The sequence below is a fragment of the Pseudoalteromonas sp. Cn5-37 genome (genome assembly GCF_021532495.1).
GTDB classification, from domain to species: domain Bacteria; phylum Pseudomonadota; class Gammaproteobacteria; order Enterobacterales; family Alteromonadaceae; genus Pseudoalteromonas; species Pseudoalteromonas simplex.
Window position 1 is genome coordinate 1 of sequence record NZ_JAKGBA010000018.1, and the last position, 57,671, is coordinate 57,671.

At 41.0% G+C, this 57,671-nt stretch carries 53 protein-coding genes (1 of these 53 running past the window's edge); 38 read left to right on the forward strand and 15 right to left on the reverse strand.

Translation table 11 applies throughout. The features are described 5' to 3' along the window. Positions 1-147 precede the first annotated feature (147 nt). The 4 genes from L1266_RS16365 to L1266_RS16380 all read left to right on the forward strand — a co-directional run bounded on the left by L1266_RS16365 (position 148) and on the right by L1266_RS16380 (position 2,437). A complete protein-coding gene (locus tag L1266_RS16365; protein WP_235377932.1) occupies positions 148-1,041 on the forward strand; it encodes an AbiTii domain-containing protein in 894 nt (297 codons plus the stop codon). Between the two features lie 91 nt (positions 1,042-1,132). Then, a complete protein-coding gene (locus L1266_RS16370) occupies positions 1,133-1,498 on the forward strand; it encodes a hypothetical protein (protein ID WP_235377933.1) in 366 nt (121 codons plus the stop codon). A 108-nt stretch (positions 1,499-1,606) separates the two neighbouring features. Then, positions 1,607-1,909, forward strand: a complete 303-nt coding sequence (locus L1266_RS16375; protein WP_235377934.1) for a hypothetical protein — start codon at positions 1,607-1,609, stop codon at positions 1,907-1,909. A gap of 129 nt (positions 1,910-2,038) precedes the next feature. Beyond that, positions 2,039-2,437: a hypothetical protein gene (locus L1266_RS16380; RefSeq protein WP_235377935.1), complete on the forward strand. Its 399-nt coding sequence runs from the start codon at positions 2,039-2,041 to the stop codon at positions 2,435-2,437. 423 nt (positions 2,438-2,860) lie between these two features. On the opposite strand, the gene L1266_RS16385 is transcribed toward L1266_RS16380, so the two are convergent. Then, complete coding sequence (locus L1266_RS16385; RefSeq protein ID WP_442960612.1) at positions 2,861-5,269, reverse strand: TonB-dependent receptor; 2,409 nt, start codon at positions 5,267-5,269, stop codon at positions 2,861-2,863. A 197-nt stretch (positions 5,270-5,466) separates the two neighbouring features. After that, positions 5,467-6,735, reverse strand: a complete 1,269-nt coding sequence (locus L1266_RS16390) for a Xaa-Pro dipeptidase (protein WP_235377936.1) — start codon at positions 6,733-6,735, stop codon at positions 5,467-5,469. Between the two features lie 147 nt (positions 6,736-6,882). On the opposite strand from L1266_RS16390, the gene L1266_RS16395 reads away from it, so the two are divergent. The 3 genes from L1266_RS16395 (at position 6,883) to L1266_RS16405 (ending at position 9,807) form a co-directional block, all read left to right on the forward strand. After that, positions 6,883-8,706 (forward strand): DUF885 domain-containing protein, encoded by a 1,824-nt coding sequence (locus L1266_RS16395; protein WP_235377937.1) that lies wholly within the window; start codon positions 6,883-6,885, stop codon positions 8,704-8,706. 79 nt (positions 8,707-8,785) lie between these two features. Then, complete coding sequence (locus L1266_RS16400; RefSeq protein WP_054552059.1) at positions 8,786-9,283, forward strand: YcgN family cysteine cluster protein; 498 nt, start codon at positions 8,786-8,788, stop codon at positions 9,281-9,283. After that, positions 9,283-9,807, forward strand: coding sequence for an RNA methyltransferase (locus tag L1266_RS16405; RefSeq protein ID WP_235377938.1), 525 nt, complete (start codon positions 9,283-9,285; stop codon positions 9,805-9,807). The genes L1266_RS16400 and L1266_RS16405 overlap by 1 nt, the downstream gene beginning before the upstream one ends. Before the next feature lie 26 nt (positions 9,808-9,833). Here L1266_RS16405 and L1266_RS16410 read toward each other — a convergent pair whose 3' ends face one another. Continuing rightward, positions 9,834-11,570 carry a hypothetical protein gene (locus L1266_RS16410; RefSeq protein ID WP_235377939.1) on the reverse strand — a complete coding sequence of 579 codons (1,737 nt, stop codon included), beginning with the start codon at positions 11,568-11,570 and terminating at the stop codon, positions 9,834-9,836. 179 nt (positions 11,571-11,749) lie between these two features. Here L1266_RS16410 and L1266_RS16415 point away from each other — a divergent pair, with 179 nt between their 5' ends. After that, entirely contained in the window at positions 11,750-13,435 is a 1,686-nt protein-coding gene (locus L1266_RS16415) for a M1 family metallopeptidase (protein WP_235377940.1), read from the forward strand. 59 nt (positions 13,436-13,494) lie between these two features. Here the strand turns inward: L1266_RS16415 and L1266_RS16420 are convergent, their stop codons facing one another. Both L1266_RS16420 and L1266_RS16425 read right to left on the reverse strand, forming a co-directional pair. Then, positions 13,495-14,448 carry a carbohydrate kinase family protein gene (locus tag L1266_RS16420; RefSeq protein ID WP_235377941.1) on the reverse strand — a complete coding sequence of 318 codons (954 nt, stop codon included), beginning with the start codon at positions 14,446-14,448 and terminating at the stop codon, positions 13,495-13,497. Then, positions 14,448-15,665, reverse strand: coding sequence for an AGE family epimerase/isomerase (locus L1266_RS16425; RefSeq protein WP_199528968.1), 1,218 nt, complete (start codon positions 15,663-15,665; stop codon positions 14,448-14,450). The genes L1266_RS16420 and L1266_RS16425 overlap by 1 nt, the downstream gene beginning before the upstream one ends. A 137-nt stretch (positions 15,666-15,802) precedes the next feature. Here L1266_RS16425 and L1266_RS16430 point away from each other — a divergent pair, with 137 nt between their 5' ends. From L1266_RS16430 to asd, 14 genes are all read left to right on the forward strand, one after another. Next, entirely contained in the window at positions 15,803-17,074 is a 1,272-nt protein-coding gene (locus L1266_RS16430) for a sugar MFS transporter (protein WP_235377942.1), read from the forward strand. A 347-nt stretch (positions 17,075-17,421) separates the two neighbouring features. Further along, positions 17,422-19,320 (forward strand): methyl-accepting chemotaxis protein, encoded by a 1,899-nt coding sequence (locus L1266_RS16435; RefSeq protein WP_235377943.1) that lies wholly within the window; start codon positions 17,422-17,424, stop codon positions 19,318-19,320. 19 nt (positions 19,321-19,339) lie between these two features. Further along, on the forward strand, positions 19,340-20,419 hold the full coding sequence (locus tag L1266_RS16440; protein ID WP_228482467.1) for a diguanylate cyclase: 1,080 nt from the start codon (positions 19,340-19,342) through the stop codon (positions 20,417-20,419). Further along, positions 20,420-21,025, forward strand: coding sequence for a DsbA family protein (locus tag L1266_RS16445; RefSeq protein WP_235373358.1), 606 nt, complete (start codon positions 20,420-20,422; stop codon positions 21,023-21,025). A 176-nt stretch (positions 21,026-21,201) separates the two neighbouring features. Further along, positions 21,202-21,954: a DUF3450 domain-containing protein gene (locus L1266_RS16450; protein ID WP_235373357.1), complete on the forward strand. Its 753-nt coding sequence runs from the start codon at positions 21,202-21,204 to the stop codon at positions 21,952-21,954. A 10-nt stretch (positions 21,955-21,964) separates the two neighbouring features. Beyond that, positions 21,965-23,332, forward strand: a complete 1,368-nt coding sequence (locus tag L1266_RS16455) for a MotA/TolQ/ExbB proton channel family protein (protein ID WP_235377944.1) — start codon at positions 21,965-21,967, stop codon at positions 23,330-23,332. A 3-nt stretch (positions 23,333-23,335) separates the two neighbouring features. Beyond that, positions 23,336-23,863, forward strand: a complete 528-nt coding sequence (locus tag L1266_RS16460) for a MotA/TolQ/ExbB proton channel family protein (RefSeq protein WP_054552070.1) — start codon at positions 23,336-23,338, stop codon at positions 23,861-23,863. A 45-nt stretch (positions 23,864-23,908) separates the two neighbouring features. Beyond that, complete coding sequence (locus tag L1266_RS16465; protein WP_036971869.1) at positions 23,909-24,322, forward strand: ExbD/TolR family protein; 414 nt, start codon at positions 23,909-23,911, stop codon at positions 24,320-24,322. A gap of 12 nt (positions 24,323-24,334) precedes the next feature. Then, positions 24,335-24,940, forward strand: coding sequence for an energy transducer TonB (locus L1266_RS16470; RefSeq protein WP_054552071.1), 606 nt, complete (start codon positions 24,335-24,337; stop codon positions 24,938-24,940). A gap of 17 nt (positions 24,941-24,957) precedes the next feature. Next, entirely contained in the window at positions 24,958-26,265 is a 1,308-nt protein-coding gene (locus L1266_RS16475) for a tetratricopeptide repeat protein (protein ID WP_138600832.1), read from the forward strand. 291 nt (positions 26,266-26,556) lie between these two features. After that, positions 26,557-29,310, forward strand: coding sequence for a hypothetical protein (locus L1266_RS16480; protein WP_138600834.1), 2,754 nt, complete (start codon positions 26,557-26,559; stop codon positions 29,308-29,310). 78 nt (positions 29,311-29,388) lie between these two features. Then, complete coding sequence (locus tag L1266_RS16485) at positions 29,389-32,022, forward strand: TonB-dependent receptor domain-containing protein (RefSeq protein WP_187490928.1); 2,634 nt, start codon at positions 29,389-29,391, stop codon at positions 32,020-32,022. Between the two features lie 388 nt (positions 32,023-32,410). Further along, a complete protein-coding gene (yegS, locus tag L1266_RS16490) occupies positions 32,411-33,307 on the forward strand; it encodes a lipid kinase YegS (protein WP_194441057.1) in 897 nt (298 codons plus the stop codon). 119 nt (positions 33,308-33,426) lie between these two features. After that, on the forward strand, positions 33,427-34,563 hold the full coding sequence (asd, locus tag L1266_RS16495; RefSeq protein WP_235377945.1) for an aspartate-semialdehyde dehydrogenase: 1,137 nt from the start codon (positions 33,427-33,429) through the stop codon (positions 34,561-34,563). 134 nt (positions 34,564-34,697) lie between these two features. On the opposite strand, the gene L1266_RS16500 is transcribed toward asd, so the two are convergent. Next, a complete protein-coding gene (locus L1266_RS16500) occupies positions 34,698-36,845 on the reverse strand; it encodes a TonB-dependent siderophore receptor (protein WP_235377946.1) in 2,148 nt (715 codons plus the stop codon). 509 nt (positions 36,846-37,354) lie between these two features. Between L1266_RS16500 and L1266_RS16505 the strand changes: the two genes are divergently transcribed. The 5 genes from L1266_RS16505 to L1266_RS16525 all read left to right on the forward strand — a co-directional run bounded on the left by L1266_RS16505 (position 37,355) and on the right by L1266_RS16525 (position 41,617). After that, positions 37,355-37,966: an FMN-binding negative transcriptional regulator gene (locus tag L1266_RS16505; RefSeq protein ID WP_199529403.1), complete on the forward strand. Its 612-nt coding sequence runs from the start codon at positions 37,355-37,357 to the stop codon at positions 37,964-37,966. 285 nt (positions 37,967-38,251) lie between these two features. Continuing rightward, the gene (locus L1266_RS16510) at positions 38,252-40,210 is read left to right on the forward strand and encodes a methyl-accepting chemotaxis protein (RefSeq protein WP_194441058.1); all 1,959 of its coding nucleotides are present in this window, start codon (positions 38,252-38,254) and stop codon (positions 40,208-40,210) included. A 122-nt stretch (positions 40,211-40,332) separates the two neighbouring features. Beyond that, positions 40,333-40,767, forward strand: a complete 435-nt coding sequence (locus L1266_RS16515) for a GNAT family N-acetyltransferase (protein ID WP_054552080.1) — start codon at positions 40,333-40,335, stop codon at positions 40,765-40,767. Positions 40,768-40,942: 175 nt separating this feature from the next. Then, positions 40,943-41,323 carry a VOC family protein gene (locus L1266_RS16520; protein ID WP_235377947.1) on the forward strand — a complete coding sequence of 127 codons (381 nt, stop codon included), beginning with the start codon at positions 40,943-40,945 and terminating at the stop codon, positions 41,321-41,323. A gap of 6 nt (positions 41,324-41,329) precedes the next feature. Beyond that, positions 41,330-41,617: a hypothetical protein gene (locus L1266_RS16525; RefSeq protein ID WP_187491129.1), complete on the forward strand. Its 288-nt coding sequence runs from the start codon at positions 41,330-41,332 to the stop codon at positions 41,615-41,617. Between the two features lie 275 nt (positions 41,618-41,892). On the opposite strand, the gene L1266_RS16530 is transcribed toward L1266_RS16525, so the two are convergent. Continuing rightward, a complete protein-coding gene (locus L1266_RS16530) occupies positions 41,893-42,699 on the reverse strand; it encodes an ion transporter (RefSeq protein ID WP_235377953.1) in 807 nt (268 codons plus the stop codon). 88 nt (positions 42,700-42,787) lie between these two features. On the opposite strand from L1266_RS16530, the gene L1266_RS16535 reads away from it, so the two are divergent. The 7 genes from L1266_RS16535 to L1266_RS16565 all read left to right on the forward strand — a co-directional run bounded on the left by L1266_RS16535 (position 42,788) and on the right by L1266_RS16565 (position 45,546). Continuing rightward, a complete protein-coding gene (locus L1266_RS16535) occupies positions 42,788-42,994 on the forward strand; it encodes a hypothetical protein (RefSeq protein WP_138599973.1) in 207 nt (68 codons plus the stop codon). Further along, positions 42,987-43,259: a hypothetical protein gene (locus L1266_RS16540; protein WP_194441060.1), complete on the forward strand. Its 273-nt coding sequence runs from the start codon at positions 42,987-42,989 to the stop codon at positions 43,257-43,259. The genes L1266_RS16535 and L1266_RS16540 overlap by 8 nt, the downstream gene beginning before the upstream one ends. Before the next feature lie 2 nt (positions 43,260-43,261). Beyond that, positions 43,262-43,708 (forward strand): hypothetical protein, encoded by a 447-nt coding sequence (locus L1266_RS16545; protein ID WP_235377948.1) that lies wholly within the window; start codon positions 43,262-43,264, stop codon positions 43,706-43,708. 59 nt (positions 43,709-43,767) lie between these two features. After that, entirely contained in the window at positions 43,768-43,962 is a 195-nt protein-coding gene (locus L1266_RS16550; RefSeq protein ID WP_036971837.1) for a YwbE family protein, read from the forward strand. Continuing rightward, on the forward strand, positions 43,959-44,486 hold the full coding sequence (locus L1266_RS16555; RefSeq protein WP_235377949.1) for a DUF4240 domain-containing protein: 528 nt from the start codon (positions 43,959-43,961) through the stop codon (positions 44,484-44,486). Before L1266_RS16550 ends, L1266_RS16555 begins: the two co-directional genes overlap by 4 nt. A gap of 186 nt (positions 44,487-44,672) precedes the next feature. Continuing rightward, complete coding sequence (locus L1266_RS16560; RefSeq protein ID WP_138599969.1) at positions 44,673-45,089, forward strand: DUF805 domain-containing protein; 417 nt, start codon at positions 44,673-44,675, stop codon at positions 45,087-45,089. 49 nt (positions 45,090-45,138) lie between these two features. After that, complete coding sequence (locus L1266_RS16565) at positions 45,139-45,546, forward strand: DoxX-like family protein (RefSeq protein ID WP_235377950.1); 408 nt, start codon at positions 45,139-45,141, stop codon at positions 45,544-45,546. Here the strand turns inward: L1266_RS16565 and L1266_RS16570 are convergent. Next, complete coding sequence (locus L1266_RS16570) at positions 45,524-46,420, reverse strand: LysR family transcriptional regulator (protein WP_054552089.1); 897 nt, start codon at positions 46,418-46,420, stop codon at positions 45,524-45,526. The genes L1266_RS16565 and L1266_RS16570 overlap by 23 nt on opposite strands. A 120-nt stretch (positions 46,421-46,540) precedes the next feature. On the opposite strand from L1266_RS16570, the gene hutH reads away from it, so the two are divergent. Both hutH and L1266_RS16580 read left to right on the forward strand, forming a co-directional pair. Next, positions 46,541-48,034, forward strand: coding sequence for a histidine ammonia-lyase (gene hutH, locus L1266_RS16575; protein WP_138599965.1), 1,494 nt, complete (start codon positions 46,541-46,543; stop codon positions 48,032-48,034). A gap of 11 nt (positions 48,035-48,045) precedes the next feature. Further along, positions 48,046-50,046, forward strand: coding sequence for a urocanate hydratase (locus tag L1266_RS16580; protein ID WP_054563828.1), 2,001 nt, complete (start codon positions 48,046-48,048; stop codon positions 50,044-50,046). A 289-nt stretch (positions 50,047-50,335) separates the two neighbouring features. Here L1266_RS16580 and L1266_RS16585 read toward each other — a convergent pair whose 3' ends face one another. Then, positions 50,336-50,767: a hypothetical protein gene (locus L1266_RS16585; protein ID WP_138617436.1), complete on the reverse strand. Its 432-nt coding sequence runs from the start codon at positions 50,765-50,767 to the stop codon at positions 50,336-50,338. A 181-nt stretch (positions 50,768-50,948) separates the two neighbouring features. On the opposite strand from L1266_RS16585, the gene L1266_RS16590 reads away from it, so the two are divergent. After that, on the forward strand, positions 50,949-51,404 hold the full coding sequence (locus L1266_RS16590) for a hypothetical protein (protein ID WP_138617434.1): 456 nt from the start codon (positions 50,949-50,951) through the stop codon (positions 51,402-51,404). Between the two features lie 58 nt (positions 51,405-51,462). Then, entirely contained in the window at positions 51,463-51,936 is a 474-nt protein-coding gene (locus tag L1266_RS16595) for a mechanosensitive ion channel family protein (RefSeq protein WP_054552094.1), read from the forward strand. Between the two features lie 57 nt (positions 51,937-51,993). Here L1266_RS16595 and bfr (L1266_RS16600) read toward each other — a convergent pair whose 3' ends face one another. From bfr (L1266_RS16600) to L1266_RS16625, 6 genes are all read right to left on the reverse strand, one after another. Further along, entirely contained in the window at positions 51,994-52,458 is a 465-nt protein-coding gene (bfr, locus tag L1266_RS16600; protein ID WP_054552095.1) for a bacterioferritin, read from the reverse strand. An 11-nt stretch (positions 52,459-52,469) separates the two neighbouring features. Continuing rightward, positions 52,470-52,943: a bacterioferritin gene (bfr, locus tag L1266_RS16605; protein ID WP_054552096.1), complete on the reverse strand. Its 474-nt coding sequence runs from the start codon at positions 52,941-52,943 to the stop codon at positions 52,470-52,472. A 210-nt stretch (positions 52,944-53,153) separates the two neighbouring features. Beyond that, positions 53,154-55,289 (reverse strand): TonB-dependent receptor, encoded by a 2,136-nt coding sequence (locus L1266_RS16610; RefSeq protein ID WP_138617432.1) that lies wholly within the window; start codon positions 55,287-55,289, stop codon positions 53,154-53,156. Positions 55,290-55,480: 191 nt separating this feature from the next. Continuing rightward, the gene (locus L1266_RS16615; protein ID WP_138617430.1) at positions 55,481-55,816 is read right to left on the reverse strand and encodes a DUF3703 domain-containing protein; all 336 of its coding nucleotides are present in this window, start codon (positions 55,814-55,816) and stop codon (positions 55,481-55,483) included. Positions 55,817-55,844: 28 nt separating this feature from the next. Continuing rightward, the gene (locus L1266_RS16620; protein ID WP_054552233.1) at positions 55,845-56,915 is read right to left on the reverse strand and encodes a PepSY-associated TM helix domain-containing protein; all 1,071 of its coding nucleotides are present in this window, start codon (positions 56,913-56,915) and stop codon (positions 55,845-55,847) included. A gap of 64 nt (positions 56,916-56,979) precedes the next feature. Then, positions 56,980-57,671 carry the 3' portion of a cation diffusion facilitator family transporter gene (locus L1266_RS16625; protein ID WP_138617428.1) on the reverse strand. It continues 172 nt past the right edge of the window, so 692 of the gene's 864 nt are visible here — the last part of the coding sequence; its start codon lies off the right edge, out of view; it ends in the stop codon at positions 56,980-56,982.

A 57,671-nucleotide genomic window follows, 5' to 3' on the forward strand; every position in this document is an offset into this window, starting at 1 on the left:
AGGCCAGAAAAAGCAAATTCCCATAGCATAAACAACACCAACTCTGACACACCGAGTAGGTAGCGGCTCAGTCCAACAAGCGATTATGCAACACAAACTGCGTGTCGCATAAATACTAAAATGTTATGAAATCAGGAGAAATACTGAGTGACTGGACTGGTCTTGGAACTACAAAGAGATGCTCTCGATCGCAATGTAAGGGTAAGCGACTTACTAAGAAAGGCGTTTGTCATATCTCGAAAGCTAAATATCTCGGAGATACAAGAGTGGATTAATTATGAATTAAATGGATACCCTCGTGAAGAGGATATAATTCCTGACTACAGAATGATTTACGGAACTCCAAAGATTTGGAACCCATACCATGGTTGGCAACCATTGAATTTCGGTGACCCAAAGATGGCCGACCAATTATCCAGCCGAAAGAACTCTCAAGCTATTGGTGAGTTAGATGAACTGGTAGCGAAGGATGCGTCAGGGGGGTTATATATGCCTTACCCTCAACACATAATTAACTGGCTAATGGAGCGCATGAATGTTCCTTTGCAGCCTTCACTATTAGTGCCTCATACTGAGGTCATTGGAATCTTGGATGCTGTTAGAAATAAAGTGCTCGACTGGGCATTGCAACTTGAAACGCAAGGAGTATTGGGAGAAGGGATGAACTTCACAGAAAAAGAGAAACAGTCAGCACATACCGTTACATATCATGTAACTAATAATATTGGTAGTATGCAAAACTCTCAATTGCAACAAGATTCACCGAATGCTACTCAGACCCTAACGGTAAACATGGATTTGAAGCAGTTGGCTGGTTTTATCGAAGCACTTAAAGGGCAGGTAGATGGATTACAGTTAAATTCAGCAGAAAAAGACGAGCTGTGCGCCGAAATCGCAACAATTGAACATCAGATTGCTTCACCTAAACCAAAACCAGTGATTGTAAAGGAATCTTTAAAAACGGTTAGATCTTTGTTGGAAGGTATCGCTGGCAGCATGATAGCAAGTGGCTTGCTGGCTCAGTTAGCAGCTTTTTTGTAGTACTTTCATAACAAGCGCATGTTGTCGGACTGGTTTTCCGCTGCGCTCCAAACCAGCCGCAAATGCGAGCGTTATTTTTCTTGAAAAAATTATGCAACCTGAAGTCGCAACCATTAATGACTTATTCGTAAACTATTTTACTGGCAAAGATTTCGAAAATAATTATGGGGTGCAAGTTACTTCATTAAGTAATTTAAACTCTCTGGTAACGGTGAAATTAAGCTTTTTAAAAAATCATATATACTGCTGTGGTGAGTTAACTTGCCATTTTAAAGCTGATTTCGCTCAAATAAGGAAGCGGGCAAAAAATTTAGGTGTTACCTTAGCTCAAAACTTAACTATAAAATTTGATGTAATCATTGAAGATGGTGCGTTATTTACGTTAGGTGATTCAGCTCAAGTAAGTAAAGGGTTTAAATATACTGAGAGTTTTTGTGAAAATATGCACGAAACATAACAAAGCAATCATTTATGGGACGTCTAAAGCTTGGCTTGTGCTCCTTCGTCGCTGATTTTTAGCCAAGAATTTTCAGCTCCTTACTAATGTGCTATAAGGAACAATGATTTGGAAATTATTCTTTTCTTTCTATTTTTTAGCATTGGATTTGGGCTTTGGATAAGGGCTAGTATAAGTTTAGGTCAGTTGTTTAATAAAGCTCTTGGAGAAGAGGGACTTGTTAAGCAAATCGAGAACCAATTGAAATACTTTGACCAGTTTTGGGGTTTGATTTTCGGAAAACCAGATAATTATAGCATTTATCGACCAGAACTAGACCCTTATATTAAAAAAGCGAAGTCAGATCTAAAGCAAGCTTTCGTGGTAATCCTCTTTATTGTGATTTGTCTGGTAGTTAGTAGTGCCTTATAACAAACAAATTATGGCACTCGCTACCGCTCGTTGGGACGCAAAACCTTGGCGTGCGCTCTCGTGACTAATTTTAACCAAACATAGTAGCAGACAGTTTTTCGTTATCTACTTAGAGAGAGCCTGAGTTAAATGGATGCATTGAGCAAGCTTCAAGAAAAAAATAAAATCCACTCTAAGCATCAGCGTAATGCTAACTGGAGCGCAGTTTGGGCGCTTTTACTAATGAGCCCATTGTTATTTAGCTATGGCAACGAATTTTACTTTTCTGTGATAAAAAACATTCAAATTGAGGCTCCGCAGCCATTTATAGTCTTATTTGGCTCGTTATGTTTTGGTTTACCTTTATTAGCTATCGGTGACTGCATGCTTTTCAAGCGCGTTAATAAATTACTTCTTTTAATTATCGCAGAAGCTTGGTTTATCTGTTTTTGGGTTGTTACTCCATTATCTTGGTTGGCATTTTTACCGTTGATTCCTGCATTTGTGATATTACAAATACAGCTTCCTAAAATAGGGACACATAAGTAAAAGGTATATAACAAGGTAATAAAGAGGGTAAATTCATAGTTGGCTGTTTTCACCATGTTCAACAGTGCCAGCGAACTATAAATTTATTATTAATTAGGAGAGAGCTATCCATGGAAGCACTGAAGCAAATTACTGAAAGCCTATCTAACTCCTGCAGTATTCCGCTAGTAGTGCATTAACAGAATCTGCACTATTAATTTCATCGTTATAATTTTTAGAGAACTCCGCCCATGTGAAGTATGTGTTTTCCATTGTGATTCCTTTAAATGAAACTAGCATTGCAACTAGAAAAATTGCCTTAAAATTCACAAAATCCCTCAAAATTATCTGTCATTTATAATCTATCATCTTATGTTTAATATCAAAAATCCAAACAAAAAAGCGCGGCTTAACTAAGCCGCGCTTTTTGCAATCAATTCACAACTACAGTGTGTAGCTAAAAGTTAATTTAGCATTACGCTCTTCACCTGGCATTCCGCCTAAGAACATTGCTTTTGAGTAATAGGTTTTGTTAAACAAGTTATTTAGGTTTAACTGTAGTTTCCAATCATCTGTTTGGTATTGAATGGCGGCGTCGTAAACCGTGTAGCTTGGTACGTAGCCATCAGGTATACCAAACGAGGTTGAGTTTGTGCTGCGGTCATCAACATATTGTACGCCTGCGCTAATTGTCAGTGGCTCGGCTAAATCAAACCATTTAGCGTCATAGCTTAACCAGCTGCTTGCTGTTACATAAGGCACACCTTTTTGACGAGTATCGAAAGATGATGAGTTAGGGTTTTTCTTATCGCGGGCGTCTTGATACACCGCGTTTACATTAAGTTTCCACTGCTCGTTTAAATCGGCATTTAAATCAAGCTCAACACCTTTGGTTTGCTCTTCCCCATCGTAAAAGCTTTTTGGTACTGAGGCATCAGATACACCGGCTTCGTACTCTGGGTTGGCATACTCAAGGTTGGTACGAGCACTATCAAATACCACAAGTGAGGCCAGTAGTTGATCGTCAAATGCTTTTACACGCATACCAATGTCGTTACTGACTGACTCGGCGTCATCTCGGTCCGCTTCGTTACCTGACACACTACCAAGTACACTGTAGGCTGTGCGGCCTTTAGAGTGGTTTACAAAGAACGAAATATCATCGCTAAGTTTATAAGTTGCACCTAGGTTATAGGTCATACCGCTGTCTGATGTATCTGCTTCTGGCGTTGGCTCGGCGGCACTAGCACGGTAGCGCGCATCAACACCAAAGTGTTCGTAGCTTTGTTTAATACGGTTAAACGCAACACCTACACGGGTTGTGAAAGTGTCGTGAATATAGGCAACATGTTGAATACCCACACCCCAAGCTTGAACCTTTTTGTTGTAATCGCTGGTATTTAGCGGATCGTAGTCGTAAAAGCTGCCTTCGCCCCAGTTCGGGTTACGAATATCAAAAATGTAAGGTAATTGACCTTGGTAAATTACCTCTCCATCTTTGTTTTTAATGACCTTGTCGGCATCGTAAATTGAGTATTGTTTAAAACGAATATCGCGGTCTTCGTAGTTGGCGTTTACAAGTAGTTCGTTATCGATTCCGGCAAAGCTAAAGTCATAACGTAAGTCAGCAAAGTATTGCCATGATTTTTCGTCAGCCTCTACTTGGCGGTATTCTTGGCGACGCGCTGCAAATGGGTAAAGTACGTCATCAACCACTAAAGGAGCGCGCGGGTCGGCATTGATTACGCCATTACGGTTCCAATAAACATAGTTATAAGCACCCGTTTGGCGGGCAAAGCTCGATTCGTAATTACGGTATTGAAGTTGCTGATTTAAAAATAAATTATCAGTAATAAAGTAGTTATGGGTTAACTTAAAGCGCAGCTCTTCGCCTTCGTTGTCATTCGCCATTGGCGAGATGATACCGTTATGACCAAAAGTGTAAGGTGTTAGGCCATCATTTGCTGCCAGTGAGTCAGCTAATTGTTGGCGTTGCTGTTCGGTTAGTTGCAGGCCTTGTGCAGTTGCGTCGTTAATTAAATCGGCGGCGGTTACTTCACCTGCGGTTTTGCCATTCACTGAGTCGCTGTTAAAAATACGAATAGGGTGGCCAATTGAGTCAACGGCAATGGCATCTTTAATATAAGCGGCAGAAATCATGATGTCTTGTTTGTCGCTTAATACGTATTTTAACGCGCCATAAATTTCATCACGGTCGTCTTTTAAGTCGCGGTAGCCATCGCTGCGAGCGGTTTTTGCGTTAACGCGATAAGCAAGGTTGTCGGTTAATGCTGCTGTGCTATCAAAGCCTAATGAGTAGCTATCCCATTGACCAAGTTCTGCATTTACCGTGTGTTTTTCAGTAAATTGTGGTTTCTTTTCAATAAGGTTGATAACACCACCTGCGCTACCCATACCATATAAACCTGTTGCAGGGCCTTTAAGTACTTCTACAGATTCAACATTGGTCATTGAGCGTGTAGGGTTAAAGGTGTTACCTAGGCCTGCACCGCCATACATGCCATCGTAAGTATAGTTAGCGCCTAAACCGCGGATCACTAAGTTATCGCCAATACCATAGTTGTTACCGGCTTGGGTTACACCACTGATGTTACGCACTAAGTCTTGTAAGTTAGTTGCGCCTTGCGAGTTGATAAGCTCTTGATCAACAACTACAACAGGTGCAGGTGTTTCCATTAGGGTCATATTTGACTTTGTGGCAAGGCCAGATTCAAGTACCACACGGTTTTGTTTGTCGTAAACGGTAATACGTTCAACTGAGTCTAAATCGTTGGCGTTTGCATTGAATGCGCTTAAGCAGGCTAGGGCTAAAATTGAATATTTATATGTCATGATTATAGGTAATTGTCGAAATTTTTCGGCAATGATAATGCGAGACATTTTCATTTCAAGTTTTATTTAACCATTATGAGTATTTTTTTAACCTAGATACATTTTTTTAACGGGTGTGTTTTTTGTTGGTAAATTTGTTTTCAAAATGGTTACATGAGGTGTGGTTGGCTTTGCAAGTGCAAAGCCAACATTGTCGCTTATTTAAAAACTTTACCGTCTTTCATTACAAATTGTACATCTTCAAGTACTGCAATGTTTTCAAGCGGGTTGCCTTTAACGGCAATAATATCGGCTAAAAAACCGCTTTTGATTTGCCCAAGTTGATTATCAGCTTTAATTAGTTTGGCACTATTGATGGTGGCAGACTGCAATGCTTGCAGCGGTGTCATACCAAATTCAACCATACGCGAAAACTGCTTTGCGTTATCGCCATGAGGGTAAATCGCTGCATCGGTACCAAATACCATGTTTACACCTGCTTTTACTGCGCGGCTAAAGCTATCACGTTGCTTTTTAGATACTTGGCGTTCTTTATTGAGGTTTTCTTCTGCAACCCCATTTTGTTCACCAAAGGCAAGGGTGTACTCAGTGTTGTAAATATCCATTGAGAACCAAGTGCCGTGTTTTTTCGCAAGTTTAATGGCTTCGTCATCGACAAAGCTAACGTGCTCAACACTGTCTACGCCGGCAACAATGGCCGCTTTAATACCACTGGTACCGTGCGCATGGGCTGCAACGGTTAGGCCACGTAAATGAGCTTCGTCAACAATGGCGTTCATTTCATCTTGGCTATATTGTTGAATACCGACTTTTGTGCCTTTTGAAAATACCCCGCCTGTAGCGCAAAACTTAATAGCATTAGCACCGTACTTAATGTTTTCCCGTACTTTAGCGCGCACTGCCCATGGGCCATCAGCAACACCTTCGGCGGTGTATTTCATTTCTGGTGGTAAACGGTTGTTATCACAGTGACCGCCAGTAACACCTAAAGACGGGCCAGCCGCCCAAATACGCGGGCCAATAATATCGCCTGCATTAATGCCATCGCGTACTGCAATCACGCTGTAGCCTTCTGCGCCTAAGTTACGCAGCGTTGTAAAACCTGCATACAGTGTTTTTTCGGCAAAGTGTGCCGCTTTAATTGCTTTACGCGGAATCGATTGACCAATTCGCTCAGTGCGCGGCACGGTAGGATCGCTCGTTAAATGCACATGCATATCCATTAAACCCGGCAGCAAAGTCAGTTCTGGTAATTGAATGTGCTTATCGCCGTCTTTTAAGTTTGGCTGTTTATTGCTTTGCACAGCTGTAATTTGACCATTATCTATACTAATAAGTGGTGATTTAATCAGTTTACCTGAATTTACATCTACCATGGCTTTTGCCGATAAGTAGGTTGTTGCGTAGGTATTTAAAGAGGTTAGGCAAGCTAGGCCTAGGCTAATAGCAAGAGCTGTCTTTTTCATTTTTATTCAAAATTGGTAAGTCGAGCCGCCACTCTAGCAATCAGCTTACAAAGTGTAAATAAACTGCGATAAGTTGCAGCGATACTTGCTAAATAGGGAACTAAACCCTCATAATTTACGCGTACTTAATATAAGGGCAGGGAAAGAATGAAAAACGTAAAACTAGCACTACTTAGTTCGGCAGTGATGTTTGCATTACTTGGTTGTAATGAATCAACGCCAAGCAACGAAAAAACAACGCAGGCAGTAAGCAAACAAGCACCAAGCGCAACGTCAGCCACAGAGCAACTTGATACATTACTAGCAGATTACTTTGAAGCAGGCTTAAAGTTTAGCCCTGTTAGCGGCACTTACATTGGCCGTAGTGAATTTAACGATCAATTTATTGCACCCATTAGTAAAGCCAACCGCGACGAGCGGCTTAATTTTGTTAAAGAATACCAAAATAAATTAGCAATTATCGACAAAGCGCAATTAAAGGGTCAGTCATTATTGAGCTACGAAATTCTAGCACGCGATTTAGACCTTGCGATTGAAGGTGCTCAATTTCCAAGTTACTTAATGCCAATTAACCAAATGGGCGGGGCACATAATACCTTTGCTGCGTTAGGCTCTGGGCAAAGTGCACAACCTTTTAACACGGTGGAAGATTATCAAGCATTTGAAAAACGTGCTGATGGTTTCATCGCGTGGTTAGGCAGTGTTGAGCAATCAATGCGCCAAGGCATGAAAGACAAAGTGGTTCTTCCTAAGCCGCTTGCTGAAAAACTATTACCGCAATTTCAAACTCATATTGTAGAAAAACCAGAAGAGTCATTATTCTGGGGGCCAATTGCTCAGTTACCTGAGTCTTTCAGCGACGAGCAAAAAGCACAGCTAACAAGCGCGTACACGGCGATGATCAGCGAGCGTTTAGTTCCTGCGTATCAAAAAATGGCTGACTTTTTAGCGAATGAATATATTCCAAATGCCCGTGAAAGCATTGGTTACAGCGACCTACCAAATGGTAAAGCATGGTATGAGTATCAAATTAAACAGCATACAACGCTTAGCCTAAACGCCGATGAAATTCATGACATTGGCTTAAGCGAAGTATCGCGTATTTTATCTGAGATGAAAAAAGTCAAAGAGACTGTTGGTTTTGAAGGCGATTTAAAAGCGTTTTTTGAACACCTAAGAACCTCAGATGAGTTTTACTACGATACGCCAGAAGAGTTAATTGCCGCGTACGAAGCTGTAAAAGAAAAGATTGATGCTAAGCTGCCGCAAATGTTCGATATTGCGCCAAAAGCGCCATACGTTGTAAAAGCAGTTGAAGATTTCCGCGCTGAATCTGCTGCGGGTGCATCTTACCAGTCGCCAGCGCCAGATGGCTCACGCCCAGGTATTTTCTATATCAATACCTTTAACCTAAAAGCACAGCCTAAGTTTTTGCTTGAAACCTTGTCTATCCACGAAGCCGCACCGGGTCACCACTTTCAAATTGCCTTGCAACAAGAAATTGAAGGACTACCGCTGTTTCGTAAATTCGGTGGCTACACGGTATTTGCAGAAGGTTGGGCATTGTATGCAGAAAGTTTAGGTAAAGAGCTTGGCTTATTCACCGACCCTTACATGTGGTACGGCCGTTTATCAGATGAGCAATTACGTGCAATGCGCTTAGTGCTTGATACTGGTTTCCACGCAAAAGGCTGGACACGTCAACAAGGTATTGATTACATGTTGGCGAACTCATCTATGGCCGAAAGCGACATTATTGCCGAAGTTGAGCGTTACATTGCATGGCCGGGCCAAGCGCCGTCGTACAAGTTAGGTCAGTTCAAAATTCAAGAACTACGTGACTACGCGAGCAAAGAACTGGGCGATAAGTTCGATATTAAAGCTTTCCATACGCAAGTGCTGATTGATGGCGCATTACCGATGCCAATTCTTGAAGAGAAAATTAAGCGTTGGGTTAACGAGCAAAAGTAATCGCTCAAACTCGCTAAACTTTGCGCGCATGCTGGCTTTACGCTAGAATGCGCGCTGTTTAGGGGCTTTGAGTAATACCATGTTAGAAGATCAATTTTGGCTTAAGCGCTCGCTTGAGCAAATGTCACAACCCGAATGGGAAGCCATTTGTGACGGCTGTGGTAAATGTTGTTTAAACACGTTTATCGACAGCGAAGACGAAGATGAATTTACCGCAACGGATCAACTTCGCGAGGGTGAAGAACTCATTTTCACTAATATCGTTTGCCAATACCTAGACAACGACACCTGTGGGTGTAGCGAATATGCGAACCGCCAAACTTTGGTGCCTTCATGTGTAAAGCTCACTAAAGAAAACCTAAAAGATATCTTTTTTATGCCGCAAAGCTGTAGCTACCGTCGCCTTTACGAAGGCCGTGGCCTTGCGTCTTGGCACCCGTTACTGAACGGTGGCAGCAAAGACATGATGCATGAGCTGGGTATTTCTGTGCGTGACAAAACAGTGAAAGACTGCGACGTAGACCTTGATGACTTTGACCTTTACGTGGCCGAATGGCCAACCAGAGACATTGATTAATGAGCGCCCTTAAAGCAATCATTGGCCTGTTAAACCCAAAAAGCCCAACCAATGTGGGTGGCGTACTACGTGCTGCGGGTTGTTACAACGCCAAGCAGGTGTTTTTTACTGGTAGCCGCTATTTACGCGCTAATAAGTACCATACCGATACTAAAAATGTGCTTGAGCATATTCCGCTCACGCAAGTTGAAACCCTAGAGCAAGCAAAGCCTGAAGGTGCCACAACGGTGGTGATTGAGCTTGTTGAAGGTGCAACGCCGCTGCCTGAATTTAAGCACCCTGAAAACGCATTTTATGTGTTTGGCCCTGAAGATGGCTCGGTGAGTAAAGACGTGCTGAAATGGTGTGATGAAGTGGTTTATGTACCAACCATAGGTTGTATGAACCTAGCTGCAACCTGCAATGTTGTGCTGTACGACCGACTTGCCAAACTCGGTGGTATTGAGAGTTCTAACGACACCATCTGTAATAGTCGAGACACCAACAACTCACTTAAATGGCAACAAAAAAAGAGCGCTAAATAGCGCTCTTTTTAGATTCAAACTCAAAATTACTTTTTAGTAATTTGTACGTTACTCTCAAGGCCGATGCCGTTATCGGTAATGTCTGTGGCAAAATAAACACCGACAGGTTGGTCGCGAAGGGAGTCAAGCTCAGCCATTTCTTCATCACTTAATTGACCCGTTGATGCAATTGTATCAAGTAAAGGTAATAAGATTTTTTGTACGTCGAATGCCATGTTCACAAAGCCATTTTTAGTGACACTTTGCGACTCTAAGGTTTCGGCGATTTGTGCTGACTTATCACCCGTGAAAATCACAATATTATTGCCTTTAAGTGCCATTTTTATATCAAAGTTAAGTGGCACAGGCGATGGAATGTATTCATTGATCAGTACTGCATCACCATTGGCTGGTAGTTTTATGTTAGCAAGGGGCGGTACAAAACCTTGCGCAATTGAATACAAGCCATGGGCATCAGTCGCCGATAGGGTAACGATGGCATCAAGCTTGTCTATTTGTGGGCCGTTGTAGTCATCGATAGTAAGTGCAGCGTCTTGAACGCTGACACTCATACCTTGTACGCCATTAGCAAAGCCCGACATCATAGCAAGGCCAGCAGTGCTCACTTCTTGCATTTCATTTTGTAGTGCGACAATTGGGCCACAGTTAAACTCAGCTGACTTAATTGCACCGGTTAGTGTATTGGCCAGTGGCAGTACTTTTGCAACATCAATACCATAGGCAACACTCATCATTTGCCCGTCAAGCCCGGTGGTATGTTTTGGTACAAAACCACGCACAGCTTGTAGGGTATTTAGTAAGTCTTGATCTGTGCTTTGCAATACTGCTTTTACGTCAAAATCGGCGTAGTCGGCGGTAATACGTGTTCTTGTTGTGCCTGATACTGTTGCAGGCCATTTAGCGGCTATGGCTGCTATATCATCTTGACACTCAGGTGTTGAAATCATTGCTAACGCATTTGCTTGCTGGGCTCTATCAAGTAGTTCTTTGAGCATCTGGTGTAAGCGAGAGTCTTCTTTGCCTGTCACAGCATTGGCTATACGTTGATGATCAACAAAGCCAACCGAATTGCCATCAAGTGAGAAAGTTTTAATAAGCTCAGGTAGTTTTTTAGTTTCAGCCAGTGATTGAGCCGGTTTTTCTACGCCAAGGGCTATACGTAAGTCTTGGTCATTAGAAAGCGCAGTGGTCAGCGTTAAGGTAGCCCAATTATTGTGAGTTGATGCAATTAGGTTGAAGTTATCTAAGCCTTCAAGCTCAATCGCAAAGCGCGTGTAACTTACGCCTTCAAGGCTTTCCGTAGTATAAGCAATACCGGCTTCATCAGCAGATTGTTTAATGCTATTGATAATGCTGCTTTGATCAGCGACCTGAAAACGCACAATCGGCATTAAACCTTGCGCATACATCATGCCTTTGTAGTCATCACCAAAGCCCCATATCGATTTGAAGGCATCGTAAGAGCTCAATGATTGCTGGTATTTTTCCATCAGTGATGCAAGGAATAGGGCATTCTTATCATCAACTGTTTTAAGCTCAGCAATAATGGGCGTTAAATCGCTCGTGCCTTTCATTGCATCTGGCATAAGCGCAAAGTATTTGCTGTACGGAAACGGTTTAAGTTGACCATAAAAAACTGCCGTATCGGCAGGTACGTAGGCAAGCTCAGGTAAATCTACATCAACACTGGCTTTATTTTGTGAGTACAACAACGCACCTGCAACAATCGCAATTGCGCCCCCAGCAAGAAGCTTATTATTCATAGCATGAATTCCTTTTTCTAAAATTAGGAGAAAACATACCATGAAAGCCGTTTTCTGACCAATGTTGCTGTATTAAACGGATTGAATTTTTGTAACAAGTTATTCACCGCAAAGCACAGTTTTAACTTTTAACCTATGTCATATTTTAATAATACAAATAACAACATGGAGTAGATGTTTTGCAGGTAACTCAATTATTTAAAAGCGTGTCAGCCGTTGCTATGACCGCCATTCTAGCGAGCTGTAGTGTTAAACCTTTGCCACTTGAGCCAAGAGTTGGTGATACCGGTCAGCCATTATCGGCAGTTGCACTGAAAAGCGATGTGCAATTTTACGACTTATCACTTGAAGTGTTTCCTGATGATAAACGCATTAAAGGGGTGTCGAAAACGCAGTTTAAAATGCTATCTGCAAGCCAATTTGTTGAACTAAAACTTGATAGCCGGTTTTTAATCACTGCAATTACCTCAGACGATAAAACACTTAACTATACCCGCAATGCAGGTGTGCTAAACATTGATTTAGTTAAGCAATACCCTGCGGGTAGCACAGTAAGTGTTGCTGTGGCCTATGAGGGCAACCCCCATATTGCTAAAAACGCGCCTTGGGATGGCGGGTTTGTATTTGCTGAAACAGAAAGCGGCGAGCCGTGGATAGCTACCGCAGTGCAGGGCGAAGGTTGTGATTTATTCTGGCCTTGTAAAGATCATTTTGCTGACAAAGCCGATAGCATGCGCATAAGGCTCACGGTACCAAATGGCTTAAGTGCAGTAACCAACGGGGTATTGCAAAGCGTAAAACCAGTCGGAGCAAACAAACAACAATTTGATTGGCTGCTATCTGTGCCTGCAAGCGACTATAACATTGCCCTGAACATAGGCCCGTATCAACGTATTGAGCGTAGTTATACTAGTATTAATGGCACTGAGGTTCCGATTGAATTTTGGGCACTTGCTAAACACACACAGCAAGCGTCGATGCTAATAGAGCAGGATTTGCGTTCTCAAGTCGCGTTTTTTGAGCGCTTTTTAGGGCCTTACCCATGGGGGAATGACAAACTGGGCTTTGTTGAAACACCGCATTTAGGTATGGAACATCAAACGATCAATGCTTATGGTAAAAAATATAAGCGTGATGCTGGCGGTTATGATTGGTTATTACAGCATGAGTTAGCTCATGAGTGGTTTGGTAATTTAATGACCCATGAAAAACTCAACGATGCATGGCTACACGAAGGCTTTGGCAGTTACATGCAGCCAAGTTATAGCTTGTATAAATTCGGTGAAGCGGCCTATAACCACAGCATGTATAAGTCGTATTTAGGGCTTAAAAACTGTCAGGCCATTGTACTTGATGGCGACATAACCTCAGATCAAGCATTCAACCCTGATATTTATGGCAAAGGCAGTTGGACTTTACATACCTTACGCTGGTTAATTGGTGATGAGTTATTTTGGCAAGCCACCCGTGAGCTGCTTTATGGGGTGAACGACACCAAGCAATTAGCTTACCCAATTTCACCGCGATATCGAAATACCGATGAGTTTATTGCTATTGTTAACCGCTTAACGGCGAAAGATTATAGCTGGCTGTTTGATGTGTATTTAAAACAGGCTCAATTACCTGAACTTGATGTTATTCAATCAGCTAACAGCTTAACGCTGAAATGGAACAAAAACTCTTTGCAAGATAAGCCATTCCCTATGCCAGTTCCGGTGCAAATAAACGGTTCGTTGCAAACTTATTATGTTGAAAATGGCGAGATTAGCATTGCTTTAAAAGCGGGGGATCATGTGGTGATCGATCCAAACATGAAGGTGTTTAGGTATTTACCAATGATCGATAAATGTAAAACTGACCAATAGCGAAGAAGCCCAGCATAAACTACTTTATACTGGGCTTATTACTCAACCTAAACAAAGTTCTAGGCTAAATCGGCTGCGCTTGGTAAAGACGCAAATGCACCATAACGGCTTACAGCAAAAGCGCCAGCTTTAGCTGCATAAGCAATGGTTTGTTCGATGTTAGCTGGGGTTTGACAAAACGCTTTAAAACTTTGTTTGTTTTCACAGTGCTGGCCAATCTTTGACAGCATGCCGCCAATAAACGCATCGCCTGCGGCTGTGGTATCAACTACTTTTGTAGCTGGTGGGCTAACTTGACCTTTAAAGTCTGCGTGATAAAAGCTGATTGCTTCGCCGCCATTGGTAACTAGCAAACAGGTTACACCGGCCTTTAAAATGGCATCAATAGTATGCTCAAGTGGCATTTCTTGATGGCTTCTTTGATTTAAAAACTCAAGCTCTTCAAATGAGAGTTTAACGATATCTGCCAGAGAAATAACATGCCACATTCTATCAAGCGTATGGCGCATACTTGGCCACAGGTTTTCGCGCAGATTCATATCAAAGCTACAAATTGCACCTGCTTTTTTCGCCTGCGTTAAACCATAAATTGTTGTTTGATAGATATTGTGCTCAGTTAAACTGTTGCTGCATACGTGCATGATGGCGTGATTTGCAAACATTGCATGCTCAAAGTCGTCCACTCGATACAGTAAATCGGCAGCTGGTGGGCGATAAAAACTAAACGAGCGTTCGCCATTTTCATCGAGTGATACAAACGCCATTGCTGTTTTAGCCGCATCGGTGAATGTACAGTAATCAGTGTTTACCGCATGCTGCTCAAGCTCTTGTTTAATAAAGTGACCGAACATATCATCGCCTAGCATACCGCAAAAGCTGGTGTTTAGGCCTAGTTTTGCTGCTGCAACAGCCACATTGGCAGGTGCGCCACCTGCGTATTTGGTAAATGACTCTGGTTGTTTACCATCTGATAAAAAGTCGATTAATGCTTCGCCAAAACACACTAAACTCATTATGCATTCCTCAAGGTTAAGGTTCTTAATACTTCGTAGCAGGCACCCATAGTATGGTAGTCGGTTTTGCCTGCTGGCGATTTTTCGTCACTGTAGGGTTGGTTTTGTGCTGATAAAATGCGATACCACGCACCATATTGGTGATCTACCATATGTTGCCAACTGTATTGCCAAATTTTTTCGTACCATTGCCAATAGCTTTCGTCATTTGTGGCATCAGCGAGTAGGGCTGCTGCGGCTAATGATTCGGCCTGCACCCAAAAGTATTTATCGCTATCACAAATTTGTTTATCTGGTGCAAAGCCATAGAAAATGCCCCCATGTTGCTGATCCCATGCAATCCTAAGGGTTTCATCAAACAGGCTTTTAGCGCGCGTTACCAGCCAAGGTTCATCAATATGGCGGTTTAAAATAAGTAACAGTTTTGCCCACTCAGTTTGATGACCTGGTTGAAATCCCCAAGGTCTAAATAAATGCTGCGGGTCATCTTTGTTGTAATCTAAATCGAGTTGCCAATTTTTAGAATAGTGTTCCCAGACAAACTGTTGGCTCTGTGCAGCCAGTTTTACTGTGAAAGTTTCGGCAAGTTGTTTAGCACGTTTTAAATAACGGGTCTCGTTGGTTGCTTCAAAACACATCAGTAAGGCTTCGCATAAATGCATATTGGCATTTTGGCCGCGATAGTCATCTGCACAGCTAAAATCGGCATTTTGCTCATCTAAATAGGCATTATGCTGGGGTTCAAAGTAGTGCTGCTCTAATAAATCCCAAACTTGCGAAAGGGTATTTTTGCAGTCGTTTACCCCTGCTTTTAAGGCTACTGCGTTTGCAAGCATAACAAAGGCAAGCCCGTAGCAATGATTGGTGTCGTCTAACACGGTTACTTTGCCGTTATCATCTTGCTCAATAAGCCAAGCATAACCACCAGATGCTTGTTTATGCGCATGTTCAAGGTGAGCTAAACCATGTTTAGTGAGGCTTAAATATTCTGGCTCTTTAAACTCTATGTACGCCATTGCATAGTTAAAAACAAAGCGGGTGCTCGAGACTAAATGGCGAGTGTGTTTATCGTAGATCGCGCCATTATTTTTAAAAAACTGATAAAAGCCAGCTAAGCCATGGGCTGAATGATCAACACAATGGGGGTGATAAAAAGCAAGGGTATCTTGAATATGCTGCTTAAGAAAATCAGGGCTTTTAAAGTTAACTGTGGCCATGCGTTATTAATAAATCTGTGTACATCTTGCAACTATAGCAGGAAATAAAAATATTGGAACGTTCCTAGTAAATCTTTGTGCTATTTTTACTTCAATGTGTAGAATCAAAGGTAACTTGTTAACGGAGTGAAAACCACGTGAGTGAAATAAATACAAACCAATCGTTTGTCGCCGATGGTTCGCAGCAAAATAAAAACTACCTGCTACCACTGACAGCAATGACAACCCTGTTCTTTTTATGGGGTTTTATTACAGTTTTAAATGACGTGTTGATCCCGCGCTTAAAAGGGGTATTCGATTTAACCTACACAGAAGCAATGCTGGTTCAGTTTTGTTTCTTTGGTGCTTACTTTATTGTGTCGCTACCAGCGGGTATGTTGGTTAAAAAAATGGGCTACAAAAATGGTGTACTAACTGGCTTAGTCGTAGCATCAATTGGCTGTATGTTATTTTACCCAGCGGTTGTAGTACATGAGTACTGGTTATTTTTAGGTGCGTTATTTGTATTAGCGGCAGGTATTACCGTATTACAGGTATCTGCTAACCCGTACGTTGTGGCGTTAGGTCCTGAAAAAACGGCGTCGTCACGTTTAAATTTAGCTCAAGCACTTAACTCACTCGGTACCACAGTTGGTCCATATGTGGGTGGTATTTTATTCTTTGGTACAGCAGGCACACTAGCTGCAAACGCGGCCACCGCTGAATCTGTCAAAGTGCCTTACCTTATGCTTGCAGCTGCACTACTGACCATTGCTGTAGTATTTGCCTTCTTTAAATTACCCGTGATTGCAGAGCACACAGAAGAGCAAGACTGCAAAGCGAAAGGCCACAGCCTAGCTGAAGCACCTCATTTAATGATGGGTGTTGTAGGTATCTTCTGTTACGTCGGTGCTGAGGTTTCAATTGGTAGCTTCTTAGTAAACTACTTTGGCGAAGCGCACATTGCTGGCCTTGAAGAGCATGCGGCGGCAAGCCTAATTGCTTATTATTGGGGCGGTGCAATGGTGGGTCGTTTCATTGGCTCTGCAGTATTGCAAAAGATTGCGCCTTCAAAAGCGTTATTCTTTAATGCCATGATGGTTATTGTATTGCTGTTAGTGACTATATTCACTGAAGGTGATGTGGCGCTTTATTCAGTACTTGCGATTGGTTTATTCAATTCAATCATGTTCCCGACTATTTTCTCTGTTGCTATTGAAGGCCTAGGTTCACTCACAAGTAAAGGTTCGGGTTGGTTATGTTTAGCAATCGTTGGTGGCGCCTTAGTACCATTAGTACAAGGTGTGGTAGCTGATACAGTAAACATTCAACAAAGCTTCTTTGTACCTGTGATTTGTTATGCTTTTATCGCTTGGTATGGCTTAAACGTTGTACGTTTAGCAGATAGCTGGAAAAAACGCATCAGCTAAAAATAACTATTAATAAAAACCCCGCACAGAGTTGCGGGTTTTTTTTGTGCCATTTTTTGCTTTAGCCAATAAAATTAGATGACAGAATGATTTAATGAATACGTATTCAGGGGTGATTAAAGCGGTAATTTATAGGAACGTTCCAAGGGGTGTTTTGCTGCTTTTTATTAATGTGGCTTTATAAGTTGAATGTGCTGCCGCTAATAAAGTAATTGATTTATAAAGAAAGCGTACTTTAATTATAAGTAACGATTTCCTAGTTTTAGCTTAATTTTATAAGACAAATGGCTTTAAATTTGTTAAATATAAAAGTGCTAACAACGAAAAAAATAACAAATAGGTTTGTCATGCAAAGCTCCAAAAGCACTTTGAAATTTACCACCAAGGTAACTGCGGCTGCATCACTGGTTTTAGTGATTGTGCTCGGATTATTTACCGTCAATAACTTCGTCTCTATGCGCAGTCAAACACAGGAACAACTTTCGCTTGTTCTGCAAGAGATTTCTCAATCAGTATCGCAAAATATAGCTAACTGGTTAAACGCTAAATTAGCGATTGTTTCGTCTGTCGCAGACACCTATCAGCTAGGTGATAGTAAAGAGTTAACACTTAAACAACTAAACACAGCCGACAAAGCAGGTGATTTTAAAAATACCTATATTGGTATCACTGATGGCACTTTTGTATTGAATGATCAATCGGTTGTTTTACCACCTGATTACGATGCTACCAAACGTCCATGGTACAAACTTGTTGAAAATAAAAGCAGTACTGCGTTTACAGCCCCTTATATTGATGTAACTACCAATGAACTAACTATTTCTGCTGTAGCGCCAATGCAAGCAAACGGTGTGTTTAGTGGTGTTGCGGGTGCCGACATCGACATGAAAACGATTACCAAAATCGTCAACGAAATTGACTTTTTAGGGTTTGGTTATGGCTTTTTACTTGATAGCGAAGGGCATATTTTAAGCCACCCAGAAACGAAGTTTATCGATAAAAACATGCGTGACTTATTTGGCAAAGACTTATCGCTTCAATCTGAGTTCGTTGAAGTTCAAATTGATGACTCAGACAAATTAGTATCGTTTACCAAGGTTAAAGGTATTCAAAACGTTGATTGGTATTTAGGTGTAGTTATTAACGAGGAAATAGCTTATTCATCGGTTGCCTCATTTAGAAATATGGCAGCTATTTATATGCTGTTAGGTATTGTCGCGATTGTACTGATGATGCAGTTTTTACTTCGTTACTTAATGCGCCCAATGCAGCGCTTGAACGATGCAATTAAGGATATTGCACAAGGCGAGGGGGATTTAACCCGTCGTCTTGAAGTTGAAAATAATGACGAGTTTGGTGAGTTGAGCCATTACTTTAATGCGTTCATCGAGAAGATTCATACATCAATCGAGCAAGTTAAAAATACCACCGTTGAGCTTGAGCGCTTAGTTGAGAGTTTAGTTAATCAAACGCAAGGCACGCTCGACATGTATGCTGACCAAACAAAGCGTACAGATAACGTAGCAACTGCAATCAATGAACTGACATCGAGTGCGGTAGAAATCTCAAATAGTGCAAGTAATGCGTCAACCTTAGCAACCAGTGCTAACAGCCAATCATTACAAAGCCAATCTGCATTAGCTGATAATTTAACGGCAATTAATGCTTTATCTCGTAATATGGAGCAGGCGCAAAAAACCATTAATAGTTTAGATGCACACACCGTAAGCATCGGCCAAGTGCTTGAAGTGATCAAAGGGGTTAGTGAGCAAACTAATTTACTAGCCCTTAATGCCGCAATCGAAGCTGCCCGTGCGGGTGAAGCGGGTCGAGGCTTTGCGGTTGTCGCCGACGAAGTACGCCAACTTGCGCATCGTACACAGCAATCAACGCAAGAAATCGAAGACACAATTTCTCAGTTACAACAAGGCTCTGCGTCTGCGGTTGAAGTAATGACGGCAAGTATTCGTGATAGCGAAAAGAGTGTTGAACAAGCATATGTAGCAGGCGATAAAATGGCTGAAGTAACTCGTGCCATTGAGTCAATTGATGAGGTGAACCACAGTGTTGCAAATGCCACGACTGAGCAAAACCAAGTCATTCAAAGTTTAGACAGTGACATACACTCAATTAGCGAGCTTTCTAATCAAGGCCAGAGCAATCTGAATAACACCTTAAACGAGTGTACAAAATTAAAAGCACAGTTTTATGAGCTCGAAAAATTAGTGCTCAAATTTAAAGTTTAGTTGTTAAGAGACTGCAATTTTGGATCAAAACTGGCTTAATGCCATTACTTTAAACAGTGTCGACACGGCGGATAAACAGCGCCGTGCCTTCACCTTATTTACCATGGCTTTTTTTGCCATTGTTTTAATCACTTCGTTGGTGTTATCTAACTATCAAATTTACGCTTTACCATTAACTATTATGTTGGTTGTGAGTGACGTAACCATCGTGCTGTGCATGCTGTATTACTTTCGCACAGGTGCTCTGGTGCCTGTTAGCTGCATTATTTTATCTATTATCTTATTGCTTTGTATGGCCTTAGTGTACACCGGCGGTAAAGAGAATACTGCTTTATATTGGCTAATGTTTTACCCCATTGTGGCTTATGTCACCTTAGGGTTAAAAGTGGGCAGTGTATTGGTTGGGATTATGTATGCTAGTGCAGTTGCACTGCTGTTTAGCCCTAATTTTGGTCAAGCACACTATGGGCAAGTTGAAACTTCACGCTTTTTAGCGTCCTTTAGTTTAGTAATTTTGTTCGCTGCGATTAGCGAATACTTTAGACAAAAAAGCCATCAAAAAATTGCTGGTATTACCTTAATAGAAAAGCGCGATGCATTAACCGACCCACTTACTGGCCTTGCTAATCGTCGTTATATTTATGAACATATTCAACCCCGCCTTGAAGCTGAAGCGGCAAACTACTTACCTATGTCGGTATTATTAATTGATTTAGATAATTTTAAGTCACTCAACGATAGTTATGGCCATGATTTTGGTGATCAAGTACTTATTGCATTTACTTCTATGTTGCACGATAAACTGCGAGGAACCGATATAAAAGCACGCTATGGCGGCGAAGAGTTTATTATTTTGCTACCTAAAACAGGGCTAACAATTGCACACTCTGTAGCTGAAAAGTTGCGCGCTTTTGTTGCTCAAAAACAGATCCCCTATGATGTTGGGCAATCTATATCTATAACTTGCAGTATTGGTATTGCCAGCCTCGAAAGGGGAAGCCAATTTAGTAAAGCAATTAAGCATGCTGATGAAAACTTGTATAAGGCCAAAGCAAAAGGGCGCAATCTAGTTGTATCAGGTTTAAGTGAGGTTAATTAAATGGCAAAGCTAATTTATGTTTATGACCCAATGTGTAGTTGGTGCTGGGGCTTCAGAGAAACTTGGTTAAAGCTTCAAGCAGCCATTGGCGACAAACTTGCTATTGAATATAAAGTGGGTGGCCTTGCGCCTGATTCAGATGAGCCAATGCGAAAAGAAATGCAGCAGTTTTTACAGCAAACATGGCAGCGCATTGAGCAGCAACTTGGCACACCATTTAATCATGAGTTTTGGCATACCGCGCAACCGCGCCGTTCTACTTACCCAGCATGCCGTGCAGTGCTTGTCGCAAGGCAGCAAAATAAAGAGCAAGAGATGCTTTATGCCATTCAAAAAGCCTACTACCTAGATGCACAGAATCCATCTGACATCAGCACCCTTGCAAGCCTTGCTGAGCAAATAGGGTTAGAAAAAAACGCATTCCTTAAAGAAATAGAAAGTGAAAAAATAAATTCATTACTTATGGACGAAATAAACCAAGCGAGAAACTTACCAATTCAAGGCTTTCCGTCTTTAGTCCTTGAAAATAAAGGGCTCTATGCTGCTGTCCCTGTTAATTATCAAGACTGGCAAAGTACTTATCAGCAAATAACATCTCATATTTAGTTCCCGAAACCCTGCAACTTTTGACTTATCTTTGCGCAATATAAACTAATTGTTACAGCTGTCATATTTTTGTATTTTTTGCGCAACATGCTTGTCATTTTTCATCGTTATCCTTTCGCACAATAAAACAACCCAACTAGCAAATTAAGCTAACTTAACGAGTAAAGGTGTATGCGATGAAAGGCGTTAAACCACTGATTTTAGCAGGTATTGTAGCGGCATCTGCAGCAGTACATGCAAACGATCTAGATAAAGTAATTGATAAAAGCAGCGAGATAAACAAATCTGCAGCGCAATCACAAACTAAAATCGACAAGATTGCAGATTCAATGCAAGGTCGTTTACAACAATTCAAAGCCCTTAATAAAGAAATTGACGGCTTAACTGTTTATAACGCGCAACTTACTAAGCAATTAAACAACCAAATTGCAGAAATGGACGCGTTAAACGAGTCAATGGATCAGGTATCAGTTATTGAGCGTCAAATTACGCCGTTAATGATGCGTATGATCACAGGTCTTGAGCAATTCGTTGCACTAGACGTGCCTTTCTTAACTGAAGAACGTAGCAACCGTATTGCATCATTAAAAGAAATGATGGACCGCGCAGACATTACTTCAAGTGAAAAATTCCGCCGCTTACTTGAAGCTTACCAAGTAGAAGTAGATTACGGTCGCACTATCGAAGCGTACACAGCATTACTTAACGTAGATGGTCAAGAGCGCGAAGTGGATTTCTTACGCATCGGTCGTTTAGAACTTATTTATTTAACACGCGACGGCAAAAAAGCAGGTAGCTGGGATACACAAACAAAATCGTTTGTTGAATTACCAGATTCTGCAATCAGCCAAATCAACAAAGGTTTACGCATTGCACGTAAGCAACTTGCCCCAGATATGTTAACACTGCCAGTCCACGCTGCTGAATAAGAGGTTTGAGATGAAATTATTAACGAAAATGACAAAAATGGCCGTGTTTGCAGCTGGCCTTGGTTTTGCTGGTAGCAGCCTAGCAGCTGAGCCAATGGATTTAGACTCATTACTAAAAACATTAGAGCAAGGTAAAGCACAGCAAAGCGCTGAAAATAAACAACGTGAACAAGAGTTCATGGCGCGTCAAAACGAACAAGTACAAATGCTCAAAGATACACAAGCAAAACGTACTGCAATGCTTAACGAGTCGGAGCGCTTAGAAACTCAGTTTGAAGAAAACGAAGTAAAGCTAGCTAACTTAACAGACACGCTTTCAAACCGCATGGGTTCACTTAAAGAGCTATTCGGTGTGTTACAACAAGTAGCGGGTGATTCAAGCAATAAATTCATGACGTCAGTTGTTTCTGCAGAGCTTCCTGGTCGTAGTAACTTCATGGATGAGCTGGCACAAAAAATGGGTTCAACGTCAAAGCTTGCTTCTATCGATGATATCGAAAAAGTATGGTTTGAATTACAGCGCGAAATGACTGAGCAAGGTAAAGTATCTCGCTTTACAACAGATGTTATCGTCGAAGGTGGCAGCAAAGCACAAAAAGAAGTGGTGCGCGTTGGTGCATTTAACTTAATCGCTGATGGTAAATACCTAGAGTACACACCAGCTACAAATACAATCAGCCAGCTTACGCGTCAGCCTAGCAGCCGTTACACAGCAACGGCTGCTGATTTACAACAAGCAAACTCAGGTGTTGTACCGTTTGCACTTGACCCAACTGGCGGTTCAATTTTAGGTCTTTTAGTTCAAGCACCAGATACTGAGGAGCAAGTTCATCAAGGTGGTACAGTTGGTTACATTATCTTAGGTATTGGCTTAATCGCTTTACTAATTGCACTTGAGCGCTTTGTATCTCTGATGATTATGGGTAGCAAAATCCGTCGTCAGCTTAAAGACACAGTGGCACGTGATGACAACCCTCTTGGTCGCGTAATGAAAGTGAAAGATCAGTACCCAGATGTAGCGTACGACACGCTTGAGCTTAAATTAAGCGAAGCAATCATTCGTGAAATGCCAAAAATTACTCGTAACCTGACGCTAATTAAGATTATCTCTGTGGTAGCACCACTACTTGGTCTACTAGGTACGGTAACCGGTATGATTAACACCTTCCAAGCAATTACCTTGTTTGGTACAGGTGACCCTAAACTAATGGCGGGTGGTATTTCTCAGGCACTTGTAACAACGGTACTTGGTCTGGTTGTGGCTATCCCTACAGTATTCTTATACACACTTCTTAACACGCGCTCTAAAAACATGCTGTTGATTTTACAAGAGCAAAGCGCAGGTATCATCGCAGAGCGAAGCGAGAAAGGAGCATAAATCATGGTGCTATTGATTGATGCAATCAATGCTCTACGTGATTTCCTCGACACAGGTGGCCAAGTTCTCTTGGTCATCGGGGTCCTCATCTTCGCGATGTGGTTATTGATACTTGAGCGTTTTATGTATTTTTTTGGTGGCTTTAAACGCTACAAGAAAGACGTAAAAAGCACTTGGAGCAATAGAGCAGAGCGTAACAGCTGGAACGCAGAGCAAATTCGCCAAGCGATGATTTCACGCGCTGGCATGCAACTAAATAATAACCTTGCGCTAATCAACGTAATGGTTGCGTTATGTCCACTTTTAGGTCTGTTAGGTACCGTAACTGGCATGATCGAAGTATTTGATGTAATGGCAATCACAGGCACAGGCAGTGCACGTTCGATGGCATCAGGGGTGTCTAAAGCCACTATTCCAACAATGGCCGGCATGGTGGGTGCACTTTCAGGGGTTTTCGCATCAACGTTCTTACAACGTCGTGCAAAACGCGAAGTGCAATTACTTGAAGACAACATGGTCTTAGACCACTAAACGAATTTTAGGGTGATGTGAGCATCACCCACTAGGAGACTAATAATGAGAGCGCCACTAGGTAACTTATTTCAAGAAGACGACGCTGAAGAAATCAACATGACGCCAATGCTAGACGTTGTTTTCATCATGCTTATCTTCTTTATCGTAACTGCATCATTCGTAAAAGAAGCCGGTATTGATGTAAACCGCCCTGAAGCAGCAACAGCAGTGAAAAAAGAGCGTGCCAACATCTTAGTTGCTATTTCTGACAAAGGTGAAATTTGGATCAACAAACGCCAAGTAGATGTTCGTGCAGTTCAAGCAAATATCGAGCGCTTAAAAGCTGAAAACCCACAAGGTAGCGTGGTTATTCAAGCTGATAAGAAAGCCACAACCGATGTACTTATTAAAGTAATGGATGCATCGCGTGCTGCAGGCGCATTTGATGTGTCGATTGCTGCGCAAGAAGCATCATAAGGAATGTGAGCAATGCGTTATATAGTTGCATTAATCATCGCTGGTATCGTGACTGTTATGCTGTTTTTAGGCATGCAGGCACTGATCACCGGTGGTGAAGGGGCCATGTCTGAGCCCGTAAAAGGAAACGTACTTGATTTTGTTCGTCTGAAAAAAGAAGAGACAGTGCAAAAGAAAGAACGTAAACCGCAAAAGCCACCAACGCCAAAAGAGCCACCTCCGCCAATGGAATCACCGCAAATGCAAAACAGTGATCCTAACGCGAGTAATGCCAACTTTGACTTTGGTGCCAGTGTTGAAGCCGACGTTAACTTAGCTGGCGGCTTAGCCCTCGAATCAAGCGATGGTGAATACCTTCCGATTGTAAAAGTAGCGCCTGTTTATCCACGCCGAGCTTTATCGCGTGGTATCGAAGGCTATGTGATTGTGGAGTTTACAGTAACCAAGCAAGGCACAGTTCGTGACCCGAAAGTGATTAAAGCTGAACCAGAATCACTGTTTGACCGCGCTGCGATGGATGCAGCACTTAAATTTAAATATAAACCGCGCGTTGTTAACGGTGAAGCTGTTGAAGTAGCGGGCGTACAGAACAAAATTTCTTTCCAAATTAACGGTTAGAAAAGAGGAATGCGATTATGAAACCTTTAAAAGTTGCCGTGATTTGCGCGGCTGCTTTCACAAGCAGCCTTGTAGTCCCAAGCGTTGTTAGCATGTTACCAGGTGTGACACTTGCAACAGCTTACGCTGAGGAGCAAAAAACCAAACGAGTACCTGCACTGCGTGAAAAAGTGTATAGCCAATTAGCACGAGCACAAAAGCTGGCTGATGATGGTGATGCAAAAGCAGGGCTAGAAGCACTTGATAGTATTCAAGAGCGCTCTTCAAGCATGAACTCGTATGAAATTGCCATGATGCATAATTTCTACGGTTTTATTTACTACAACGAAAACGACTTAGATAAAGCAATTGCCTCGTTTGAAAAAGTAGTAAACGAAGATGCGATTCCAGAAACATTACGTGTAAGCACCACCTTTAGCTTAGCGCAACTTGCCATGGCTAATAGCGATTACGAAAAGGTAATCAAATATTTAGCACAGTGGGATGTGATTAACGACAAGCCGAAAACAGATGCTTATTACGTATTAAAATCTCAAGCGTATTATCAGCTTAAAGATTACCAAAAAGGCATTGAGAACATTAACCTAGCTATCGCTGAAGCCGACAGCAAAGGTGAAATGCCAAAAGAAAACTGGTTAATCTTACAACGTGCAATGTACTACTCACTTAATCAGTCTGACAAGGTGGTAGAGGTACTTGAGCGTTTAGTTAAGCTTTACAACAAGCCAGAGTACTGGGTTCAGTTAGGTGGCATGTACGGTGAAACGGGCGCAGAGAAAAAACAATTAGCGATTTTAGAAGCGGCATATCAACAAGGTTTCATGAAATCTAAATCAGATTTACGTCAATTATCACAAGTGTATTTATACAACGGCCTGGCTTTTAAAGCGGCGAACGTGATGAGTAAAGCTATGCAAGACGGTGTCGCTGAAAAATCAGCGAAAAACTATGCCTTTGTTGCAGAAGCAATGGTACAAGCAAAAGAGGGTGAAAAGTCACTTGCTTATTTTGCAAAAGCCGCTGATTTAGTGTCGCATGGTCAGTACGAACAACGTATTGCAGAGGTAAGCATTAACCTTGAAAAATATGAAGAAGCAGCGGATGCAGCACGTAAAGCCCTAGATAAAGGCGGCTTAGAGTTTGAATCAAATGTGTATGTTGCCTTAGGTATGGCGCAGTACAATTTACAAAACTTTGATGCCTCGATTTTAGCGTTTGAGCAAGCGGAAAAACACAAAAAGTCGCAGCGTTTAGCTGAGCAATGGATCAAGTATGTGAAGCGTGAAAAAGTGCACGCCGAAACATTACGTACCGCTTTACTCTAAATCGTATTCAACAGGTAAGCGTACAAAAGAACTAATTTATAATCGCAACACCAAAGCTGCCTTCGGGCGGCTTTTTTCCGTTCCTAAAATTTACTAACTTACTCTTTTTTAAATAATTAATATTGTCATTTTATGTTTATTAAAGTGTAACTAGTTTGTCATACAGCTCCCGTAAGGTAGTCGCAGTTTAAAACTCAAGTGACCCAAAAGCATTAAGTTTTAGTGCTTTTTCGGTGACTTGAGTTTATGCGCTAACACAATAATTAAATATCTATCTTAACGGAGTGAACAATGAAATTATCTGGCTTATTCAAGGTTAGTCTTGTAGCTACAGCAATCTCTTTAGCAGGTTGTGGCGGTGGTGACATCAACATCAACGTGGACGAAACAGTTGAGCAACCAACTACACCTACTAACCCAACTACACCACCAACAACTGAAGAGTTACCAGGTGTATACAGCCAAAGCCTTTCGAATGAAGTATCTGCTGCATTAGGTCGTGATGTAACAGTTCAAGTTCTTTCAGGCGTAATTACAGAAGATACAACATTATCAACAGACGCATTCTGGGCACTTGATGGTGCAGTATTTGTTGGTAACGATAAAGCAGACAGTGCAACATTAACAATTGAAGCAGGTGCGGTAGTATTCGGTAACAGCGGCTCTGATTACCTAGTTGTTAGCCGTGACTCTAAAATTGAAGCTACAGGTACTAAAAACGACCCTATCATCTTTACTTCTAAGCAAGATGTAGTGGGTGATGAAACATCTGCAGGCCAATGGGGCGGTATGGTGCTTCTTGGTAATGGTATTTCTAATAAGTGTCCTGCTGAAGGCGATTGTGCTCTTCAAGTTGAAGGTGTTGAATCAGGTGCTGTATTTGGCGGTACGGATAACACAGATAATTCAGGTACATTAAAATATGTTGTTGTTAAAAACGCTGGTTATGAAATTGCACCAGACAACGAACTAAATGGTATTACGTTTGGTGCTGTTGGTTCTGGTACTACAGTTGAATACTTACAAGTTCACAATAATTCAGATGATGGTGTTGAATTCTTCGGTGGTGCAGTAAACCTTAAGCACGTTGTATTAACAAGCATCGATGACGATAGCATCGACTGGGACAATGGTTACCAAGGTAAAATGCAATTCGTTTATGTTGAACAAGATCCTGATTCAACAGATGCAAACCGTGGTATCGAAGCAGATAACGACGGTAGCACACCTTCTAAAGAACCAAAATCATTACCAATCATCTCTAACTTAACAATCATCGGTAACAACTTTGATGGTGAAGATGATGCTGAAGGTATCTACCTTCGTGAAGGTACAGGTTTACACCTTTATAACTCAGTGATCACTGGCTCTGATGAAATGGGTGAGTGTTTAGAGATTGAAGGTGCAGAAGACGGTGCTAGCGAAACAGTAAATAACGCTAACGATGGCACTATCTTAATGCAAAACACGTTTATGTCGTGTACTAATGGCGAAAACTTCAAAAATCCAGTTGATGGTAGCGGCAACACGTTACTTGAGCTTGAAACATGGTTTACAGCACAATCTGGTAACGTAATCAATGACAAGCCAATGCTTGGTGCAAACGGTCAACCAATTGCAGGCTCGCCATTACTAGGTGCTGGCCAAGATGTAGCAAATACTGTTGATGCGTTCTTCGATACAGTTGACTTTGTTGGTGCATTAAATGACTCAGATGACTGGCGTGAAGGTTGGGCATTTGGTTACGGTGGCGGTGAAGTCACGGCACCACCAGCTGTAGCAGGTTGTCCATCTGGTACAACGTCAATCTCTCCAGTTGATGGCAGCACAACAACATGTGAAGTGTCTGGTCGCATTACTGCAGATTTAACACTAACTGCGGGTAACTACTACGCATTAAGCGGTGCAGTATTTGTAGGTGATGATAATGCAGATTCAGCTACTTTAACAATCGAGCCAGGCGTAACAGTATATGGCCGTACAGGTGATGATTACTTAGTAATTAGCCGTGGTTCAAAAATTAATGCTAACGGTACTAAAGATGAGCCAATCTCGTTCACTTCAAGCCAAGATGTTATGGGCGGTACTACAGCTGCGGGCCAATGGGGTGGTTTAGTTCTTCTTGGTAATGCGCCATCGAACAAGTGTCCAGCAGAAGGCGATTGTGCACTTCAAGTTGAAGGTGTGGAGTCAGGTGCCGTGTTCGGTGGTACTGATACAACGGACAACTCAGGTACGCTGCGTTATGTTCGTGTGATGAATGGTGGTTACGAAATCGCACCAGATAACGAATTAAACGGTATTACGTTCGGTGGTGTTGGTTCTGGTACTACTGTTGAGTATGTGCAAGTTCACCAAAACGCGGATGACGGTGTTGAATTCTTCGGTGGTAACGTACAAGCGAAGTACTTAGTACTAACAAGCATTCAAGATGACAGCATCGACTGGGACAATGGTTTCCAAGGTAAAATGCAGCATATTCTTGTTAAGCAAGCAGCTGATAACTCAGACGCGAACCGTGGTATTGAAGCAGACAACGATGGTACTACACCGTCTAAAACGCCTAAGTCAAACCCAACAATTGCTAACTTAACAATCATTGGTAATACCTTTGACGGTGAAGATGACTCAGAAGGTATGTACTTCCGTGAAGGTACGGGTGCGCAAATCTATAACACAATCGTAACGGGCCCTGAAGGCATGGGCGAATGTCTTGAGATTGAAGGTGCAGCTTCTGGTGAAAGTGAAACAGTGAACAATGCCCAAGATGGTACCTTAATGATTAAATCATCAGTGATTGCATGTTCTGAAAACTTCAAAGACCCAAGTGGTGTAGATTTCAGCGTTGAAAACTGGTGGACAAACACATTAGGTAACTTAGTTGCTACAGGTCAAACGCAAGTTGTAAATGGTATCTTTACTATCGATACAACAACAGCGACAGACGTGAAAGCAATCGACGGTTTCTTCGATACAACAACGCACATTGGTGCAGTATCTGCTGATAACAACTGGACTGAAGGTTGGACGGTAGGTCTGGAATAACACAGTAAGCGAGGTGCTAAACAACGTTTTTAGCACCTTTAAACAACTTTCTGTAACTTATTTCAGATAGAGGTAAACATGAAACAATATTCAAAACAGTTCAGCTTAACAGCACTAAGCGCAGCTATCTTATGCGGCTTGAGTGTCTCAGCACACGCAGCTGAAGCAGACGAAGAAGCTGTTCTTGAAGAAGTTGTTGTTAGTGCAAGTCGTTTAAAAGGCACTGCAACAGCTGTTCTAGAAGAGCGTAAACAGCAAGCATTCGTTGCTGATATTATGGGTGCAGAGCAAATTTCACGAAGTGGTGATAGTGACGCTGCTGCAGCGCTACGCCGTGTAACAGGTTTAACACTTGTTGATGGTAAGTTTATTTATGTTCGTGGTTTAGGTGAGCGATATTCAAGTACACAGTTAAATAATTCTGCTGTACCAAGCCCAGATCCAACGCGTTCTGTATTACCACTGGATTTATTTCCATCAGGTATTATCGAAAGTTTATCAGTACAAAAATCGTATTCACCGTCAATGCCAGCGTCTTTTGGTGGTGGTAACGTTGATATTCGTTTGAAATCAATTCCTGATCAATTTGTATTTGATGTGTCGGGTCAGCTTGGTTACAACACCAATAACTTTGATGATGGCCTTGAATACAACGGTGGTTCGGACGATTGGTACGGTGTTGATGATGGCACACGCGAAATTCCACGTCCTATCCTTGATGTATACCAAAGTGGTCAATCGCTTGATGATTTAACACCTGAGCAAAGCCGTGCTTTAGCACTGTCGTTAAATCGCGATTATGATCCAAAATCAGCAAAGGTTGATCCGAATACGAAGTTCACTGCCACATTAGGTAATAGCTTCGAATCAGATAAATGGCGCTACGGTTTCTTATCGTCGCTTAGCTACGATAATAAGCACGTTGTTGCAGATGAGTATCAAGGTCAAGGCTTCTTGATTGGTGAAAACTCAACAACCATGATCCGTGGTTATGACCAAGTACTAAGTACTGAACACACGGTTAAAACATCAGGTATGGTTACTGTTGGTGTTGAGTATGACAAAGCGCATAAAGTTGACTACACAGCTTTAATCCTACGTGATACTGAAGATAAAATTTCAGATCGTTTAGGTATTGACCAAAACAACAATACCTCTGATAACAAGCGTGTACGTTCGTATGATGTTCGTTATGAAGAGCGTGAGTTGATCGTTAATCAATTAAAAGGTATGCATACTTTTGATTGGTTGAATTACGCGGGTTTTGACTGGAAGTATTCAATTGGTCGCTCAAACCGTTACGCACCAGGTAACATGGAAACTCGTTTCATTGTTACTGATGCTAACGAAGATGGGTTTTACGATACAGTAAACGAAAGCGCATTAACCAATGCAACAACAGCTGCACGTTACACTTTCCAAGATTTGGATGATGAAGTAGAGAACTACGGTTTTAACTTTACGTTGCCTATTATGCTAGATGGCGTGGATGTTGAGCTTAAATCAGGTGCTGACTTTATCTCTAAAGAGCGTTCAGCAACTAACCGTCGTTTTGATATCAATACACGTGCATTCTCAGATGTTGACTTAAACGGAAATGAGTTAAACACTATTTTGTCTGATGATGTACTCTCGAACGCGACACTAACGCAACCAATCTTGAACGACACAACGGTTTCAGGCGATGACTATAAGTCAGCGCAGAAAGTGGATGCCTATTACTTCGAAGCAGATTTCTTCTTCAATAATACATGGCGTATTACCGGTGGTTTACGTTGGGAAGATTTCCGTCAAGTATCTGTTCCTCTTGACCCATTTACTGGTGGCCTTGCATCTTCAATTGATTATGATGAGTTAGATCAGCTCGCATTCCGTGAAGACGACGTTTATAGTGCACTTGCTTTAACTTATGTGCAAAACGACGAAACGCAATGGCGCTTAAGCTATGGTGAAACTGTTGTTCGCCCAGATTTACGTGAGATTTCTGATGCAACTTACATCGATCCGCTTACTGAATACCCTGTAGGTGGTACGCCTGGTTTACGTACAACGCAAATCAAAAACTATGATTTCCGCTGGGAAAACTATTTTGATACGGGCGAGAACTTCTCTGTCGGTGTGTTCTATAAAGACATGGTTGACCCAATTGAGTCTGTTCAATCACCTGCACAAGATGGTCCACCATTGGTACGTATTGCTAATGCAGAAGATGGTTATGTTGCGGGTGTTGAATTTGAATACCTGAAAGATTTTGCTTTCTTAGGTGGATTCTGGCAAGACGTGTTCATGACAGGTAACGTGACGTTAAGTGACTCAGAAATCAACATGGACCGTCAGGCGATTGTTGAACAAACAGGGGTTTCTGCAGCGGTTACAAATACAACACGTCGCATGACGGGCCATTCAAAATATGTTGTGAATATGCAGTTAGGCTATGACGCACCTAGTGGGCAGCATGCTTCAACGCTAATCTATAACGTATTTGGTGAGCGAATTATTATTCCTGGCATTGAAGGTCAAGAAGATTGGATGGAGCAACCTTTCCACTCTCTAGACTTTAACTACACCTATTTCCCTGATTTCAACTCAAGCTTGAAGTTCAAAGTGACGAATATCTTGGGCGCAAAATCTGAAATAGAGTCAGCGGGAACTTTAACTCGCTCTAAAGAGAAAGGCACTGAGTTCTCAATTGAGTACAAATACCAGTTCTAATACTCTGACCAAGGAAGGATACAATAATAAATCCTAACGTTGATTTAGCCCTGCACTAGCAGGGCTTTTTTCTATACCCAAACCACCTCAAGATGCAGAATTCAGCGTTTCACAGGTGCTTAATATCAAGGCGTTACTTTGCAAGAATGGCAGTCCCTTTTAAGAAGTAACAACGATGAGAGTAAGTGCCTGTGAAGCGCCCAAAGGGTTGGTTTAAAAGCGATTTATACTGCGTTATTGATTTTAACAATAGAACCACTATTACTTGCAATCAATGCCTTGCCTAAATCGCTTTTAATTCCAACTGAAACTCGCATCTTGAGGTAGTTTGGGTATATTAAACCATTGCGTGTTATGGTAGTTCTAAGTGTTAAAACAGGGATTAAAAATGGACTTACGGTTAATTATAAATGGCAAAAAAGCGGCTGATGAGCAGCTTCGTGACGCCATCGGTCAATTTCGAACTCGTCAGCCACTTGCGGTGCGTGTTACCTATGAAGGCGGTGACATTGAGCGTTTTATTAATGAAGCCGTCGCAGAGGGTGTAAAACGTATTGTCGTAGCTGGTGGTGATGGCACCGTTAATGAAGCCGTTAATGCATTAATGAAACTGGAAAAGTCACAACGTTTAGAGCTTGCAATTTTACCTATGGGCACAGCAAATGACTTTGCTATAGCCGCTAATATTCCTCACGGGTACTTGCCAGCACTGAAGCTTGCCGCACAAGGTCAGTCGCATGCAATTGATACGGTAGAGGTTGATAAGCGTTATTTCGTAAATGTAGCCAGTGCTGGCTTTGGGGCAAAAATTACCGCAACCACACCGCCTGCACTGAAAAACTTACTCGGTGGTGGCGCGTATACCTTGGCTGGTCTTGTACAAGCGCTGAGTTTTGTACCTTACAGTGGCGAGTTAACGCTGCCTGATGGTGAACGTACTTCGGGCGATATTATTGCCGCTGCCGTATGTAATGGCCGCCAAGCGGGCGGTGGCCAATTACTTGCGCCACATGCGTACATAAATGATGGCTTGGTTGATTTAGTGGCGTTTACATCATTTGCAATCTCAGATGTACCAGCGGTTATTGAAGAGCTCAGTAATTACCCTAACTCTTCACAACAGTGGGTAAAACGCTTTCAAGTGCCTTGGCTTGAATGGCAAACACAAACAGAAATGCCAATAAACTTAGATGGCGAGCCAATCAGCTCAAAGCAACAGCATTTTAAAGTGCATGCTGGCGCGCTAAACATGGTACTACCAGACGCTTGTCCGATGCTAAGATGAAAAATTTTGATGTTACTCGGTTTACGCTGGTTTTGCTAAGACCGCAATGCTAGATTACTTCTGTAAAAATTAAATTCTCACGCAATGGACTTTAATTTTTAACAGTTTAGGTAATTTGAATGAATCAAACAGTGGAACAAACAATGAAAAAAGTAGGATTAGTCGGTTGGCGGGGCATGGTTGGCTCTGTGTTATTAGAACGTATGCAGCAAGAAAATGATTTTTCTAATATCGACACGACTTTTTTCACCACCTCACAAACCGGTCAATTAGGTCCTGATCTTGCGGGTCCTGCTAAACCGCTTTTAGATGCCAATGATATCTCTGAGCTTGCGAAGATGGATATTGTTGTTACTTGCCAAGGCGGTGACTATACCAAAGCCGTTTACCCGCAATTACGTGAATCAGGTTGGCAAGGTTACTGGATTGATGCGGCATCGGCACTGCGTATGAGTGACGACAGTATTATTGTGCTTGACCCAGTAAACAAAGACGTTATCAGTGCGGGTTTAGAGCAAGGTGTTAAAACCTATGTGGGCGGTAACTGTACCGTATCACTAATGCTATTAGCGCTAGGCGGTTTATTTGAGCAAGACTTGATTGAATGGGTAAGCCCAATGACATATCAAGCGGCTTCTGGTGCAGGCGCTCGCAACATGAAAGAGTTAATTGCGCAAATGGGTGCAATTCACGAAACTGTTGCTGACAAACTTGCAGATCCAAATGCTGCGATTCTTGAGATTGATAAGTTAGTCACCGAAAAAATTGCCTCAAGCGATTTACCACAAGACCAGTTTGGTGTGCCTCTAGCAGGTAGCCTTATTCCTTGGATTGATGTACCAATGCCAAGTGGTCAAAGTAAAGAAGAGTGGAAAGCGCAAGTTGAAGCGAACAAAATTTTAGGCAGCAGCGAACAACCTATCCCTGTTGATGGCTTATGTGTTCGCATTGGTGCAATGCGCTGTCACTCACAAGCAATGACAATTAAGCTGCGCAAAGACATTAGCGTTGAGCAAATTGAAGAAATTCTGGCTTCTCACAATGAGTGGGTCAAAGTGATCCCGAATGATCGCGACATTACCGCTACAGATTTAACGCCTGTAAAAGTAACTGGCACGCTGTCTATTCCGGTAGGTCGTATTCGTAAATTAGCGATGGGCCCAGAGTATATCAGTGCGTTTACGGTTGGTGACCAACTGTTATGGGGTGCTGCTGAGCCACTGCGTCGCATGTTACGTATTATTGTCGATGGCTAGAACTGGTTTTACTTGGGTAAAAAAACCTTATTCAACTAACTCAGAGCTTCTGTTGAAAACTCAGCTGATTTTTACTCTGTTTCTAAATTCGCCTCGTATATAGAGGCGAATTTAGTTAATACTCGTGTATGTTATTAAAAACGATATTGAGCAGTGATACTAAAGTTTCTCGGTGCGCCATATTGATACTGGTTATAAAACCCAATTTGGCTGTAATAACGTTTATCAAATGCGTTCTCTAAATTAGCGCGCAATGTAAGTTGTTCGTTTACGTTGTATCTTGCCATTAGTCGAAAAAGCGCATAACTTTGCTGACTAACCTCAACTGAACTTCTATCAGGCTTAGTGACATTTCTATTGATTTCACTTTGCCAATTAAAACCAGCTCCCAGTTGTAGACCACTTAGTATATTATTTAATTCATAAGTACTGAAAAGCTTTACTTGGTGTTTTGGGCTCGTGGTCGTTATCTTTTCTCCATCAGGGTCTTTTGTTTCAAATTGGCTATATCCAAAATAAACATTCCAATGCTCATTAATTGAACCATTTGCTTCAAATTCGAATCCTTGCGTTTTGGTGCCATCAATACCACGGTAAATAGGCACAGTAGTACCAGGTAATGTTTCTCCTGTTGCTTCGCCAACATTATCTTGACGGATCTCAAACACTGAAAATGAGGTGTCTAGCGCTTCTTCAAATAGGCTTGCTTTAACACCTGCTTCGTAGTTTTTTCCCTTAACAGGATCTAGGTAGCTGCCATCGGATTGAACTCTACTTTGTGGTGTGAAAATATCGGTGTAGTTAGCATACAAAGATACATTTTGCCCAACAGTATAGGTAGCGCCAATGTAACTGGTAAATTCATTATCAACTTCGTAATTATGAACGGTTCCGAAATTGTCTTGCTCAGTTTCCCAATTATCAATCCGTCCTCCTATAACCATTGAAAGCGCGTCAGTTACTTCAATATCAGAAGCAAGATATATTGCTTGTTGCTTTGTTTCTCCCCATGAGCCATACAAGATTTCATCACTCCATTGAGGGGTGGGATAAGTAAAGTTTTTATCTCTAAAATCACCCAAAGGCGGTGCTTCATTTAAAGAGCCATAATATGGGTTGGCAAACTCTTGTTTCTGCTGATTTACACCAATTAGAACTTGTTGAGAACGATCGAGTAACATAAAACGGCCCGATAATTTTAAGTCGTATGTATGTTGAGTGCGATTGCCATCAATAAATGAAAGTGAGCCAGGTATCATTCCTTCATTGGTTATTGGGTCTGGGTTACCCGTTGGCCATAACACATCATATTCTAAATCGTTATCGCCATAGATGTAGCTGGCTTTAACTTGCCAGTCATCACTAAAGTTATGTTCAATCGTGGCAAAGCTGTTCAACGCTTTGGTTTTAGATGATGCCCAGCGAGGAGCAGTTGATGTGTGGTGACTGTAATTAGTTCTATTACCTTGGTTGTCAAATAGCGGTAATCCACCAGACATTGAGCCTTCAGGCTTGGTATCTTGATAATCAGTTCCTAAGGTTAGTAATGTGTCACGACCTAAATCTGCTTCAATAATACCGTAAAGGGTTTGTCTTTGTTGCTCGTAACGATGCTGATAACTTTCGCGATCTTGATATGCTATGACGACTCGACCTCGAACGCTTGCGTCTTGATTCAAACCTCCCGATAAGTCAACAATACCGCGTAACTGTTGCCATGAACCAATACTTAGGCTTACGTTTGCTTGAAATTGTTCTGTCGGACGCTTACGCACTAAATTGATAGCTGCCGATGGACTGCCCGCACCTAACATCAAACCAGTTGCTCCGCGAACAACTTCTATGCGCTGATAAATTGCGCTATCCATTAAGTTGTCACCATAGTTAAAGCGTGTATCGTAGGTTGTCGCCACACCGTCATACAAAATACTACTTACGCCAATACCGCGGGCACTGATTGAGTATCGGTCGTTGTCAGAAGGGCGGGTATTAATCCCCGCTACGCTGTTCATCACTTCAATAACAGAGTTTAGTTGTTGATCTTTTATCGCTTGCTCATTCACGACTGTGGTTGATTGTGGTGTTTCAAGAAATGATAACTCTAAACCCGTTGCGGTACTCATTTGCTCAACTTTATAGCTTTGAGCATTGTTTTGTTCACCCACGACTGTGAGTACTTCCATATCGTGATGCTTTTTTTGCTCAGCCTGTAAAGATTGACTAAATATCGCTAAACAAGAAAGTGCGACAGGCGTGAGTTTAAAGTAGTTAGTCTTTGTCATTTTTTATCCGTAGTCCTATTACGTCTTTAAATAGTGAGGCCTATGCTTAGGCTATTGTTGTGTCATGTTGAAAGTCATGACGAGTGGAAAATCATGGAGTGGGCTTATGATATCCCCAGCAAAACGGAGATTTTTCTTTTTAGATAGTTGGAATCATTAATCCATAGATATTGCGGTAGTTTAAAAATTTCCATTGTGTATATCCTTTAACATTGATTTAGTAACCAAGAGACAAGAAGAGTTTTTCTTCAGTCTCCAATTAATTAAAATCCGCAACACTCTGTACCGATTAATGGGAATATACCACTTAATAAATGGTAATTTAAATTATTATCATTTATTAAGTGTGCAGTTAAAAGGCCTTTTGATTTGTTAGTTTTTTCGAATTGGTTAAAGGACATAACATTATTTGTGATTTAAGTCGTGGCTAAAGGCTAGTAGAAAACTCTTGATCAATTACAATGTTAGATTCAAGCAATCGGAGCAATTTTTAATAAATTGAGAAAAGCATGCACACACCCAACAAGTGGAAAATGACACCAGAGCGAGTATCGCAGTTTATCAAAACCTACAGCTTTGCATTAATGGTTGATAGTGAGTTTGAGGCAACCCATCTACCATTAGTGTATAAACCCGATGAGGGCGAGTTTGGTACCTTATATGGTCATGTGTCACGGGCTAATCGTCATGGCAAAAGCTTGCAAGATACCCGTGTATTAGTGGTTTTTAATGGCCCACATAGTTATATTTCACCCACTTGGTATAGTGAGAAGCCAGCTGTATCGACCTGGAACTACGCTGCGGTGCATGCCCAAGGCATAGTAGAATACCTTGATGATGACAACACCTTAGCCTGCCTAAATGAGTTAATTAGCCAATACGAGCCAAGTATTTTAAACGACACCAGTTTGTTGCCAGCTGATTATCAAGCCAAATTACTGCGTGGCATAGTGGGTATTAAAATCGAACTTGACTCAATTCAGGCAAAAGAGAAGTTAGGCCAGCATAAGTCGGCGGCGGATCAACAAGGTGTTTTAACAGGGTTAAAAGCAGATAAACACCCTGATGCCCAAGCTTTACTTTGCTATATGCTTAAACATGAAGTAGGAATAGGCAGCTAATTTGCATCCAGCAAATGCTGCCAATTGGTTGGAAAGTATCTAGCAACACTTTGTTAAAAGCATGTTAATTACTAAAACTAAAGTTAGTACATTCCACGTGTCTGTCAACTAAATGTCATATTTTTAACAGGTAAGTTTTGAGTAAAAGCAAGCATAAGGGGTATAAATTTCACGTTAACTTTATGTGGTCAAGCTTGCTTTGCCCCATAAAAATAAACACTTAATTATTTGCTGAACTTCCGAGGTCTCACTATATTTTCTTAAGTGCTTAGTTGGAAGTTGGCTATGAACATTTCAAAAAAATTAAAACTCGCCTTTGCGTCAGCAATTGCGCTGCCGTTGATCATTATTGCTGTGCTTGTAATTACACAAACAAGACAACAAGCCCTCGATAGTTTCGCTGAGCTTAGTCAAAGAGAAGCGAAACAAGTTGATAACGGTATCAGTATGTTTTTTGCTGAAATAGAGAAAAACGTCAATTATCTTGCATCCCATTCCGCTATCTTAGACGCCAAGCAAGGTGTTAAAACCCATATGCAATCACCTAGTGCAGAAAAGCTTGATCATCTAAGTGGTAGTGACATCGAAAAAAACGCCTTTCGTTTATTTGATCACTTTGGTGCCACCCACCCGGGACTTGCTTATATCTATATGGGGAATGAGCAAGGTGGTTATATTCAATGGCCAGAGGGTGAAGTTACAGCGAATTATGACCCAAGAGTAAGGCCTTGGTACGAAACTGGCAAAGCAGCAAATGGTAAAACGGTAAGAACCAATGCCTATTATTGGGCAGCAGATGACATGGTAATTGTTTCTACTGTTAAAGCGATTAAGGAAGCGGGGGAGCTTATTGGTGTACAGGGCATGGATGTATCCTTGCAGGGCCTTACCGATATTATTGCGAACATTAAACTTGGTGAAACTGGCTATTTAATGTTGATTGAAGATAGTGGCAATGTACTCGTTGACGTTAAAAATGCTGATTACAGGTTTAAGCAGCTAGCACAAGTCAATAACGGAAAATACAAACAGCTCGCTGAAAATAATCAGGGTCAATTTGAAATTGACATTAATGGCAAAGATTACTTAGCGAATATTTACACCTCGCAAAAACTAGGCTGGAAATTTATAGGCTTAGTAGAAAAATCTGAAGTAATGAGTGGCGCAAATGCAATGACGATTACTATTTTAGTCATCAGTGCAATCTTGATTGCTGTATTCATTCTTGTAGCTAGCTATATTTCTAAATTAATTTCTGCACCTATTGTTGAAGTGAGTGATGGTCTAACTGAAATATCGCAAGGTGGTGGTGACTTAACAAAGCGGTTAGTGATTAAAACACGCGATGAAACGGCCAAACTGGCTAACAGCTTTAATTTATTTTTGAATTTGATTTCTGATTTAGTCACGCAAATTAATGAGTGTGCGCAAAATGTGAGTGATACCTCGGCGCAAACGTCATCACAAGCAGCGCAATTATCTGGCTCAACATCTCAGCAACAACAAGCCCTCGAAATGGCGGCCACAGCGATTAATGAAATGGCAGCGACAGCCAATGAAGTCTCTGCCAGTTGTGCCAATGCAGCCGAACTTGCATCGCAAACACAACAGGCCTCTGAGCTTGGACAAAGTGTTATATCTAAAACGGTTGATAGCGTTGTATCTCTATCTAAGGTGATCACCAAAGCAACTAAAGATATAAACCAACTCGATGCTGAAAGTGAAAATATCATGTCGATTTTAAGCGTGATAAGAGGCATCGCAGAGCAAACCAATTTGTTAGCTTTAAATGCAGCAATTGAAGCGGCGAGGGCGGGTGAGCATGGTCGAGGTTTTGCAGTTGTCGCAGATGAGGTGCGTGCGTTATCACAAAGAACCTCAGAATCGACAGAAGAAATAGCAAGCCAGTTAGATACGTTGCGCAAGATGTCTGATCAAGTGTCAAAAGAGATGACAACCAGCTTAGATCGCACAAACAAAACAGTGGAGTTAGCCCATTCAGCACAGCAACAATTTAGCGAAATAACTGCGTCTATCGTCAATATCAGCGATTTAAATACACAGATTGCCACTGCAGCTGAAGAGCAACAGCATGTAGCAGAAGACATTAACCGCAATGTTGTTGAAATAAAAAATGCGGCTGATGATGTAAGCGAAATTGCCCATAGTGCCAGAGGCAATGGTGACAAACTAAACCTGTTATCGAAAACTCTAAATGATTTAGTGGGTAAGTTTAAAGTGTAAAATACTCTTTGTTTCATATACTTTGCATGCTTTAATGGAATAAATAACTAAAGCGTGTAACGAATCATTTTGTTATTTGATTAGAAAACACAAGGCACAAAAATCCTATAAAATGGCAAATAATGAAAATAGATAGTGTGAACGCTGAAGATTACCCAGAGCTACTTGCTGTATGGGAAAACTCAGTTCGAGCAACCCATGATTTTATAACAGAAGACGACATCGCTTTTTTTAAGCCAATTATTATCGAGCAAGCGTTTCCGAATGTGACTTTAAAGTGCATTAAGGATGAGCATCAGGCAATTTTAGGCTTTATAGGCGTACATGAATGCAAAATAGAAATGTTGTTCATTTTAGATGCCGCAAGAGGTAAGGGCATAGGTAAAGCACTACTCAACTATGCAGTTGAGCAATTAGCTGCCAACAAAGTGGATGTTAATGAGCAAAACCCACTTGCGGTTGGATTTTATCAACATAGGGGCTTTAAAATTGCCTCACGCTCGCCCTTAGATGATATGGGCAAACCATTTCCAATATTGCACATGGAACTCGTGTAGGAACGGCTTCAGCCGTGAATTTAGATGTTCGGCGTTGAAACGCCTCCTACAAACTTGTATCTCGCAAACTTTACCCTTGAAACTCGTTAACTTTACTTTCGTCACTTATCTTTTGCTTAATTTAATGAACACGATATGCTGAAGCAGCGAATAAAACATTACATGGGAGTAGCAAATGAATCTCAATCAGGTGACGTTACCTGTAAAGGATATGAATGAAGCGGTGGCTTTTTACTTAACACTGGGAATGATTCAGATTGTAGATACCCCGCATTACGCACGCTTTCAATGCCCAGATGGTGGTGCCACATTTTCGCTGTCATTAGAAACTGAAGAATTTAGTAATAGTGCGGTAATATATTTTGAACATGAGCAGCTCGATGAGCTCTATGCAAGCCTTGTTGAAAAAGGCATTCGCTTTGAACAGCCACCTACTGCCCAGCGTTATTTATGGACGGAAGCAATTCTAAAAGACCCATCAGGGAATAAAATTAAATTGTATTGGGCGGGAGAAAACCGCTTAGACCCACCATGGAAGGTAGAAAAGAGAGGATGATATGTAATGAATATTACAGCAAAAGTTACATTCTTATTCTTAGATCGCCCCCCTCATGCATTTAGATATACTGGAAGTGGTTGTTACACTCGAATTTCGTATTTGAACCGTGTTGATACCAGCTGTAGACTTATTTTTGAAGAGGGTAAAGAGTTCTTTGATGGAGAAACTGCTGATATATTTATAGAAGTGTTGGATTCATCTGCTCATCAAGGTATGTATATTGGTATGCCTATTGAATTGTTTATATGTCATACAAAAATAGCAGAAGGCCAGATATCAAGCTTATTTTGAGAGTAATCCATGAATTTAAACAAGTGCTTTGAGGTTAAATGGTGGGCTAGATAACATTTATAAATAAATGCACAGGCATTATTGAATTGGGTTTGCTAGAGCATCCAGCTGCTCAAGAACAAGTGAAAGCTATAAAAGAAGAGATTATCGAGTTGGATCGTAAATATTCAGGTTGAGTTCGATTGCAAAAAGCTGCTTCATTTTTATAAATTTAAGTAGAGGCGCTAGGGTCTAGGTCCTAGCGCCTAATAGCTAAAAACTATTATCTAAAAACCTTACTGCTTTTCTTTCAGTAGTTGTTTTAGTTCAGCCATTTCAGCTTGCAGCTGAGCTATTTGCCCTTTGGTTGCGGGCATGTCGGCTTCAGATGTTTGCTCTTCACGGGCGTTACGATGCTCTTCAGACATAACTTCTAAAATCGCACCAACCATCATGTTTAAAAATACAAAGGCTGTTAAAAAGATGAAGGTTAGATAAAAAATCCAGCTGAGCTCATATACAGCCATCGTTTCATACATAACATCGGTCCAATCCTCAAACGTGGCAATCCTGAATAGGGTGAGCATCGAAATAGACACATCGCCCCACAGTACTGGGTTGATGTCAGCAAACAGCATGCTACCCATGGCGGCATAAATATAGAAGATCACGAACATGAGCAGGGCAATATAGCCCATTTGTGGAATGGCTTTTAAAAGCGAGTTAACCAGCAGTCTAAGCTCTGGGATCATAGATACAAGTCGCAACACGCGGAAAATACGCAGTAATCGAGCGATAAAAATTGTTGAGCCAGCAGCAGGGTAAAGGCTGCCCACCACGATTATAAAATCGAAGATATTCCAGCCTTTGCTGAAAAAGTCTTTAAAGCCTCGGCTTGCGATAAAGCGGATCACCAGTTCAACTAAAAAGAATACCGTGATACCTAAGTCCATCCAATGTAAGGCAAGCTCAACTGTTGGATGTAACGAATAGGTGTGTGCCCCCACAGTTAGTGCTGAAATAACAATGACAGCAATAACAAATGATTGAAAAATTTTACTTTTATCGATACGCTGAAACAGCTGTTGTAACTGCGACAACATCATATAGAACCCTTTGGTTGTAATATTTAAACCCACGCAATATACAGGAAATTGCAGCACCAATGTATAACTACATGAAGGAAATTTAATGTTTTTTAACGCTTTAAAATTAGCCGTGATTGCAACGCTTGCTGTGGTTTTATCAGCGTGTAGCTCTGATGCCCGTTATCATGAAATTCAATCAGCACGTTTAAGTGAATGCAATTATTTGGCAGATAAAGAATACCATGAGTGTGTTAAACGCCAGCAAGACAGTTACGAAGAATTTAAAAAACAACAAGCAGAACATGACTAAAACAGAAAAGCGTCTAGATAAGGTTATTCGAGTTGCTTTAACGCAAGCGTGCGAACTAGCAAAAGAGCACGTACACGAATTTTCATGGTTAACGCATACTGCTGATCTAAAAAAGCTACCGCAATCACTAAAAGTCAGTTGTTATTGTAAAGAGCTGCCGATAACTGCTGAGCAAACCCAGTTAATTAGCAGTCTAATTATCAAAGAATTGAGTGCAAAAGATTTAGCTATCAATGTAAAAGCAATTTCATTTTTAAAGGAATAATAATGTACTTAAATTTAGACCCTAAACAGATGGTTAGATTAAACCTGGCTCTTGCTGTGTTATTTATTTGTGTTGGTGTGTACAGCTTGCAATCAGATTCATTACCTATTTCAAGTTTTACCGGTTTTATATTTGCAATTGCTTTTATGGTGCAAGCCTATCGCTCAACAGAAAAATTTGCAGCCAAAACAGCCCTGAGTAAAACACTCACGACAACAGACACGAGCTTAACGGTTAAGCAGGTTTATTATGGCGAGCAAGAAAAGACTCTTGAATTAAGCCGTATTACGCAACTGAAAGTTGCTGATAACTATTTAGCCGTCATATTAGATGGCAACGGCCAAGGTTATGACTTTCAAATAAAAGGTAAAGCTGAAGCCATCACTGAACGTTTAAATGAGATATTGCCAAAGGCGCTGCTTAAAAACAGCCCAATCAAACAGGTTTAATTTGGTAAGCCAGCTGCAAATGGCTATAATCGGCAAAAATTATTGAAAGAGATATAGCAATGGCAGTGCCTACGCGTTCACAAATTTCAATTGGCTGCGAAGTCAACATTGTATTAAAACAAGATCAACGAACAGGTCAGTTAACTCAAGGTGTGGTATCCCGTATTTTAACTAAATCACCAAATCACCCGCATGGTATTAAAGTACAGCTTGATGATGGTCAAGTAGGGCGCGTGAAAGAGATTTTATCATGAGTGTTTTAAGCGAAAGTGAATTTTGGCAACTCGTGACTGCCGAAGATAAAACTGCCGAGCCTGAGTCTGCTTGTAACGCATTAAAAGCAAAGCTTACTGATTTATCTGACCAACAGCTGATGGAGTTCGATAAGCAGTTTAACCTACGTATGCGTAAAGCTTATACCTGGGATTTATTTGGCGCTGCATATGTGATGGCCGGATGTAACGACGATTATGGTTTTTCTGAGTTTTTATGTTGGCTTATTTCACGTGGTGAACAGGCTTTTTTGAAAGCGCTTGAAAACCCAGATTCAATTGCTGAGTGTACGCCTGTTTATCATTTAAACGAACAGCCTTACCCGTATTTAGATGAGTACGATTTAATTGCCGGTATGCTTTACGAAGAGCGTAATGATGACGAATTACCCTTTGTACCATCTGGCCTTGAGCAACCAAAAGGTAAACGCTTTAAAGATAAGGCCAAGTTTTTAAAGCAAACCTATCCAAATTTATACGCCAAATATTGGCAACAACCGAACTAATTAAAAGCACCTAAGGGTGCTTTTTTATGCGCTAACACTTACTTTTCTATAGCTTTCAGAAATTTTTAGTACCTATATTTAATCATTTTGTGGTATCTTATTCACGCTATATTCAGCTAATTTAACAATATAAATCAGCAAGCTAAGTTTAATTAGTTTGCTTAACACATATCAAAGGAAATGACAGTGTCAGAAAACGTATATCAAGCGCCAGAAGCAAACCTTGCTACAGCGTCAACAGAAACAACTACCTTAAGCATGAAAGAAATCTTATTTTCTTTTAAAGGACGTATTCCTCGTAAGACTTATTGGTATTCTTTCTTAGGTATTATTGTAGCTTCATTTGTTTTTATGTTCGTAGTTGCATTATTAACAGGTGGTAATGAAACAGCAATCTCTGTAATCACACTAATCTTTTATATCCCTCTTATGTGGGTTTCGCTTGCGGTTCAAGTTAAACGCTGGCACGACCGTAATAAATCAGGTTGGTGGGTACTGATTGGCTTAGTTCCACTGATTGGCGGTATTTGGGCGTTAATCGAAAATGGCTTTTTAGCAGGTGATGAAGCTGAGAACCGTTTCGGTAAACCTACTAGCTTATAAGCTTTACTGTGTGCTCTGAATATCAGAGCACACAAAACAAACGTGTCTAATGAAGCATTTAACAACGATTCAAATAGCTAGATTTATTATCAGCTTTAGTTGGCTTTATCATGGGCTGATGCCAAAACTAATTCATATTGCTCCTCTTGAATTAAAAATGACGGCCAGTTTTGGCTTCAATGCTGAAATCTCAACGCTCATCACCCGAGCAGCTGGCATAGGTGAAATTATATTTGCCGTGCTGTTTTTTATTTTTTATCGATCAATGTTAATCAATATTCTCAACATTGCTGCTTTAGTTGGGCTAGCGCTGTTTGTTGCCGTTTTACAACCCGCACTTTTAATCGAAGCGTTTAACCCTGTAACTACAAACATTGCCATGATCGCGTTTAGCCTTGTGCTAATAAATGAGCAAAAAGCTTTAAACAAAAACACTAGACCGAGTAACAACGCTTAATTTCGTCAATCATGGCATTTGCTAAAGGCGAGCTGGCATTTGTTTTTGAGGTGATCAATACCACAGGAATATCGTAGTGATATTTACTCGGTTGAATAGCTTTAAAAATACCTTTATCGACCCAGAACTGTGCGTAGTGATCGGGTAAATAACCAATAAACTCACCCGATAAAATTAAATGTGCAATACCTTCATCATGATAAGCAACAGCACTATTTTGATAGTTTAAACCGTCGTTTCGGCTTTCTTTATCACGCATGTAGTTACTGGTAATGACTTCGGCTTCTTTAATGAGCTTATCTATTTGTTTGTCTTCACACTCAAATAATGGGTGACCGACTGCGCAATACAAAAAGTTAGTTTCGTTATGTAGGGCTGTGTAATTAAGTCCGCGAATATGATGGCGGCTAACACCAATCCCCACCAACGAGCGGCCATTGGCTACTGCGGTTTCTACCTCTCGTGCCTCGCACACATTAATATCGAACTGAATGTTTTTACCTTTGCCTTTTAATCTTGCTATCGCGCGGGGAATGGCACAACGCGGGTCGCTGACCATGGTATCTATCATGGCAATACTTAAACGTCCCGATAACTCGTTTTTAGAGCTTGCTACGGTATTAGCAAAGGCTTCGCATTGCTGAAGCAGTTCTATCGATGCCTGATAAGTGATGGCGCCAGCGTCTGTAATTTCAAAACCACTGCGGCCACGTTTACATAATTTAATACCAAGCCTTACTTCTAAATCTGATAAATGCGCACTGATGGTGGAGCGGCCAATATTCAAACGTGACTCTGCGGCTGAAAGCCCGCCACACTCAACAATTGCTACAAAAACGCGCAATAAGCGCAGGTCTACGTCATGAACTTGCATAGCTCTTCTTTAAGTTCGATAAATCTGGAATGAATAACGATAATTATGCATTTGTAAAACAACTAGAGCAAGCTAGACTCCAACTAAATAAAACTTAATCCTGTTCTTTAGGAGTTATAAATGACATTTAAGTATGGTGTTGACCAATTAACGTTAGACAGCGTTAATGCTATTGCAGCCGGTACGTTACAGGCAGAGCTTTGCCAAGAAGCAATTGATAAAATTAATAAAAGCCGCCAAAACGTAGACAAAATGGCTGCCTCAGATAAAGCCATTTATGGTATCAATACGGGCTTTGGCCCATTATGTGATACACAAATTTCTCCAGAAGAAACTAACCTTTTACAAAAGAACTTATTGATCACACACGCTGTTGGTGTGGGTGAGCCAATCGCTAAACCTATTTCAAAGCTGATGCTAATCACCAAAGTACATGCATTAAGCCAAGGTTTTTCAGGTATTCGTTTAACCGTTGTTGAGCGTATGCTTAAGTTTATTGAACTTGATATTATCCCAGTTGTTCCAGAGCAAGGCTCAGTAGGCGCATCAGGCGACTTAGCACCGTTATCACACTTATTCTTACCTCTTTTAGGTGAAGGTGAGTTTTGGGTAAACGACACAATCAAGCCAGCAGCAGAGGTATTAAAAGAGCATGGTTTAGCGCCTTTAGATTTACATGCTAAAGAAGGCCTAGCATTAATTAACGGTACTCAGTTTATTTTATCGCATGCCATTACTGCGCTTACTAAAATGCGTTACTTATTAGACCTTGCAGATATCGCAGGTGCTATGAGCATTGAAGGTATGCAAGGTAGCGAATCACCGTTCCGTGAGGAGTTACATGCAATTCGTGCTTTTAAAGGTAATGTTGAAGTTGCAGCACGTATGCGTAGCTTTTTTGCAGGCTCTGAAAACATGGCTTCACACACTGATTGTGACCGTGTTCAAGACCCTTACTCATTACGTTGTATTCCACAAGTTCATGGTGCATCGCGTAACGCGTACTACCATTTAAAAGAGCTTGCTGAAACAGAAATGAACTCTGTAACAGATAACCCAATTGTGATCAGCGAAGAAGAAGCCATTTCGGGTGGTGGTTTCCACGGTCAACCACTTGCTATGGTATTAGATTACGCATCAATCGCAGCGGCAGAGCTTGGTAACATTGCTGATCGTCGTTGTTACTTACTGCTTGAGGGCTTACACGGCTTACCACGTTTGTTAACGACATCGGGTGGCTTAAACTCTGGCATGATGATCCCGCAGTATGTGACTGCGGCATTGGTAACAGAAAATAAATCATTGTGTTTCCCACCATCAGCAGACAGCGTACCAACATCAATGGGGCAAGAAGATCACGTATCTATGGGTAGTATCTCTGGTCGTAAGTTAAACCAGATTTTAGGTAACCTTGATAAAATCTTTGCTATTGAGCTGATGTATGCAGCGCAAGCAATCGAATTTAGACGTCCTAACAAGTGTTCAGACATCATCGAAGAAAACTTTGCGCTCATTCGCAGCAAAGTTGCCAAACTAGAAGAAGACCGCTTACTGAAGCCAGACATTGATGCCATGGTAGAACTTGTTAAATCGCAAGCGTTTAAAGTTAACTAAGGGAGCAAACAATGACTTTTCAAGAACAAATTAAGCAAGGTATCCCGAGTGTATTGCCAGAGCCAAAACCGTATCCAAGTGATGCAAACCGTGCTCCAAAACGTAAAGACATTTTATCGGCTGACGAAAAGCAATTAGCTATTCGTAACGCATTGCGTTATTTCCCTAAAGAATGGCACAAAGAATTAGCCGCTGAATTTGCCGCTGAGCTTAAGCAATTTGGCCGTATTTACATGTATCGCTTTAAGCCTAACTATGAACTTAAAGCGCGCTCAATTAGCGATTACCCGGCTAAATGCGAACAAGCTGCCGCGATCATGTTAATGATCGACAATAACCTTGATCCTGCAGTAGCACAGCATCCTGAAGAGCTAATCACTTACGGTGGTAACGGTGCGGTATTCCAAAACTGGGCGCAGTACTTATTAACTATGAAGTACTTAAGCGAAATGGAAGAAGACCAAACGCTACACATGTACTCGGGTCACCCTATGGGGTTATTTCCATCATCAGTTGAAGCACCGCGCGTGGTTGTAACGAACGGTATGATGATCCCGAACTATTCGAAGCCGGATGACTGGGAAAAATTCAATGCACTGGGTGTAACCCAATACGGTCAAATGACTGCGGGTTCATTTATGTACATTGGCCCACAAGGTATTGTTCACGGTACAACCATTACGGTAATGAATGCGTTCCGTAAAGTGCTCGAAAAAGGCGAATCACCAAAAGGTAAGATCTTCTTAACTGCTGGTTTAGGCGGTATGAGTGGTGCTCAGCCTAAAGCGGGTAACATTGCTAACTGTATCACCGTATGTGCTGAGGTTAACCCTAAGGCGGCTATTAAGCGTCATCAACAAGGTTGGGTTGATGAGCTAATTGATAACATGCCAGAGCTTGTTGAGCGTGTACGTACGGCACAGCAAAATGAAGAAGTGGTTTCAATTGCCTTTATCGGTAACGTGGTTGATGTATGGGAAAGCTTCTTAGCAGAAGATATTTTCATTCACTTAGGTTCAGACCAAACTTCACTTCATAACCCTTGGTCAGGCGGTTACTACCCGGTTGATATCAGCTATGAAGAGTCAAATCGTTTAATTCGTGAAGAGCCAGAAGTATTTAAAGAAAAAGTACAAGCGACGCTTAAGCGCCATGCCGATGCTGTTAACAAGCACACGGCAAAAGGAACTTACTTCTTTGATTACGGTAATGCGTTCTTGCTAGAGGCATCACGCGCTGGTGGCGATGTAATGGCTGAAAACGGTATTGATTTTAAATACCCATCATATGTACAAGATATTCTTGGCCCAATGTGTTTTGACTACGGTTTTGGCCCATTCCGCTGGGTATGTACGTCAGGTAAACCTGAAGATCTTGATAAAACAGATGCGATTGCTGCAGACGTTTTAAATAAAATCATGGCAGACTCGCCTGAAGAGATCCAACAGCAAATGCAAGACAACATCACGTGGATCAAAGATGCGAAGCAGAACAAGCTCGTAGTTGGTTCGCAAGCTCGTATTCTTTATGCAGACGCACAAGGCCGCGCTGAAATCGCTAAAGCGTTTAATGATGCCATTAATCGTGGCGAAATTGGTCCGGTTGTTCTTGGGCGTGACCACCATGATGTAAGTGGTACTGATTCACCTTTCCGTGAAACATCAAACATTTATGATGGTAGCCGCTTCACAGCAGATATGGCGATTCACAATGTAATTGGTGATGGTTTCCGCGGTGCTACTTGGGTATCTATCCACAACGGTGGCGGTGTTGGCTGGGGCGAAGTGATCAACGGCGGTTTTGGTATGCTACTCGATGGTAGTGAAGCTGCCGAGCGTCGTTTGAAATCTATGCTCTTATTTGATGTAAACAACGGTATTGCTCGTCGTAGTTGGGCGCGTAACGAAGAAGCTAATTTTGCGATTAAACGTGAAATGGCTCGTACCCCTAAGCTTAAAGTGACCTTGTCTAATAACGTTGATGATGAAGTTTTATCAAACTTAGATTTCTAAGTTGTGTCAATGCAAAAAGGCCATGTTGTAAGCGCAACATGGCCTTTTTTATTGCCAAAAATTATTAAATAGCGCATCGTTTGGGAGGCGTTTTTACGCTGAACACTAAAGGTTCACGGCTGAAGCCGATTCTATGTGAAAATTTCCACGGTTTTTGTCGCCATAAATGACGACCTACAAGGGCACTCGTAGGCGTGAAACGTGTTTCGCGCGTTTGTATTTAAAAAGTAGCAGTATAAAGCTGCTGCTACTTAAGGTGCATGGTCTCAAACATCATTGACTCGCAACTTTAATCATCTTTCTTAGCTTTTTTCGCGAGAATTTCGACTTCGGCTTTTTCGGTTACACCTGCCATACTCAGGGCTGTGCTGCCTACCGATTCATATTCAAGTTTGATTTTATCGAGTTTGGCGTCGTTTTTGTCAGGTAAACTTAAGCTACGTGATGACATTCCTTTGGTTAAAACACCAAGGTTATCAAACACCTTTTCTTCACCGGTATTCATAATAACTTTAATTTTCTTAAGATTCACTGTGCCATGAGTACATTTAATTTTAATATGGCTGTAACGACTGCTAGTGATTGGGTTAACAGTATCGGTTTCGCTTTTGTAGCTTACCTTTTTCTCGGCAATCGATTTCCATTCGCCATCACTCGCCAGGCTTTGCATGCTTGTTAAAGCAAGAAATGTCGTTAAGGTAATTAGTTTGATTAATTTCATAAGATTCCCTCCAAAGATGTCACTTTAAAATTTATAGCATATAAACAGCTTCGTTTCCTATGAGAAGTTAAATCACAGAACTAATTTCATGTTTTAGTCGTATTAACTAGTAGGTAATTAATTCACCAACCATAATCAGCATGCTATGCTAGTTAAGTGTCTATAAGTTTATGGATTTTCAATGAGATATTACTTTTGTTTAGTGTTTTTTTTGTTTTCAACATCGTCTTATGCAAGTGCTTTGCTTGATGTAAAGCCAAGCAATAAAACGCAGTTTTTGGCTTTGATAAAAGATAAACAAGGCAATTATAAAGTAAAAGAGGATAGCGATGCGGTTTGCCAAAACGCATCCTTTGCATTGATAAAAGAGCCTACGCAAGGCTTTAGGTTAGGAACATTGATCGACTTTAGTGACTTACATAACGGAACCCAGGTGAAGAAAATTCCTAACTATTGTGTTGTCAGTTCGAAGTTAAAATACTTTGTAAATGGCATTGTTAGAACTAAGCGCTACTTTCGCTGTGATAATGAGGACGACAACGGTTCAACAACTGAAGATTTGCGTTTTAAAGATAATGGCATTATCACTTATACACTGAGTAAACCTGACGTGTCTTGTGTGTTTGAAAAGCAATAATAGTTTGCCTCATACAATTTTAAGCCTATGATGGCTTTATTTTTTAACTGATAATTCTATGACTAGCCAATTTATTCAAGCATTTTTAGTGCTTGCTGCTTTTTATATAGCAAGCCTTATTATTGACCGCGCTATTAAACAGTTTCAACGTCGCTTTGATTCAACCGCTCTTGAAACTTTCCGGCTGATTTCTAACTCGCAGCGCGCTATTTTATTATTCATTGGTATTGTGCTGGCATTATCGAAACTGGGTTTTGACGTAGCCGCGTTAGTTGCCGGTTTAGGCCTAACAGGCTTTGCTTTGGGTTTTGCGTTGAAGGATGCTATTTCAAACCTAGTAGCAGGTGTCATGATTGTGCTTTATAAACCCATTAAGCTTGGTAATTACATTGAAGTGAGTAATTCAAAGGGCACAGTGATTGACCTTAATTTGCGCTATATCACAATTAAAGGCGAGGGAGCGGTGCATTTAATTCCTAATTCTTTGATTTTAAGTAATAAAGTGTCAATCATTGATCGCGAAGACGATTAATCACAAATTTCAGCCATAAAAAAAGCAGCCTAGGCTGCTTTTTTAAGTTTTAGCAAATTACATTTGAGATTGCAGGTAATTCTCAAGCCCTGCGGTTTTGATTAACTGCTGCTGTGTTTCAAGCCAATCAATCTGTTCTTCTTGCTCATTTAAGATGTTATCTAGCGCTTCACGGCTGATGTAATCTTTTTTCTCTTCAGCAAGTTTAATTGCCGCTTTCAGATCAGGTAATGAATCAAGTTCAAAGCTCATATTCGCTTCGATCATTTCTTCAGAGTTTTCACCTATACGTAGGCGGCCTAAATCTTGTAAGTTTGGTAAACCTTCTAAAAACAAAATACGCTCAATTAAACGGTCGGCGTTTTTCATTTTTTGAATAGATACTTTGTAATCAGCTTTGTCTAGTTTTGAAAATCCAAAATCTTTAAACATACGAGCGTGTAAAAAGTATTGGTTAATACCTACTAATTCATTCGCTAATACTTTATTAAGTGCAGCAATGACGCTTTTATCACCTTTCATACAATTAGCCTCTATTCGCCCATTTGAGATTGATGGTAGTTTTGGCTACCAATTTTGTCGATTAGACCAAGCTGTTGTTCTAACCAGTAAACATGATCTTCTTCTGTATCAAACAATAGCTTTTCAAGGACTTCGCGTGATTGATAGTCTTTTTCTTGTTCACAGATAGCAATGGCTTCTTTAACACAGTCAACCACTTCTAGTTCAAGTGTTAAATCATTTTGCATCATGCTCTTTACGTCTGAGCCAATTAATAGGTCACGACGCTTAGTCATGTTTGGTACGCCTTCTAAGAACAGAATACGTTTGATCAACCAATCAGCGTGATCTTTTTCTTCTTCCATTTCGTGGTTAAGGCGCTCATACAGCTTATTTAGGCCCCAATCGTCATACATACGAGAATGAATAAAGTATTGATCTATAGCAGCTAATTCGTTTGCGAGTAGTTTGTTAAAACTATCTATGACTTTTTGGTTACCTTTCATAATGCTGTCCTCAAATTCCAAGTTGCGGTAATTGTAGTATATAAAAACAAGATTGCAAACTTTTTCCTTTGTAAATCAGTTGTTTACTATTGATTGTGATTCTCGTTTAAGTTTGCGTTAATGGTTGATAAATGAACAGTTTATCGTTTCTATTTTTAAATGAAAAAAGCCCTTACTAAGAAGGGCTTGTTGTTCTAAACAAAGTTTAATTTAGAAACTATAGGTTGCACCAAGTGTCACAGTGGTACCTAAACCTTTAATGTTATAGCCACCGTAGGTGTATGACTGGGCACGGGCAGGGTAGTAATCATTGTTAAATAGATTTTCTACACCCATAAACGCTTGCCAGTTATCGCTAAAGTTATAACGGCCGCTTAGGTTGAACAGGTTGTAACTGCTAATTGGCCCTTGGTCGCCAACATAATCGCCGTCTGTATTTGGTTCAAAGCGTTTGCGTGAACCCACATATAAATAACTCACCGTCAGTGATAATTCATCATTAGGCTGCCAGTTTAAGTTAGCAGTGCCTTTTGGTGGGCTTATTTGGCGCGAACCTAAGTAAATGTCGTCTTCGGTGTTTTTACCTTCAACATAGCTGTAAGTTGCAACCAGTTTTAGAGTTGGATTAATTTTATAATCAACTAATGTTTCGTAACCCCAAATCTCTTGCGGTGCACGTACCGGCTCATACACACCAGTTACTTCATTAAAGCTATTCGTGGTGCCAAATTCTGATGTACTGCGATAGGCTGCAAATTCAAAACGTAAGTCATCAAACTGTGAGGTAAAACCAATTTCATAGTTATCGATGATTGATGCTTCTGTTTGAATTAAGCCAATATCATTTACCGTTGCTGCACGTAATAGGCGGCCAATATCTGAGATATCAGAGCCTTGTGAATAATTGGCAAACGGGCTGAAGGCCTCAAGTAAATTGTATTTCACACCTACATTATAAGTGGTTGCATCATAATCTATGGTGTCACCCTTTACACTAAGCGGCACTGAGCACTGTGTTTCTGAGCGGCAAAGCTTTAAGGTTTCATAGTCATCAACGGTTAAATCAATGCTCTCTTGGCGCACACCCGCTTTAATAACTAAATCATTATTGATAACCCATTTTGTTTGTAAAAAGCCAGCAAGGCTTTCCATATCCATTTCTGGTACCCAAACACGGCCATCTACAAGTGGCTGAGACGTCACATCATTCAGTGCATCTAGGCCATAAATGAAGGTAGCTTCAACATTGTCAAAATCTACAAGGGTATTAAAGGTAGCGCGCGCCCCTTTCTTTTCAGAGCGAATAATTGATTGGCCGCCTTCGTAGCCTTCGTCTGGGTTAGCTAGGTTGGTAGAAAAGAAAAACACGTTCTCAATGTCTTGCATGTAAAGATCGAGCGTCATTTGGGTATTAGTAAACAGGGCATAGTCTGTGTATTTTAAGGTAATGTTTTCGTTACCATCTGGGCCTTGTGGTTTACCTTTCTTTTGCAGCTCTTTAGGTACATGAATGGCATAGGTTTTTTCGCCATCGTTTAGGTTACCAACTACGTCACCTAAATCGGTTTTTTGTTGAGAGCTAAAGTAGTTATAGCTAAATTGCAGTTGCTTCTCATCGTCAAAATCATAACCTAGTTTGGTGAAGTAGTTTTCGGTTACTGCATCAGATAAACCATACTGTAAGCCAAGAATATCGCCTTCTGCGTCACGTTGAACACCATTTTCTTCGTAACTTGCGGTGAATAAATAGCTAATTTTATCAGCACGACCATTAATTGCCGCGGAGACACGGGCACCAGCGCTTTCTTCTAGTTTTACTGCACTAAAGCGTGAAGATAGGCTAATTTCACCTTCAGGCTGACCATCACTTGTAGCCTGCTTTGTGATGTAGTTAATAATGCCGCCCGATGCACCATTACCATAAACAGAGGTAGCCCCTTTGATCACTTCAATACGTGCAATGGCACTTGGGTCGAGTGTTTTGACCCCTAACGAACCGTTTCTGAGTGGTGTAGATTGTGGCACACCATCAATCATCACAAGTGGTGCACGGCCACGTAAACTCTGACCTGTATTACTCGAACTACCTGTATCAGGTGCAAGACCAGGTACCATTTGCGCAAGTAAGCTTTGTAGTTCTGGATTAACTTTTAAATGCTCTTCAATTTGCTTTTGGCTAATAATCGTGACAGAAGCGGGTACTTCATCAATGCTTTCAAATACACGGCTGCCCGATACAACAACGTGTTCCATTTCTTCTGCGGTAAGTTTTTTATTGATGGCATTATCAGCAAATGATTGGCCGCTAATTGCAAGAGCGACCAGAGTAAGTGAGGTTTTTAACATGCTTGTCCTTGTTAAATCGGTATTTATTTTGTGATTGTGCGGCAGTCTAAATGTAAAGAAGTGTAAAGGCAAGGCTAATGATAATTGTTTGCAATAATTAACAGTGTTGTTTAGTACCTACTTTTTTAAATTAGTTATTAAGCAAATAGCTATTAGGTTTAGCAAGAAGAACGATGTATTTTTAGCTGGCACTAGTTTAAAAAGCGTTTTAAGTCGTCAGGTATAGGCATTGGTTTGAAAGGGCTAACATTAGTGCTGCCAGTGTTACCGAGTGGTACCCAAATACGCGAAAATACAATTGAAGCAGCCATACGAACAAACTGACCAATTATTTCCTTGGTATTATGGGTTTTAAAACCAATTTTACACATCCACCAATGTGAGTAAGTGTTCGGAATAATATAGCTTTGACCGAGAATATGAGCCCGCTCTAAGTGATAAAAAGCGGTTGTGTAATCTGCTTTCTTATAACTCGTTTTAGCCAATATCATTTCGGTGTTAAAGGCATTTTTGAGCTCATTATTCATGGCGAATGGTATGTTTAGTAATGGTTGTTTATTTGTAATGCCGTTTGTACCAAAAGTAAACACCTGAAATCGTGAAAAACAACGGTGATAAAGCAAATAGTAACCACAGTAATTGCACGATAGAGCCTGCAAAATCACCAATATGAAACTTATATTTAAAGTTCCATGTTTGCGTGGTCCATGAGCTTTGGCTGGCATCATAGCTTGCAACAATATCTGCTGAATATGGGTTCGCCCATACCCAACTATAAGCATGGCTTTCACCCGGGTTCTCTATTCTAAAACCTATGTTATCAGTTGGTTTTTTCGGTAAATAAATTCTAAACAACTTACCCTCAGGAAATACAGTTTGTGCGTTATCAAACGCTTTTTGCACTTGAAATGGCGTAGCATCTAAAGGGGGAATAACGGCTGGTGGTTTTGGTCTATCTTCAACTGTACCTTGCATCACAAATTCTAATACGGCTTTGGTTTGTGGCTTCCAGTTAAACGCCATACCTGTGTAAGCAATTAAAATGAGTGGAATTAAAAAATACACACCCAGAACGGTATGTAGCTGATACATTAACACTCTGAATTTTGCTTTACGCTTAATAGCCAAACGTTTAATACGATTTTTTGGCTTAACCCAAATATAAAAACCGAGCAGAATCTCAAAAATGAGTATTAGAGCACATACCGAAACCCAATTTCTTAGCGGGCGGTTCTTATCGGCATCTTCATAAAGCAACCAGCGGTGCAAAGCCATGGTAAAACCATAAATCGTGCTGTAGTAATCGTACTCATGTAGAACTTGACCATTGTATGGGTTAACACTGACATAGCGGTTATTAGCTAACTGTAATTGCCAGGCAAGATCACTGCGCTGCTCAGGCATTAACAGGGTAACCGGTTGTTTAGTTGAAGCTGAAACATGTTTTATGAGGCTATCAAAATCAAGTGCTGAAGCCGCTGGTGTTACAGTCCATTTATCGCTTTGAGTAAGGTATTGAATGTCTTTTGCGTAAATAAGCAACGCACCGGTCAAACTTAAACAAATCAAAAATAAACCGCTTACTAAGGCAAGCAATAAATGCGTACGACGTAACCACAACTTCAACAAGGTTTGTTCCTTCAGTTTGCTGTTAAAACAAAACTGAATAGTAAATGATAACGCGTAACATTTACACTAAAACTTGTTCAATGGTGCAGCTTTCAATTGCAAAGTTATCATGCAAAAAGTGACGTATTTCATCGTTATTGATGTTGTGCTTGGCACTAAACTTTAGCTCGCAATGAACGTGATGATCGTCTATTTGCCACGTTTTGAGATAATCAATATCAGTAATTGCAAATTGGGTTTTGAGCTCAGTAATAGCTGCTGTTAAAGCAAAATTATCAGGGGCTGCCTGCATCAATATTTTACTGCTCGCTATTAACAGCAAAACACCATGGTAAATGACATACAAAGAAATCAGCATAGTGGCAATTAAATCAACAATATACCATTGATAAAGAATAATTAAGGTACCTGCTATGATCACCACCACTGAAGCTAATGCATCAGACACATTATGTATAAACGCAGCACGAATATTCATGCTGTCTTTAGCACCTGCTTTGTAAGTTAAAAGAGCGGTGACAAGATCAACAACTAGCGCAAAACCCGCAACCCAGATGATGATCCAGCCATCAATGGGCTCAGGATTTAAATAGTTGGAGATAGCTTCAACAATTAAGTAACCACCAATCACAATTAAACTTAAACTATTAAATAAGGTTGCTAAAATTTCAGCGCGTTTATAACCGTATTGATAACGATCATTGGCAGGTTTGGCACCAATTTTTCGGGCAATTAGGGCAATGAATAACGACG

Excerpts from the sequence above, each read along its gene's own strand:
- L1266_RS16370 (WP_235377933.1), top strand. The coding sequence starts at position 1,133 with ATGCAACCTGAAGTCGCAACCATTAATGACTTATTCGTAAACTATTTT.
- L1266_RS16380 (WP_235377935.1), top strand. The coding sequence starts at position 2,039 with ATGGATGCATTGAGCAAGCTTCAAGAAAAAAATAAAATCCACTCTAAG.
- L1266_RS16385 (WP_442960612.1), bottom strand. The coding sequence starts at position 5,269 with ATGACATATAAATATTCAATTTTAGCCCTAGCCTGCTTAAGCGCATTC.
- L1266_RS16390 (WP_235377936.1), bottom strand. The coding sequence starts at position 6,735 with ATGAAAAAGACAGCTCTTGCTATTAGCCTAGGCCTAGCTTGCCTAACC.
- L1266_RS16395 (WP_235377937.1), top strand. The coding sequence starts at position 6,883 with ATGAAAAACGTAAAACTAGCACTACTTAGTTCGGCAGTGATGTTTGCA.
- L1266_RS16400 (WP_054552059.1), top strand. The coding sequence starts at position 8,786 with ATGTTAGAAGATCAATTTTGGCTTAAGCGCTCGCTTGAGCAAATGTCA.
- L1266_RS16405 (WP_235377938.1), top strand. The coding sequence starts at position 9,283 with ATGAGCGCCCTTAAAGCAATCATTGGCCTGTTAAACCCAAAAAGCCCA.
- L1266_RS16410 (WP_235377939.1), bottom strand. The coding sequence starts at position 11,570 with ATGAATAATAAGCTTCTTGCTGGGGGCGCAATTGCGATTGTTGCAGGT.
- L1266_RS16420 (WP_235377941.1), bottom strand. The coding sequence starts at position 14,448 with ATGAGTTTAGTGTGTTTTGGCGAAGCATTAATCGACTTTTTATCAGAT.
- L1266_RS16425 (WP_199528968.1), bottom strand. The coding sequence starts at position 15,665 with ATGGCCACAGTTAACTTTAAAAGCCCTGATTTTCTTAAGCAGCATATT.
- L1266_RS16435 (WP_235377943.1), top strand. The coding sequence starts at position 17,422 with ATGCAAAGCTCCAAAAGCACTTTGAAATTTACCACCAAGGTAACTGCG.
- L1266_RS16445 (WP_235373358.1), top strand. The coding sequence starts at position 20,420 with ATGGCAAAGCTAATTTATGTTTATGACCCAATGTGTAGTTGGTGCTGG.
- L1266_RS16450 (WP_235373357.1), top strand. The coding sequence starts at position 21,202 with ATGAAAGGCGTTAAACCACTGATTTTAGCAGGTATTGTAGCGGCATCT.
- L1266_RS16455 (WP_235377944.1), top strand. The coding sequence starts at position 21,965 with ATGAAATTATTAACGAAAATGACAAAAATGGCCGTGTTTGCAGCTGGC.
- L1266_RS16460 (WP_054552070.1), top strand. The coding sequence starts at position 23,336 with ATGGTGCTATTGATTGATGCAATCAATGCTCTACGTGATTTCCTCGAC.
- L1266_RS16465 (WP_036971869.1), top strand. The coding sequence starts at position 23,909 with ATGAGAGCGCCACTAGGTAACTTATTTCAAGAAGACGACGCTGAAGAA.
- L1266_RS16470 (WP_054552071.1), top strand. The coding sequence starts at position 24,335 with ATGCGTTATATAGTTGCATTAATCATCGCTGGTATCGTGACTGTTATG.
- L1266_RS16475 (WP_138600832.1), top strand. The coding sequence starts at position 24,958 with ATGAAACCTTTAAAAGTTGCCGTGATTTGCGCGGCTGCTTTCACAAGC.
- L1266_RS16480 (WP_138600834.1), top strand. The coding sequence starts at position 26,557 with ATGAAATTATCTGGCTTATTCAAGGTTAGTCTTGTAGCTACAGCAATC.
- L1266_RS16485 (WP_187490928.1), top strand. The coding sequence starts at position 29,389 with ATGAAACAATATTCAAAACAGTTCAGCTTAACAGCACTAAGCGCAGCT.
- yegS (WP_194441057.1), top strand. The coding sequence starts at position 32,411 with ATGGACTTACGGTTAATTATAAATGGCAAAAAAGCGGCTGATGAGCAG.
- asd (WP_235377945.1), top strand. The coding sequence starts at position 33,427 with ATGAATCAAACAGTGGAACAAACAATGAAAAAAGTAGGATTAGTCGGT.
- L1266_RS16500 (WP_235377946.1), bottom strand. The coding sequence starts at position 36,845 with ATGACAAAGACTAACTACTTTAAACTCACGCCTGTCGCACTTTCTTGT.
- L1266_RS16505 (WP_199529403.1), top strand. The coding sequence starts at position 37,355 with ATGCACACACCCAACAAGTGGAAAATGACACCAGAGCGAGTATCGCAG.
- L1266_RS16510 (WP_194441058.1), top strand. The coding sequence starts at position 38,252 with ATGAACATTTCAAAAAAATTAAAACTCGCCTTTGCGTCAGCAATTGCG.
- L1266_RS16515 (WP_054552080.1), top strand. The coding sequence starts at position 40,333 with ATGAAAATAGATAGTGTGAACGCTGAAGATTACCCAGAGCTACTTGCT.
- L1266_RS16520 (WP_235377947.1), top strand. The coding sequence starts at position 40,943 with ATGAATCTCAATCAGGTGACGTTACCTGTAAAGGATATGAATGAAGCG.
- L1266_RS16525 (WP_187491129.1), top strand. The coding sequence starts at position 41,330 with ATGAATATTACAGCAAAAGTTACATTCTTATTCTTAGATCGCCCCCCT.
- L1266_RS16530 (WP_235377953.1), bottom strand. The coding sequence starts at position 42,699 with ATGTTGTCGCAGTTACAACAGCTGTTTCAGCGTATCGATAAAAGTAAA.
- L1266_RS16535 (WP_138599973.1), top strand. The coding sequence starts at position 42,788 with ATGTTTTTTAACGCTTTAAAATTAGCCGTGATTGCAACGCTTGCTGTG.
- L1266_RS16540 (WP_194441060.1), top strand. The coding sequence starts at position 42,987 with ATGACTAAAACAGAAAAGCGTCTAGATAAGGTTATTCGAGTTGCTTTA.
- L1266_RS16545 (WP_235377948.1), top strand. The coding sequence starts at position 43,262 with ATGTACTTAAATTTAGACCCTAAACAGATGGTTAGATTAAACCTGGCT.
- L1266_RS16550 (WP_036971837.1), top strand. The coding sequence starts at position 43,768 with ATGGCAGTGCCTACGCGTTCACAAATTTCAATTGGCTGCGAAGTCAAC.
- L1266_RS16555 (WP_235377949.1), top strand. The coding sequence starts at position 43,959 with ATGAGTGTTTTAAGCGAAAGTGAATTTTGGCAACTCGTGACTGCCGAA.
- L1266_RS16565 (WP_235377950.1), top strand. The coding sequence starts at position 45,139 with ATGAAGCATTTAACAACGATTCAAATAGCTAGATTTATTATCAGCTTT.
- L1266_RS16570 (WP_054552089.1), bottom strand. The coding sequence starts at position 46,420 with ATGCAAGTTCATGACGTAGACCTGCGCTTATTGCGCGTTTTTGTAGCA.
- hutH (WP_138599965.1), top strand. The coding sequence starts at position 46,541 with ATGACATTTAAGTATGGTGTTGACCAATTAACGTTAGACAGCGTTAAT.
- L1266_RS16580 (WP_054563828.1), top strand. The coding sequence starts at position 48,046 with ATGACTTTTCAAGAACAAATTAAGCAAGGTATCCCGAGTGTATTGCCA.
- L1266_RS16585 (WP_138617436.1), bottom strand. The coding sequence starts at position 50,767 with ATGAAATTAATCAAACTAATTACCTTAACGACATTTCTTGCTTTAACA.
- L1266_RS16590 (WP_138617434.1), top strand. The coding sequence starts at position 50,949 with ATGAGATATTACTTTTGTTTAGTGTTTTTTTTGTTTTCAACATCGTCT.
- L1266_RS16595 (WP_054552094.1), top strand. The coding sequence starts at position 51,463 with ATGACTAGCCAATTTATTCAAGCATTTTTAGTGCTTGCTGCTTTTTAT.
- bfr (WP_054552095.1), bottom strand. The coding sequence starts at position 52,458 with ATGAAAGGTGATAAAAGCGTCATTGCTGCACTTAATAAAGTATTAGCG.
- bfr (WP_054552096.1), bottom strand. The coding sequence starts at position 52,943 with ATGAAAGGTAACCAAAAAGTCATAGATAGTTTTAACAAACTACTCGCA.
- L1266_RS16610 (WP_138617432.1), bottom strand. The coding sequence starts at position 55,289 with ATGTTAAAAACCTCACTTACTCTGGTCGCTCTTGCAATTAGCGGCCAA.
- L1266_RS16615 (WP_138617430.1), bottom strand. The coding sequence starts at position 55,816 with ATGAATAATGAGCTCAAAAATGCCTTTAACACCGAAATGATATTGGCT.